Origin of the sequence: Streptomyces sp. NPDC127068 (genome assembly GCF_042724695.1) — a bacterium.
In the GTDB taxonomy this organism is placed as follows: Bacteria; Actinomycetota; Actinomycetes; order Streptomycetales; family Streptomycetaceae; genus Streptomyces.
Genome location: NZ_JBHXEN010000013.1, coordinates 1 through 57,671 on the forward strand (window position 1 = coordinate 1; position 57,671 = coordinate 57,671).

The following is a 57,671-nucleotide window of genomic DNA, read 5'->3' on the forward strand; positions in this document are numbered from 1 at the left end:
CCGCGCCCCTGATCAGGGGCGCTACCCCACTGAACAACGCACCCCGGCAGGGACGCACCTCAGGGGCGCGGGGAACTGCGCGAGCAACCACCACGCACCCGCACCGGGCAGCGCACCCCAGCCGAAGCAGCCCCGATCAGGGGCGCGGGGAACTGCGCAAATCCCACCACGCACCCGCACGGGGCAGCGCGCGCCCGCCAGGACGCACCGCCAGGGGCGCGGGGAACTGCGCGGATGACCACGGCGCACCGCGCAGGACCGCACCGGCCCAGTGGTGCGTACCCAAGGGGGCGCGGGGAACTGCGCGAGTAACCACCACGCACCCGCACGGGGCAGCGCACCCCAGCCGGAGCCGGGCCCCGGGCCAACCGCTCGGGTCCTAGGACCCGGGTCCTCGGTCACCCGGTCTGACACCATGGACGGTGTGAACGAGATTCGGCGCGGCACCCTTCAGGAGCAGACCTTCTACGAGCAGGTCGGCGGCGAGGAAACCTTCCGTCGACTGGTCCACCGGTTCTACCAGGGCGTCGCCGAGGACCCCCTGCTGCGTCCCATGTACCCGGAAGAGGACCTCGGCCCCGCCGAAGAGCGGTTCGTGCTGTTCCTGATCCAGTACTGGGGCGGCCCCAAGACCTACAGCGAGCAGCGCGGACACCCGCGGCTGCGCATGCGGCACGCCCCGTTCACGGTGGACCGGGCCGCGCACGACGCGTGGCTGCGGCACATGCGGGACGCGGTGGACGAGCTGGAGCTGTCCGAGGAGCACGAGGAGCAGCTGTGGCGGTACATGACGTACGCCGCCGCCTCGATGATCAACAGCCCGGGCTGACCGTCCCGATAGTCGGATTCCGCACCCCGTTCTCCGTTTCGTGCCCCCGCTGCCCCTTCCGCTCCCCCTTCCACTCTGAAAGCATCCAGGGACCTCCCGTAGAACGCGCGTGCCCCGGTGGTGGCGCGCCGGCACCCACGGGACGGGGCACCCACGGGGGCGGGACCACGTGGCGGCGGGCAACGGCGGATCGCGGGGGCGGGACAAGCAGTGACAGGGTTCCTACTGGCGCGCGTCCGGGCGCACCGCCTCCTGCTCGCCGCCGCACTGGTCGCCGTGGTCCTGACCACCACGGTCCTCGCGACCCTCGCCGCCTTCTCCGGCGGCATCGGCGACGCCGCGCTGCGGCACACGCTGCGCACCCGGGACACCGCCGCGACCGCGCTGACCGCCAAGGCGCCGGTCGCGCCCTCCGACCGGCGCGCCACCGAAGCCGCCGGGAAGGCGGTGCAGGACGCGGCCCGTACCGCCTTCGACGGGCTGCCGTTCACCACCCGCGCGCTGGCCCGCTCCGGCCCCTACGCACTCCCCCGGTCCCTCCAGCCTCCGGCCGCCCGCGACGGCAATCCGTACCTCACGCACTTCAGCTCGCTGGACACCACCCAGGTCCGGATCGTGCGGGGCCGGGCACCCGACGCCTCCCGTCGCGGTGAGGTGGAGGTGGCGCTCCCGGAGACGGCCGCCGCCGAACTGGGCGTGCACCCGGGCGACCGGGAAGCGGCGCTGACCCTGACCGACCGGCTCGACGGGCCCGCGGTGCGCGTCCGGGTCGTCGGCGTGTACCGTCCGGTCGCCGCCGACGCGCCCTACTGGCAGTTGGACGGGCTGCGCGGACGCGGCGTCCAGAAGGTGTCGTTCACGACGTACGGGCCGCTGCTCACCGACCCGGCGGTGCTGGCCGCCGCGGGGCGGGTCAGCGCCGGCGAGACGTCCTGGCTGGCCGTCGCCGACTTCTCCGCGATGAGCACCGGGCGCATCGACGCGCTGCGCGACGCGGCCCGCGAAGGCGTCGCGTCGCTGCGCGGATCGGCGGCGCTCGGCGGGAGCACCGACGTCACCACCGGGCTGCCCGGCGTGCTGGACCGGGCGGAACGCGCCACCCTGGTGTCCCGTTCCACGCTCCTCATCGTGGCGCTCCAGCTCTCCCTGCTCGCCGGGTACACCCTGCTGCTGGTGGCGCGGCTGCTGAGCGCCGAACGCGACGGGGAGACCGGGCTGCTCCGGGCCCGCGGCGGCTCGCGCGGCCGGATCGGCACGCTCGCGGCCCTGGAGGCGCTGCTGCTGGCGCTGCCCGCCGCCCTGCTGGCGCCGCTACTCGCGGGCCCGCTGACGGAGCTGCTCGCCGGACAGGGCGCGCTGGCCCGGATCGGGCTGCGGGTGGACGGGGTGGCGTCCGGCGGGGTGTGGCTGGTCGCGGGCGCCGTGGCCCTGGGCTGTGCGCTCGCGGTGACCCTGCCGGCCCTCACCTCGGACGGTGCGACCCGGGGCCGCGGCCGTACGCTGCCCGGGCCGCTGCGGGCGGGCGCGGACGTGGCGCTGGTGGCGGTCGCGGGCATCGCGTACTGGCAGCTCGACCGGCAGACCGCCCAGTCGGGCGTGTTCGGCAAGGACGGCTCGGGACAGCCCGGCATCGATCCGCTGCTGGTGGCGGCGCCCGCGCTGGCGCTGCTCGCCGGTACGGCGCTGACCCTGCGGCTGCTGCCGCCGGCCGCCCGGCTCGCCGAGCGTCGCGCGGCGAGCGGCCGGGGCCTGACCTCGGCGCTCGCCGGCTGGCAGCTCAGCCGTCGTCCGCTGCGGGGCGCGGGGCCCGTGCTGCTGCTCGTCCTCGCGGTGGCGATGGGGATGCTGGCGATCGGCCAGGGCTCGTCGTGGGACCGCTCGCAGGACGACCAGGCGGACTTCCGCGCGGGCGCCTCGGTCCGGGTGCAGACCGCCGGGGTCGCCGGGCTGGGGCACGCCGGTCGGTACGCGGAACTGCCCGGGGTACGGGAGGCGGTGCCCGCGCTACGGGCGACGGCACAGCTCTCGGGGGACCGCGAGGCGACGGTCCTCGCCCTGGACACCGCACGGGGCGCGGAGCACGTGCTGACCCGCCCCGACCTGGGCGAACTGACCGACGGTGCTGCCCCCCGGTCCGCGGGGATCACCGCGGCACGGGACGGGACCCGGCTGCCGAAGGACACCACCCGCCTGGAACTCGACGTCCGCCTGCGGGCGAAGCCCGACCCGGGCGGGGTCGCCCCGGACGACGACTCCCGGCCGCCGAAGGACGCGTCGCACGAACCGCCCCGGGTGGCCGTGCTGGTGGAGGACCGCTACGGACTGTCGTACCGGCTGCCGGCCGGGACGCTGACCGCCGACGGTCGCACCCGCACCCTCTCCCTCGACCTGCTGCGGGCCGCGGAGTCCGCCGCCGGCGAACCCGCCCGGCCGCTGACGTTCATCGGCCTGGAGCTGGACGTCCCGCAGCCCGTGGGCGTGCCCGAACGACACGTGCTCACCGTGGCCGCGCTGCGGGCCGCGGACGGGGCGACCGAGGCCGCCCCGGTGCAGCTCAGCTCCCCGTGGCGGGCGAAGTCCGCGGTCGCCCGCGCGGACGACGCGCTGAGCGAGCAGGCCCGCCCGACCCGCCCCGAACTGACCGGACCCGATGCGGAGGACCCCCAGATCACCGCCCGGTACGGCACGGGTTACACCCCCGGCGGCCCGTTCTGGTCCGGCGAGGACAACACCGTGACCGTCCGGATCATGGCGGACCGGAGCGTGCCCGAGGAGGTCCCGGCCATCGCCACCGACCAGTACCTGAAGGTCCTGGGCGCCCGCCCCGGGGACCGGGTCGACGTGGCGCTCGCCGGCACCCACGTCCCCGTACGGATCGAACGCAGCGTACGGGCGCTGCCCACCACCGGCCCGGACGGTCGGGCCCCCGTCGCGACGCACGACGAGGGCGCCGACGCCACCGGGGCGACCACCTCCGCGGCCGACCGCGACGGCGGCGCCCTGCTGTTGGACTTGAACGCCGTCAACCGCATCCTGACGCAACGCGACGGCACCGGTGTATCGCCCACCGAGTGGTGGCTGACGACCGCGCCCGGGCAGTCCGCCGAAGCCGCGGCGGCGCTGCGCGCGCGGTCCGACACCGACCCGGCCACCGTGCTCGTCCGCGACGAGATCGCCCAGGGGCTGCGCGACGACCCGCTGGGCGCCGGCCCCGGTGCCGCGCTGACGGCGGTGGCGGTCGCCGCGGCGGCGCTGGCCGCCGTCGGCTTCGGCGTGAGCACCGCCGGTGCGCTGCGGGAACGCTCCACCGAGTTCGCCGTGCTGCGCGCCCTCGGGGCGCCCCGCCGCCGGCTGGCCAGACTGGTGGCGGCGGAACAGGGGGTGCTGGTGTGCCTGGCGCTCCTGGTGGGCGCCGCCCTGGGAACGGTGCTCACCCGCGCGGTGGTGCCGCTGATCCTGCTGACGCCCGATGCGACCCGGCCGGTACCGCCGGTCCTGGTGGAACTGCCCGTCGGTCAGGTGCTCCTGCTGCTCGCGCTGGTGGCGGTGGGCCCCCTGCTGATCACGGCGGCGCTGCCGCTGCGGCGCCCGGCCCACCTGGCCACCGCGCTCGGAGCGGCGGTGGAGCGGTGACCCGGCACGATCAGCAGGGAAACGACGGGCACGGCGGCAGCGGAACGGGCAGCCGGCCGGTGCGGCGCGAGCCGACGGACCGGCAGGTGGCGAACGGGCGGACAGTGAACGAGCGAACGGCGAACGGCCCGACCCCCGGCCGCCCGACGACACCCGGACCGACGGCGACACCCGGACCGACCGGGCCGCACGAGCCGGCGGATTCGGGCGGCCGGAAGCAGGGTGGCACCCCGCTCAGCGCCCCCTGGGTCCGCACCCGGCTGCGCACCGCCCGGAGCGCCGCGCTGGCCCTCGCCCTGCTCGTGGCGTTCACCGCGGCACTCGCCGCCGGCCTCCCGCTCGCCGTGGACGGCCTGCGCGACGAGGGACTGCGGCACTCCGTCGCCGACGCCTCCCCCGCCCGGGCCGCGATCCGGTTCAGCGCCCCGCAGCCCAGTCCCAGCCTGTCGATGGCGCAGCGTGAGAAGGCCCTGCGCGGCGCCGCGCTGCGCCAGGGCTATGCGGACGTGGTCGACGCGCTACGGGCCCCGCTCGCCGCCGACGACGCGCACTCCTCGTACGGGGTACGGACCGCCGAACCCCCGGAGACCCTGGAGGACTGGCTCCCCCAACCGCGCGGCCTGCGCCCGCGGTTCTCGCTCACCGCGCAACAGGGCCTCGACGCGCACGCCGAGGTCCGTGCGGGACGGCTCCCCCGGGCCGGGGGCACCGTCACCGCCGAGAGCCCCGGCGTGGAGGCCGTGGTGAGCAGCGAGACCGCCCGCCGGCTGAAGATCAAGACGGGCGCCGTGCTGCGGATGCCCGGCACGGTGCGGGACCCCGTCGCCGTACGGATCACCGGCATCGTCGACCCGAAGGACCCGGACGGCCCCTACTGGGCGACCCAGCCCCTGCTGCGCACCCCCGCACTGGTGCGGGTCCCGTCCACCGTGCCGGACCCGCCGGTGTACTGGCTCGGTGCCCTCCTGCTGCACCCGGACGCGGCACCGGTCCTGCTCGGCGCCGAGGGAAGCCCCGAGCGGTACTGGAACCTCGCGCCCGACGCCGCCGGCCTCTCCGGTGGCGAACTCGACCGGGTCCAGGCCGCCCTGGCCTCCACCGTCAACGGGACGGCGCTGCTGGACGCGCGTCGCGCCATCGACGTCAACACCGTCGCGGACACCGAACTCGACGAGGTCCTCACCGAGTACGGGAAGCTGCGCGACGGCGTGCTGCCGTTGGTCGCGGTCGCCGCGTTCGGCACCGGCACCGTCGCCCTGGTGGTGCTCCTGATGGCCGGCGGACTCGCGGCGGGGCGCCGCCGGGCCGAACTGACCGTGCTGCGGGCCCGCGGCGCCTCCCTGCGCGGACTCGGCGGGCGGCTGCTCGCCGAGACGGCCGTCGTCGCCGTGCCCGCCGGAGCCCTGGGCCTCGCCCTGGCCCTGCTCGCCCTGCCCGGGGGGCGGTGGCCGCTCGCGGTACTGGCCGCCGCCGCGGTGACGCTCGTGGCCTGCCTGGCGCTCCCGGTGCGCGCACTCGCCGCACACCGGGCGGTACGGATCGGGGCGGACCGCGAGGACCTGACGACGGCCCGGCCCTCGCGACGGCGCACGGTCGCCGAACTGACCCTGCTGGTCCTGGCGGTGGGCGCCGTGGTGGTGCTGCGCCAGCGCGGCTCCGGCGGCGGTGGACTCGTCGCGCTCGCCCCGGCGCTGATCGGCATGATCGCCGCTCTCGTGCTGGTCCGGCTGTATCCGCTGCCGTTGCGGCTGCTCGCCGGCCCCACCCGGCGGCTGCGCGGACTGACGGGCCACCTCGCACTGGCCCGCACGGCCCGCGGCCCGGCCTCCGCGGTGCTGCCGCTGCTCGCCCTGCTGACCGCGCTGACCACCGCCGCGTTCGGTGGCTCGGTGCTCGCCGGGATCACCGAGACCCGGGACCGGGCGGCACTGCTCAGCACCGGCGCGGACGCCCGGATCAACGCCGGCGAGCCCTTCTCCGACGGGGAGTCCCGGCGGATCAAGGAGGTCGCCGGGGTGGAGTCGGTGACCGGTGCGACCGTCGACTACGACGCCGTGGCCCTCGGCGTGCCGTCCGGCGACGCGTCCGAGCCCCCGACCGGAGCGGCGGCCGGCGGCAGCGAGGACTCGGAAGCCCGGGTACCGCTCGCGGTGGTGGACGCCCGGGCGTACGCCGAACTGTCCGAGCGGCTCGGAGTGGGAGCGTTCCCAGCCCGCACCCTGACCGACGGGGCGCAGCAGACACGTGCCGTACCGGCGCTCGCCTCCCCCGCGACCGCCGAACGCCTCGGCCGCGAACCGGTCACCCTGCGCGTCGACGGGGAGCGGATCACCGTCCGGATCGCCGCCGTGCGCCCGGTGACCCCGGCGGTGCGCACCGCGGACTTCCTGGTCGTCGACGCCCGCGCCCTCGGCGCACCGCTGCGGCCCACGTCACTGCTGCTCACCGGTCGGGAGCTCGACGGCGCCGCGCTGCGGAAGGCCGCGGGCCCCGACACGATCGTCCACCTGCGGGACGCGGAACGCGCCCGGTACGCCGACTCGCCCCTCCAGACCGGCGCCGAACGCGTCTACGCGGCGGCCGTCGCGGCGGGCGCCGGGTTCGCCGCCCTCGCCCTGCTGCTCGCCCTGGCCCGGAGCGCGCCGGAGCGGACCGCGCTGCTCGCCCGGCTGCGCACCATGGGGCTCACCCGCCGGGACGGACGGCGACTGCTGGTCCTGGAATCGCTGCCGCAGGCCCTGCTCGCGGCGGGCGGCGGGATGCTCGCGGGGTGGGCGGCCGTCCGGCTGCTCGCGCCCGGCACCGATCTGACGGCCGTGGCCCTCGCCTCCGTGTCCGGTGCCGGTGAACTGCCCTCCGGGGTGGCGGGGCTGCGGCCGGACCCGGTGTCCCTGCTGCTGCCGGCCCTCGCCGTGGTCGCCCTGACGGTCGGCGTCGCGGCCGTGCAGGCGTGGTGGACCGGCCGCCGTGACGCCGTCCGGGAACTACGGCTGGGGGACGAACGATGACCACCCACCCCGTGGCCCTGCTGACCCCGCCCGGGTCCCGTACCCCATCGGCCCCGACTCGGGAGCGCACCTCATGAACACGACCCCGACCACCGAGCCCGCCAGCGGCACGGGCACGTCACTCGCGGAGCTGGAACGGCGGGCCGCCGATCGACGCGACCGACCCGCGTACGGGCACGACGCACTCATCGGCTGCGACCGGTTGGTGCGGATCTTCTCCACCGACGGCGTGGAGGTGCAGGCGCTCCAGGGGCTCGACCTCCTGGTGCGCGAGGGCGAACTGATGGCCCTCGTCGGGGCGTCGGGCAGCGGCAAGTCCACCCTGATGAACATCCTCGCCGGACTCGACGAACCGACGGCGGGCGCCGCCAGCGTCGCCGGCCGGGACCTGCTGGCCATGGGGTCCGCGGAACGCCTGGCCTACCGCCGGGAGGTCGTCGGCTTCGTCTGGCAGCAGACCTCCCGCAATCTGCTGCCGTACCTGACGGCCGCGCAGAACGTGACGCTGCCCATGCAACTGAGCGGCGGCCCCCGCGGGTTGCGGGGCCGCCGGGCCAGGGCGCAGCGGGCGCTGGAACTCCTCGACCTGTTGCAGGTCGCCGACTGCCGCGACCGACGCCCGCACCAGATGTCCGGTGGTCAGCAGCAGCGCGCCGCCATCGCCGTGGCCCTCGCCAACGACCCGGCGGTGCTGCTCGCCGACGAACCCACGGGGGAACTCGACTCCCACACCGCCGAGCAGATCTTCGCCGCGTTCCGCACGGCGAACGAACAGTTGGGCACGACGGTGGTGATCGTCACCCATGACCAGGCGGTGGCCAGCGAGGTCCGCCGGACGGTCGCCATCCGGGACGGCCGCACCTCCACCGAGGTGCTGCGCCGCACCGAGGTCGACGCGGCCACCGGCGAGGAGTCCCTGGTCGCCCGTGAGTACGCGATGCTCGACCGTGCGGGGCGGCTCCAGTTGCCCGCCGAGTACACCGAGAGCCTGGGCATGCGGGACCGGGTCCTCCTCAAGCACGAGGAGGACCACATCGGGGTCTGGCCGGACGCGTAGCCCGGCGGGTGCGCTACGCCGGGGTGACCGTGAGGCTCGCGGTGCCGGCCCTGCGGACGGCCACCGAGCCGAACGGTGTCCGCAACCGCAGCCACGATCCGCTGGTCAGCAGGGCGAGCGCGGCGTCACCGGACGGCCCGGTCACCGACGGGCCGGTGGTCGCTCCCGGGAGGAAGCCGAGGGCCTGCGCGGCGTGCGCCGCACGGACCGGGAGGTCACTGTCCCCGAGCGGCCGGGACCAGACCTCGCGGCCGATCCGGTCCAGCGCCGCCCGGCTGCGCTCGGTGGACTCCAGCGACCGGGTGCGGGACCGGAACTCGGCCACCGCCTGCGCCACCATCGTCCGCACCGCGTGCGCGGACGGCAGTCCCGGCTCGGGCTGCCAGCCGCCGCGCGGGGGCAGCACCCCGGCCCAGGGCGGCCCGGTCACCGCGTCCGGCACCCGGGCCGTGCCCGCCCGTTCGTCGATCGACTCCAGCAGCTCCCCCGCCGACACCGTGGTGTCGAGCGAGTCCTCGATGCCGTACTCGTACGGCTTCGCGAGCCTGGCCGTGCGGATCGCCAGCACCTCGAACGACGGGGGCCGTCCGAAGACCGCGAGCGTGGCCCCGGCCGCCTGGAGGCGGACCGCGGCGCCGCGGTCGTAGTGGAGCAGCCGGACGAGGAAGGCGGCGAGGTCCGCCGCCTCCCCGCCGTCGGCGAAGTCCACCGTTCGACTCATACCGCCAGTGCCTCCGCGTCGACGTCGGGCACCAGGTACCGCTGGAGGAACTCCCGCTCCTCGGCGGAGATCCGCCGGGGCCGCTGGGTGTCCAGGTTGAACGGGACCATGACCGTGGAGGCCCGCACGTAGGCCTGCTCGGCGCCCTCGTGGTCCTTGACCTCGTAGGCGACCGTCAGCGACGAGTTGCGGATGCTGGTCACCCACGACTCGATGACGACCGGCTCGTGCCGGTGCACCAGCGGGCGGAGGTAGTCGATCTCGTGGCGGGCCACGACGGACCCGCCGGCGAACAACGGGGACCCGTCACCGGGTGCCAACCGGAACATGAAGTCGATCCGGGCCTCCTCCAGATAGCGCAGGAAGACCACGTTGTTGACGTGCCCGAAGGCGTCCATGTCCGACCAGCGCAGCGGGCAACTGTAGATGTGACGGGTCATCGCGGATCAGCCCCGGGTGAGCTTCTTGTAGGTGGCCCGGTGCGGACGGGCCGCGTCGGCGCCCAGCCGCTCGACCTTGTTCTTCTCGTACGAATCGAAGTTGCCCTCGAACCAGAACCACTTGGACTCGCCCTCGTACGCCAGGATGTGCGTGGCGACCCGGTCGAGGAACCAACGGTCGTGGGAGACGACCACGGCGCAGCCCGGGAAGTCGAGGAGCGCGTTCTCCAGCGAGGACAACGTCTCGACGTCGAGGTCGTTGGTCGGCTCGTCGAGGAGCAGCAGGTTGCCGCCCTGCTTGAGGGTGAGGGCGAGGTTCAGCCGGTTGCGCTCACCGCCGGAGAGGATGCCGGCGGGCTTCTGCTGGTCCGGGCCCTTGAAGCCGAACGCGCTGACGTACGCCCGCGACGGCATCTCGACCTGGCCGACGTTGATGTAGTCGAGCTCGTCCGAGACCACGGCCCACAGCGTCTTCTTCGGGTCGATGTTCTCGCGGCTCTGGTCGACGTACGAGATCTTCACGGTCTCGCCGACCTTGATCGAGCCGCCGTCCGGCTCCTCCAGGCCCTGGATCATCTTGAAGAGCGTGGTCTTGCCGGCGCCGTTCGGGCCGATCACGCCGACGATGCCGTTGCGCGGGAGGGTGAAGGACAGGTCGTCGATCAGCACCTTCTCGCCGAACGCCTTGGAGAGGTTGTTGACCTCCACGACGATGCTGCCCAGTCGCGGGCCCGGCGGGATCTGGATCTCCTCGAAGTCCAGCTTCCGCATCTTGTCGGCCTCGGCGGCCATCTCCTCGTACCGGGCCAGTCGCGCCTTCGACTTGGCCTGGCGGCCCTTGGCGTTGGAGCGGACCCACTCCAGTTCTTCCTTGAGCCGCTTGGCGCGCTTGGCGTCCTTCTGGCCCTCGACCTTGAGGCGGCTCTGCTTGGCCTCCAGGTAGGTGGAGTAGTTGCCCTCGTACGGGAAGGCGCGACCGCGGTCGAGTTCGAGGATCCACTCGGCGACGTTGTCGAGGAAGTACCGGTCGTGGGTGATCGCCACGACGGTGCCCGTGTACTTGGCCAGGTGCTGCTCCAGCCAGTTCACGGACTCGGCGTCGAGGTGGTTGGTGGGCTCGTCGAGGAGCAGCAGGTCGGGCTGTTCGAGGAGGAGCTTGCACAGCGCGACGCGGCGCCGCTCACCACCGGACAGCTTGGTGACGGCCCAGTCCCCGGGCGGGCAGCCGAGGGCGTCCATGGCCTGTTCGAGCTGGGCGTCGAGGTCCCAGGCGTTGGCGTGGTCGAGCTCCTCCTGGAGCTTGCCCATCTCGTCGAGCAGCGCGTCGGAGTAGTCCGTCGCCATCTGCTCGGCGATCTCGTTGAAGCGGTCCAGCTTGCCCTTGATGCCCGAGACGCCGTCCTGCACGTTCTCCAGGACCGTCTTGGACTCGTCGAGCGGCGGCTCCTGGAGCAGGATGCCGACGGTGTAGCCGGGGGACAGGAACGCGTCGCCGTTGGACGGCTGCTCCAGGCCCGCCATGATCTTCAGTACGGTCGACTTACCGGCGCCGTTCGGGCCGACGACACCGATCTTCGCGCCGGGGAGGAAGTTCAGGGTGACGTCGTCGAGAATCACCTTGTCGCCGTGCGCCTTGCGCGCCTTGCGCATGGTGTAAATGTACTCAGCCAAGAGAAACCGTCCGGCAGCTTGATACCTGAAGTGTCAACATGTGACTCGATGCGACTCGGCATGTGACTCCGCCGTATGAGGGCAGACACACCCCATCTTGCCGTACCCGCCCTCGGCAACCGAAATCCCGGCCGGGGCCCGACCCGCGCGCAGGACGGCCCCCGCCCGCCGGGGAGCGCCACGGCCCGGCCCGCCGGGTGACGTACGCCCCCGGCGCACCGGGGGCGCGTGCTCAGCGCCGGACGAGCAGCCCTTCCACGAGACGGTCCAGGGCCGCGGCCATCTCCGCCCGGGTCGCCACCGGGTCGTCGGCGTGGGCGACCTTGAGCGCCGCCTCGTCGAGCGCGCCCAGGAGCAGGTGGGCCAGCGGGGAGACGGGCTGTTCCACCAGGTCTCCGGTCGCGATGGCCGCCGACAGGGCTTCGGTGATCACCCCGAGGCCCTGGTCCTGACCGATCTCGCGCCAGCGCCGCCAGCCCAGCACCCCGGGGGCGTCCAGGAGGAGGATGCGCTCCGCGTCCGGCTCGGCGAAGGCGTCGAGGAAGGCGCGCGCACCCGCTCTGAGGGCTTCGACGGGATCGGCGGCGGTCGCCATGGCCTGGGTGGCGATCCGCTGGGTGACCTCGGCCTCGACCGTCTGGACCACGGTGTCGAACAGGTCGGTCTTGTCGCGGAACTGGTGGTAGAGCGCGCCTCGGGTCACCCCCGCGGCCCGGACGATCTCTTCCGTGCCGACGTCCGCGTAGCCGCGCTCGGCGAACAGCCGCCGGGCGGCGGCCACCAGCGCGGACCGGGTGGCCCGGGAGCGCTGTTCGTGCTTGCTACTGGTCGGTTGCATCTCACCCCTTGAGTTTCATACAGACTGCATGCATTCTATATTCGCAGTCCGTACAGTCTGTATGTAAATTGCCCCCGAGGAGTGCAGACATGCCGCAGATCACGCTTCCGCAGGGAACCGTCCACTACCGGTCCACCGGCGACGGACCCCCGGTGGTCCTGCTCCACGGCTACCTCATGGGCAGCAGGCTCTGGGAGCCGGTCGCCGACCGTCTGGCCTCCGACTTCCGCTGCATCAGCCCGGACCTCCCGCTCGGCGCCCACCGGATACCCCTCTCCCCCGACACGGAACTCGACCTGGTCGGCATCGCCCGCCTGGTCGCCGATCTGCTCGACGCGCTCGACCTGCGCGAGGTGACGCTGGTCGGGAACGACTACGGCACCGCCATCGCCCAGACCGTCGCGGCCCGTCACCCGGAACGGATCGGCCGCCTGGTGCTCACCAGCGGCGAGTGCTTCGACAACTCCCCGGCCACCTGGTTCAAACCGCTCGTCCCGGCGGCCCGGGTGCCCGGACTGCTCACCTTCGCCTTCCAGTCGCTGCGATCGCGCACCCTGCGCAGGCTGCCCTTCGCTTACGGACTGCTGACCGCGAACGACCTGCCCCACGACCTGATCGACGACTGGGTCGACGCGTTCTTCAGCGACCGCGGCGTGCGGCGCGACTGCGAGAAGGTCACCCGGGGGTTCCGGCCGGCCGCCACGCTCGACACGGCGAACCGGATCGCCTCCTTCGACCGACCGGCCCTGATCGCGTTCGGGCGCGAGGACCGGCACTTCCCGTTCGAGCACGGCGCCCGGCTGGCGGCGCTGCTGCCCGACGCCCGGTTGGCTGCGGTTCCCGACACCCGCACCTGGGTCATGCTCGACCAGACCGAGATGATCTCCGACCTGATCGGCGAGTTCATCCGGAGCACGCCCATCGGGGCCGCCCGGTCGGACGACGCACCGGTCTGAGCGCGGGCGGGGACCTCTCTCCCCGGCTCCTCTCCGCCCCGGCGCCGCTCTCCCCCGGCCACGCGGTCACCGCCCTCACGGTCACCGCCCTTCGGTCAGGGCGCCGCGGCCACGGCCCTTCGCCCGGGTCAACCCTGCTGGCGCGAGGTCCGCGTGCGGAGCACGAGCACGGCTGCACCGCCGGCCAGGACCAGGGCCACCGCCGTCCCGGCTATCACCAGGGTGACCGGGGAACCGCCGGTGGCCGCCAGATCGGAGGCGCTACGGGCGCCCTTGTCCGGCGCACCGGGAGCCGAAGCGGGGCTCGGTGCCGCCATGGCACGGGTGCCGCGGACCTCGCTGCTGCGGGTGCGGCAGTCGAAGATCCCGCTGATCCTCTTCTCGTAGCCGTCGGGGCCGGCCACGGTGAAGTCGTAGCTCTGGTCCTCCGTGAGCGGAACGGGCACCGTCTCGACACGGCCCGCGGCGACCACCCTCCGCGCCCCGGACAGTTCGAACTCGAAGTCCTGGTCCCCCGCATTGCGCACCGTGACCTCCAGGCCGCCGTGCGCACAGACCTTCTCCGCCGAGACGGCCGGCACGGGGCCGCTCTCGCCCCAGCTCACCAACGCGGTCGCGGACACCGTCGACTCGCTGGAGCCCGCGAGGACCTGGGTCTGGCTGCGGCTCCCCGAGGTGAACGCCCGGCCGACGGGCACCGTGGTCGACGTCTGGATGGTCAGCGCGGCCAACCCGGCCGACGCGCCCTTCGGTATGTCCAGGAAGAGGGAGTCACCGTGCCGGGCGGCGGTGACCGGCTTGCCCTCGGCGTTGACGACCCGCATCCCGTCCACCAGGGCGAGCGTGTTCGGCGCCACCGTCACCCGCTCGGCACCGGAGCGGACCTTGACCGGGCCGATCCGTGCGCCGTCCTCCCCGACGGAGGCCAACAGGGCCGAATGCGCCGCCGGGGTGAGGCCCAACGACGCCCCGGGCTCGGGCAGGCTGCGCGCCTCGCGTTCCAGGTAGTCGGCGAGCCGCTCGGCCTGCGGGTCCGCGGCCGTCACCTTCGGGACCTCCCGCGCGTCCCGCTTCGCACCGTTCTTCTCGCTGCGGGCGCCGGGGCGGGCGCCGGCGCCGTCGGAGTAGCGCCAGATCGCCACCTGGGTGCCGATGGCGGCGTCCTGCTCGGTCAGGCCCTTGGCGCCGGCCCGCCGAGCGAGCGCGGCGAGGTCGTTGACCTGCGGGTAGGAGTTCTGGAGGATCCAACGGATCTTGCCCGCGGCGGCATTGACGCCCAGCGAGGTGCCCGACCAGGGGGTCTCCTGGTAGCGGGCGTCCCACTGGGTCGCCATGTCGAGGTCCACCCCGTACGTCCGCAGGGTGCCGCCACCGTCCACGGCCAACTCGAACAGGCCCGCCCGGAGCCGTCGTTCCTCGCTGCCCACCCGGACGACCGCATCACCGGACAACTTCAATCCGCTGAGCGTCGCCGCGGCGCCCCCGTGGTCCTGCGGCTCCTCGACCGCCGCAGCCGCCCCGGCACTCGCCACCACCATGCCCGTGGCGAACAGGCCGGAGACGGCGGCCCCGACGGCGAGACGAACGGCGCCCCTCTTCAGAGGGGAGCTGGCTGCGAACACGGAATTCCCTTTCGGGTGAGGCCCATTGGTGTGGGGGTGGTCCTCACCTGCAGAACCAGACGCTCCTTGAGCTGTTCCGGCATCCTAAGAAACGTCACGTACCGACCGCCCCACCCATACGGTCGGATAACCGTTCCGAATCGGAATCGTTATCGCCCCACACACTTCCCACCTGGGCTTATCGACAAATCAACGCATTGGTCCGGCTCCTCGGCCACGGTGGACGTCGAGATCCGGCCTTCCGCGCCCGCCCCGACGCCCGAACCGGGCGACAGCATCCGGAGTCAGACCGCGAGCGAATCCAACTCCCCCTCCGCGGGGCCCTCGACCACTGCCGGACCGCGCGCCCGTGCCCCCAGGTCCCAGAGGTCCCGCTCCGGCCGAGCCGGCACGCCCTTCGCACCCCCTCCCCGGACCTTCACGTCCCCGAGCGTCACGTCGTCCCCGCGCGCCACGTCACTGGTCGGCGCGTCCCCGACGGCTCGCGGCTGCGGGAACCCGTCCGTTTCGCCCCGTTGTCGCGCAACCGATGGCATCCGTTGGAAGGCCGCCGTGCCCCGCGCGAGGTCGTGCCCGATGCTGCTCGCCTCGATGTCCGCCGCGAACCACTGCTTCCCGTCGCCCCCGTCCTCCTGCCGGACCTTCAGACGTCCCTGCACGATCACGGGTTCGCCCACCGACAAGGAGGCCATCGCGTTCTCCGCGAGTGCGCGCCACGCGCACACGGTGAAGAAGTTGGTGTGCCCGTCCGCCCAGGTCTCGCTGCGCCGGTCCCAGTACCGGGCCGTCACGGCGAGCCTGAACCGGACGACCCGGCCCGTCGCGAACTCCCTGACCACCGGTGCGGTCGCCACGTTCCCCACCACGGTCACCAGCGTCTCGTTCATCACGTACCCCCTACTGGACCGCGCGCGGGTCGCCCCGCGCGTCCGGCGTCCGCGGTCCCCCGTGGATCCGCGGCCGGCGGCGGGGCACGACGACTCCGGCCGCCCGTGCCCCACCGACGCCCCGGGCCGTGCGGTTCGCTCCCGCACGACCCGGGCCGTGACCTCAGAATCCCCCAACCCGCCCGATCCCGCTGGACCCTGTGGGCAGCGCGGAGCCTGTGGACAACTCGCTCACCCGTACGAGTGAGACCGGGCCACGAGGCAGCGGACGACCGCCGCATCCACGGGCGTCAGCGGGTGCGCTGAGACCCCGCTGCGGACCCGCCGACCGCCGCCGCGGAACCCGGAACGCCCGCCCCGCCACCTGGCCCGCCGGACCCGCCGACCGGCCCGCCGGTCAACCCCGTGGCCCGCAGGTACTGCTCGCGCACCTCCCGGTACCGCAGCAGTTCCGCGGCCACCGGATCGAGCACCCGGGCCCGCCCGCAGCCGGCCGCCGCCTCCCGCAACCGCCGTTCCGCCTCCGTCGCGTACCGTCGGGCGGGCCCCCGTGCGGCCATCCGGCACAACCACTCCACGCACGGACCGCCGACGATCCCGATGACCATCAACAGGACCGGCACTCCGAGGTTCGGTGCCGTGACCCTGGCGATCTGGCCCACCAGCCAGAGCGCGCCGAAGACCTGGAGCACCGTCATGCACGCCTGGGCGAACACGGCGGCCGGCCACCAGCCAGGCCGCGGGGGCCGCCGCGGTGCCCCCGCATCGGCCGTGAGCCGGTCGAGCGCCTCCGGCAGCCCCTCGGCACCCCGTACCGCCGCCTCCCGCACGGCCAGCGCCCAGGGGCCGGGCAGTCCCGCAGCGGCCTGGTCGGCGACCGTGCGCACCGCCTGCTCGACCCGCTGGCGGGCGGTGGCCTCCTCGTCCGCGGGGGTCGGGGGCGCCGGGAACCTCGACACGGGGTCGCGCCGGGCCTCGTGCCAGCGCCACAGCCGCAGCCACGGCGTCCCGCAGGCGGTGTGCGCGTTGCGCCGCCAGGCCCGTTCGGCGGCCTCGCCCGCGGCGCTCGCCCCGACCGCCTCGGCGAGCCGGTCGGAGAACTCGTCGCGGGCGCGCTCGGTGAGCCCCGGCCGGCGGGCAGCGGCGTAGACGGGACGCAATCGGGAGGCAGCCGCGTCGACGTCGGCGGCGATCCGTCGGGCCGGGGCCGCCCGCTCCCGTAGGAACTGGTCCAGGGACTCGCGCAGTTGGTCCATCCCCTCGCCGGTGAGCGCGGACAGGGCGAGCACCGTAGCGCCCGGTTCGTCGTGCTCGCCGAGGGCGATGCCGTCCTCGTCCAGGAGGCGCCGCAGATCGTCGAGCACCTGGTCGGCGGCGTCCGTGGGGAGCCGGTCGACCTGGTTGAGGACGACGAACATCACCTCCGCATGGCCGGCCATCGGTCGTAGGTAGCGCTCGTGGAGGATCGCGTCCGCGTACTTCTCGGGGTCCACGACCCAGATCACGGCGTCGACCAGCGCGAGGACCCGGTCGACCTGCTCGCGGTGGACCGTGGACGCCGAGTCGTGGTCCGGGAGGTCGATCAGCACCAGCCCGTCGAGCGGCGTCTCCGTCCCCGAACTCAGCACCGGCCGGCGACGCAGCCGCCCCTGGATGCCGAGTCGGTCGAGGAGCCCCGCCGCGCCGTCCGTCCAGGTGCAGGCGATCGGGGACGAGGTGGTGGGGCGGCGCACCCCGGTGTCGGAGATCGTCACTCCGGCGAGCGTGTTGAAGAGCGTCGACTTGCCGCTGCCCGTGGCCCCCGCGAGGGCGACGACGGTGTGCCGGTCGGAGAGTCTGCGGCGGGCCGCCGCCTCGTCCAGGACCCGCCCCGCCTCGGCCAGGGTGGACCGTTCGAGCCGGGCCCTGGACAGCCCGATCAGCTCCCGCAGGGCGTCGAGCCGGCCGCGGAGTTCGGCGTCGTAGACGGGGTTCGTGGACGGCAGCGGGGCGGCGCGGACCGGTCCGGCGTCCTTGCCGACCGCCGCGGCGAGTTCATCGGCCCCGGTGGTACGGCGGGCGATCAGCCCGTCGTCCCAGACGGAACCGCGTTCGGCGCGCGGCGGGGCGGAGGTGCGCGCCCGCGCGGTGGTCGGACCCGGGGCCTGTCCCGTACGCGGGGCCTTGTCCGTGCTCGGGGCTTTGGGCGTACCCGAAGTGGTGGGCGTACCCGGGGCGGTGGGCGTACCCGGGGCGGAGTGGGAGCCGGCCGGGCGGGACGTCCCGGGCCACGGAGGGTCGCCGGCCGGGTGTTCGCGTCGTTCCCGGGTGCCCGCGCCCGGGTCGGTCTCGCCCGTGCGGGTGGCGCTCCCCGCCCGGACGGCGTCCGGAGTGTCGCCCGGGACACGGCCGTCCACCGCGGTGCCGTCGGTCGGGGCGTCATGGGTCCGGGCGCCATCGGATCGGGCACCGTCACCGTCGATCGGCTCACCACCGGCGAAGCCCCCGGAGACGCCCGCGCGCCGGTCGCCCCCCTGGTCGCCCTCCCGGTCGTCCGCCCGGTCGTCCGCCCGGTCCCCGTCAGCGGGCCGGTCCGGGTGCCCCGCGCCCTCCGTACCCTCCGCGCGATCGGTGTGGTCGGTCACGGCGGTCACCGTGGTCACCTCTCCCTCTGTTCGCTCTGCTGGCCCTGGCTTCTCGGTGCGCGCCGTTCGACGGTTCCGCCCCGTTCCCGCAGCAGCACGGAGAGCGCGGCGATCAACTCGGACTGGGGTTCGGCCTGGACGTCGAGCGCGTCCAGGGGGGCGAGACGGCGTTCGCGCTCGCCGTAGAGCACCTTCTCGACGTAGTCCGTGACCAGCCGACCGCCCCGGTCCCTCAGCCGCAGCGCGCCCTGCGCCCCGATGCGTTCGGCGAGGGTCTCCCCTGCGGCCCGCCCGCGGCGGCCACCGAGCAGGGCCACGGCGAGCATGGCGGCCACCGCTTCCGGGTCGGGAGCCACGCTCTTGTCGAGGGCGCGCACCTCCTCCTCGCAGTGCTCCTCCAGCTCCCGACGCCAGCGCCGTACCGCCATGCCCACCCGGTGCTCGGCACTCTCCATCCCGGGGTCACGCAACGTCAGGACCGGTGCGCCGGAGCCGGGTTCGTTCCGCCAGCGCTCGTCGATCCGTTCGTCGGCGGCGGTGACGCAGCACAGCAGGAGGGCGCTCAGGCTCTCGACGAGGGCGTCGAGGAGTTCGTCGGGACCGCAGTCCAGGGGGTAGCTGCGCCACCGTTTGAGGGCGTCCCCGGAGAGCACCGCCCCGTTCTGGAGCCGGCCCCGCACCCGGGCGTGTTCGCTCTCGTACGTCTCCTCGACCGCGGAGGTGAGCCGGACGGCGGCGGCGTGTTGGGCGGCGACGGCACCGGCCAGGGCGGGCATCCGGGCGCGCAGCGAGGCGAGGGCGCCGCCGGCGGTACGGATCAGGGTGTGCGCGCGGACGGCCGGCTCCTGGGCGCGCTGGGTGAGCCAGGCGCGCAGCGGGGCCACCGCGGTGGACGGCAGGAGTCCGCCGCCGCCGGCGGATTCGGGCAGTTCGGGGACGGTGAACCGGGGCACGTCCCCGAGTCCGGCCTTGGTGAGCAGTGCGGCGTACTGGCGGGACACCTCGGAGACGACCTGGTGGGGCACCCGGTCCAGGACGCTGACCAGGGTCGCGTCGTACTCCTTGGCGGTGCGCAGCAGGTGCCAGGGAACGGCGTCGGCGTACCGGGCGGGGGTCGTGACCATGATCCAGACGTCGGCCGCGCAGATCAGCTGGGCGGCGAGGAGTCGGTTCTCGGCGACGAGGGAGTCGATGTCGGGCGCGTCGAGGAGGGCGAGGCCCCGGGGCAGGGCGCTGGCCGTCTCGATGCGGAGCTGGCGTTCGACACCCCCGCGTCCGCCCCGCGCGGCGCCGGCCGCGTACGCGGGGGTGCTGAGGTGGTCCTGCGGGGGGACCCATACCCGGGTGAGCCCGGGGAGCACCCGCAGCCCGCTGAACCAGTGGTGGTCCTCCGGGTGGCAGACCAGGACGGGCACCCGGGTGGTGGGCCGCAGTACGCCGGCCTCGCTGACCTGGCGGCCGACGAGGGAGTTCACCAGGGTGGACTTGCCCGCTCCGGTGGAACCGCCGATCACGGCCAGGAGCGGCGCCTCGGGCGCCTTGAGACGGGGAACCAGGTAGTCGTCGAGCTGTGCGAGCAGCTCATCGCGGTTGGCTCGCGCGCGTGGCGCCCCCGGAAGGGGGAGCGGAAAGCGTGCGGCGGCGACGCGCTCGCGCAGGGCGGAGAGAGCGTCGAGCAGTTGGGGCCGTACGTCCAAGGTCACCACATGCGAAGAATGCCCAACTTTGACAAGTTTCTGAAGCATATGGGCATCCTGCGCGCCGACCGCCGTCCGGGAAACGGCCGATCGGACAGGGCGAACGGAAGACGCGAGTGGGGCGCAGGCATAACGAGTGCACAACACCCGGGGCGCAAGGCGTCAAAAGCGATGCACGATTCGCACCTGCCTGCGATTATCAGGACCGCTTCACCGAACCTCCACATCAAGGCACGGAGGCGAAGCGCCGGGTACGAGGAACCGGGAGCCCTATCCTTGTCCCCGGCAGGGTCCCCCGGACCGCCCCAACCGGGCACCAGGCCACCCGGCCACCACCCGGCCCCCGTAGCTCAGTGGATAGAGCAGGCGCCTTCTAAGCGCTTGGCCGCAGGTTCGAGTCCTGCCGGGGGCGCTCTTTCCCTCTCCCTGCCAGACCCTCCGACTGGGGGGTCTTTTTCGCTGGTCGGGGGCATTTCACCTGCCCCGGCGATGCGCACCCGCACCACGGTCCCCGCCCATCACCCCCGTACAGCGGGCACCTCCGGGCCGAGGAGTTCGAGGGCCTCCTCCCAGCGGAAGCGCCCCGCCTCGCCGCTCTTCGGCGGATGGGGATCGTACGAGCCGACCAGGACCCCCATCTCGCGCAGTTGCCGCACGCTCCGGCCGTACGCGGGGTGGGCGGCCTGGGCGGAGTTCAGGTAGGGCAGGGCGGCGATGGGGACGCCCAGGCCGTGCGCCTCGCACAGGATGCCCAGCGCCAGGGTGTCGGAGATCCCGGCGGCCCACTTGTTGACGGTGTTGAAGGTCGCCGGCGCGACCGCGATGGCGTCGGCGGGCGGCAGCGGGCGCGGCTCGCCCGGCAGGCGCCAGGCGGAACGGATCGGGTAGCGGGTCTGGGCCTCGATGGCAGCCGGGTCGAGAAAACCCAGGCACTGTGGCGTGGCGATGACGCCCACCTCCCAGTTCGCCCGTTGCGCCGCGGCGATCAGCCGGCCCACGTCACCGGCGATCCCGGCCGCGCAGACGACGACGTACAGGAAGGGCTTCCCGGTTTCCCGGTCGGACCGATCACTCACGCGGGACCCCCGGTCAACGGATGAGGTGGTGGAGTCCGGCAGTGTACGGCCACGGTCGCGGGCGGATGCCGTCGTGGCCAACTCCCGTGCGGCACCCGGTCGGTCGCGTCCGGCGCAGACGGACCGCACCGGAGGGGCGCGCTCCCCGGCATCGGGGAGGGACGGCGTTCCGTGCGGGCGTCCCCGTCGCGCGGCGCACCCGGGGGACCGGGCCCGCGGTTCGAGGGCGTCGAGCGCGTCGCCACCGGGACCGGCCGGGGCGCACTCGACACGCGCCCACACAAAAGCACAGCTCCCCCTGTTAACGGTAGAAATACCGCATGGCAGGGATGAGGCGTTCGTCCGGACACTCCACGGCAGACGGGCCGGGGCCACCGGGCCGGCGGCCGGGGGTCCGCTCCCTGTGGGAGCCGCGCAGCGTGGTCGGGCAGATGTTCGCCTTCCAGCTGGTGGTGGTCGTGCTGCTCACCGTGGGCGCGATCTTCCTCCTGCTGCTGATGGCCCGCCGGGAGAGCGTCCAGGAAGCGGGCAGCCGCTCCCTCGCGCTCGCCGAGGGTTTCGCCGACGCCCCCGGAACGGCCGCGGCCATCGAGTCGTCGAACCCGACGGCGGTGCTCCAGCCGCGGGCGGCGAAGGCCCGCCGGGGCGCCGACGTGGACTTCGTCGTGGTGCTCGACCGCCAGGGCATCCGGCTCACCCATCCGCTGCCCGACCGGATCGGCAAGCCGAGTTCCACCCGACTCGCCCCGCTGCTCGCGGGCAAGACCGTGATGGAGGAGCGGCGGGGTTCGTTGGGCCCCCAGGTCCGCGCCTACGTGCCCGTGCGACGGGCGGACGGCACGGTGGTCGGTGCGGTCGGCGCCGGGGTCACGATCGCCCGGGTCAACTCGGCCGCCGCCGACCGGCTGCCCGTGGTCCTGACCGCCGCCGGCGCCGCCGTCCTCCTCACCACCGGGGCCGCCGCCCTGCTGAGCCGACGGCTGATGCGGCAGACCCACGGCCTGGGCCCCGCCGAGATCACCCGCATGTACGAGCACCACGACGCGGTGCTCCACTCGGTGCGGGAGGGCGTCGTCATCGTCGAGCAGGACGGGCGGCTGCTGCTCGCCAACGACGAGGCGCGGCGGCTGTTGGCGCTCCCCGTCGACGCCGAGGGCCGTGCGGTGGGCGAACTGGACCTCCCCGGAGCCGTGGCGGACCTCCTCGCCTCCGGTCGGGAGGCCACCGACGAGGTGCACCGGGTGCAGGGGCGCACCCTCGCGGTCAGCCAACGCCCCACCCAGGTCGCCGCGGGCCCCGCGGGCCGGGTCGCCACCGTACGGGACACGACCGAGCTGCTCGCCGTGTCCGACCGGGCGGACGCCGCCCAGCGCCGCCTTGAGGTCCTGCACGACGCGGGGGTGCGGATCGGCACCACCCTGGAAGTCCCGCGCACCGCGCGGGAACTGGCGGAGACGACCGTCGGACGGTTCGCCGACTTCGTCACCGTGGACCTGGTGGAGGCCGTGCTGCGGGGCGAGGAGATCCACGGGACGGAGCAGGAGGTGCGCCGGGTCTGCGTCGCCGGGGTGCGCGACGATCCGCCGCTCTACCCGGAGGGCAAACTGATCCGGCTGGCCCCCTCGACCCCGCAGGCCCTGGGCTTGGCCACCGGCAGGGCCGTCCTGGAACCCCGGCTCGCCGATGCGCCGGGCTGGCAGGCACAGGACCCGGAACGGGCCCGGCGGATCGTGGAGGAGGGCATCCACTCGCTGGTGACAGCGCCGCTGACGGCGCGTGGGGTGCTCCTGGGCATCGCCGGTTTCTGGCGTTCCGAGCGCCCCGAGCCGTTCGACGCGGACGACCGGGCCCTGGCGGAGGAGGTCGCGGCACGGGCGGCGGTCTCCCTCGACAACGCCCGCCGCTACACCCGTGAGCACACCATGGCCGTCACCCTGCAACGCAGTCTGATGCCGCGGTACCTGCCGGTCCAGGAGGCCGTGGAGGTCGCCTACCGCTATCTGCCGGCCGAGGCGGGCGTGGGCGGCGACTGGTTCGACGTCATCCCGCTGCCCGGGGGGCGGGTCGCCCTGGTCGTCGGTGACGTGGTCGGCCACGGGCTGCACGCCGCGGCGACCATGGGGCGGCTCCGGACGGCGGTGCACAACTTCTCCGCGCTGGACCTGCCGCCCGATGACATCCTCGGCCACCTGGACGAGTTGGTCGGCCGGATGGACCAGGAGCGCGGCGCCGGTGACGACGGGCTCGACGTCACGGGAGCCACCTGCCTGTACGCCATCTACGACCCGGTCTCCGGTGACTGCGCGGTGGCCCGGGCGGGGCACCCCCCGTTGGGGTTGGTGCTGCCCGACGGGCGGATGGAGTTCCCCGACGTTCCGGTGTCGCCGCCGCTCGGCGTCGGCGGTGGGCTGCCCATCGAGACCGCGGTGCTGCGGCTGCCGGCGGGCTCCCGGTTGATCCTCTACACCGACGGGCTGGTCGAGAGCCGTGACCAGGACATCGACGTCGGGCTCGCCCAACTGCACGACGCCGTCGCCGGACGGCCCGCCCTCGGCCCCGAGGAGACCTGCCGCGCGGTGCTGGCCGCGCTGCCGGGGGCGCGGCCCCGGGACGACATCGCCCTGCTGGTGGCGCGCACCCGACGGCTGGACTCCGAGCGCATCGCACAGTGGCGGGTGCCGTCCGACACCGCGGCCGTCGGCCCGGTGCGCAACGAGTGCGCCCGGCAGTTGCGGCAGTGGGGACTGGACGAGATCGCCTTCACCACCGAGCTGATCCTCAGCGAACTCATCACCAACGCCGTCCGCTACGCCACCCAGCCCATCACCGTGCGGCTGATCCACAGCGCCTCGCTGATCTGCGAGGTCTTCGACGGTTCCAACACCTCTCCGCATCTGCGCCGGGCCTCCCTCACCGACGAGGGGGGACGGGGACTCTTCCTGGTGGCCCAGCTCGCCGACCGCTGGGGGACCCGCTACACCGCCGACGGCAAGGTGATCTGGACCGAACAGTCACCGCACGGTCCGACCGCCCCGCCCGGCGGCCCCGACCCCGCCGACGTGCTGCTCGACCAGTGGGACCTGTGACGGGGCGCCCCTGGCCTCGCCGCCTGCCGGGCGCCGGTGGAACACTGGAACGTCCCAACGGGCCGGGAGGGAAGGGGAATCCGTGCGCATCGGGGAACTCGCCGCACTGGTCGGCACCAGCACGCGCGCGCTGCGCTACTACGAACAGCAGGGGTTGTTGACGTCCACCCGTGACGGCAACGGGTACCGGGAGTACGACGAGGGTGCGCTGGTGCGGGTCCGCAACATCAGGGAACTGCTCGGCGTGGGGCTGACCACCGAGGACGTCCTGGGCTATCTGGAACAGGGCTGTCTCGAACGGCCGCTGAGCCGGACCCCGCGCTGCACCGGCGAGTGGGAGACCATCCGTAGGCGGCTGGAGTCGCTGGACGGTCGGATCTCCCGGCTCCAGGAGACCCGGGACCGCCTCGCCCGGCACGGCGCCGAGGTGGAGGCCACCGCAGAGTAGTCGTAGGGGTCGTGTGGGGTGGTCGGTCCGTCGGTCGGCCCCTCGGTCGGTCAGCCGGTCGGCCCGTCGGTCGGGGAGGGCCTCGGTTGACCTTGACGCTAGCGTCAACGACCTAGCTTCGGCCCATGGCTTCTGAGGTGAAGGACCCGGCCGCCGGACGCGGTACGGGATGGCTGGTGTGTCTGCTGCTGACGACGTTCGTCATCGGAACGGACGACTTCGTGATCGCGGGCGTGCTGCCCGAGATCGCCGCGGACCTGGGGGTGAGCGAGGCGACCGCGGGCCAGTTGGTGACGGTCTTCTCGGTGACCTACGCCTTGGCCGCTCCCCCGCTCGCGGTGGCCACGGCCCGGCTGCCCCGCAAACCCCTGATCGTCGGCGGGCTGGCCGTCTTCGCGGTGGGCAACCTCGTCACCGCGCTCGCCCCCGGGTACGCCTCCTTGATGCTGCTACGGGTGCTCACCGCGCTGATCGCCGCGGCGGTCACGCCGGCGGTGTTCGCCATGGCCGGCAGCGCCGCCGCCCCCGAACGGGTCGGTCGCGCCATCGGGACGGTGGCCTCCGGGCTGACCGTCTCCCTGTTCGTCGGGGTCCCCCTCGGCACCCTGTTGTCCGCCGCCTTCGGTTGGCGCTCCACGTTCGTCGCCGTCGCCCTGCTGACCACCGCCGTCGCGCTGGCCTCCTGGTGGTTGCTGCCCGCGCTGCCCGGGGCGCCGGCGCTCGGGATGCGTCGACAACTGCGCGTGCTGTCCCGACCTGCCGTGCTGCTCGGGGTGGCCGGTACGGTCACCGGGGCGTCCAGCGGGATGCTGACGTACACCTACATCGCGCCACTCACCCATGATCTGACGGGCGATCGGGGCGCGGTCCTCGCCCTGCACATCGCGACCATCGGGGTGGCCGGGGCGCTCGGGACCTTCCTGTGCGGCCGACTGACCGACCGCTGGGGCGCCGATCGGGCCCTCCTGGTCACCTTCGGCGGTCTGGTGGGCACCACGGCCGTGCTCGCCCTGATCGGTGTCCTCACCGACGAGGTCCCCGGCTGGTCGCTCACCGTCGTCCTGGCCGTCTGGGGCTTCGCGAGCTGGGGGTTCAACCCGCCGATGAACACCCGCGCCCTGTTGTTGGCCCGGGGCGCCGAGGCCGAGGCCCTGGCGCTCAACACCAGCGGTCTGTACGTCGGCATCGCGGTGGCCGGGGCGGTCGGGGGTTGGGCGGTCTCCGCCCACGGCGGCACGGGGGTCGCGGTGACCGCCACCGGGATCGGACTGCTCGCCGCGCTCGTCATCGGCGCTTCCGTGCGCCGCCACCCCGCCGCCCCGGCCAGCGGCGCCACCGCGTCCACCGCCCCGCGGACGGTGGACGCGTCGCCCCAGTGACGTACGACTGCGGGGGGGCGCGGTGCCGTGGCAGGGGAGCGTCGTCCGCGGCACCGCGCGGCTCGGTGGGCCTACGTGGCCGCCGCCCCCAACTCGGCGAGCGCCTGGGCCCGGCGGACGTACTTCAGTTCCGCGAGTTGGGCGACCGTGGTGACGCCGAACGCCTCCGCCAGCAGCTCACCGTCCCGGTCGGACACGCCCTTGAGCGCCGAGACCGGTGCGTCCAGGATCTCCGGCAACGCCTTGTCGGCCCATGCCTTGTCCAACACCTCGTCCAGATCGACCGAAGCCATGTGTGTGTCCTCCCGGGCAGATCGGTGACGGGGTCCCCGTGACCCCAACTTCTACATGACTGTAGAAGCTTAGGGTGCGCCGGCGCGACGCATCGGCGCCATCGGTCCGACATCGATCCGAGTTGTCCGAAAACCGTCCCCCGGGGACCCGCTCCCCCTATCCTCTACACGTTTGTAGAAGACAGGGAAGGGAGTCACCATGGTGTTCAAGAGGTTGCTCGGCTCGATCGGCATCGGCGGTCCCACCGTGGACACCGTGCTCAGCCCCGGACCGGTACTGCCCGGCGCCACCCTCACCGGCGAGGTCCGGCTCCACGGCGGGAACGGCGACGTCACGGTCGACATCACCCTGGAACTGCTCGCACGCGTGGAAGTGGAGGCGGACGGGGGCGAGGGCCACGGTGACGTCGTCTTCGACCGGTACGCGGTCGGCGAGGACCTGCGGCTGCCCGGGGGCGAACCGCTCACCGTCCCGTTCTCGCTCACCCTGCCCTGGGAGACCCCGGTCACCGAACTGTACGGACAGCCCCTCGGGATCGTCCTCGGGGTGCGCACCGAGGTGGCGGTGGCCGGCTCCCGGGACAAGGGGGACCTCGATCCACTGACGGTCCGTCCGCTGCCCGCACAGGAAGCGGTCCTGGAGGCGTTCGGGCAACTCGGCTTCGGATTCGTCTCGGCCGACCTGGAGTACGGGCGGATCGGCGGCACCTCACAACAGCTCCCCTTCTACCAGGAGATCGAGATCAGCCCGGCCCCCCGGTACGCCCACGCGCTCAAGGAGGTCGAGGTGACCTTCCTCGCCGCCCCGCACGGGATGGACGTGGTGCTGGAGGCCGACCGGCGCGGTCACCACCACGGCGGCGACGCGCTGAACCGGTTCCCGGTGGCGTACGAGGACGTGGACCGTACCGACTGGAACACCGTGGTCGGGGGGTGGGTCGAACGACTGGTCCACGCGCACGCCCCGTACGCCGGCCCCGGCCCGTCCCAGCACCCGGGCGGCCACCACGAGGACCACGGCCACCGGTCGGGACCCGGGACGGGCGCCGTGGTCGCGGCGGGCGCGGCCGGTGTGGCGGTCGGTGTGGCGGGTGGACTCGTCGCGGCGGAGGTCGTGGACGAGGTCGGCGACCTGTTCGAGGACGAGGACTCCGAGGACTCCGAGGGCGACGGGGACTCCGGGGGCGACGGGGACTCCGGGGGCGACGACAGCTGAACCCGTCGCCCCGCGCCCCCGGGGATCACAGCGGAGTGGCCGCCTTGAGGATCAGGAAGAGCGTGACCGCGGAGTTCGCCGAGGACAGCGCGGAGGCCGTCGTCCCGGCGGCGGCGCACCACACGGCCAGCCCCACCGTGGTGGAGGGCGGTGGCCAGTTCCGTGCGGTCGGGGTGGGGCCGAGCAGCGCCGCCACCCGGCGCGGCACCGGACCCACCGCGGCGAACCCCGGAAGTGCCGTCGACGCCGGGGCGCCGCGGGAGACCAGGGCGGCCTTCCCGATCGCCCGGGCCACCACCCGACGGCTACCGACCGCCGTCGCCGCCTCCTCGTCCGCCCATCGTTCCGAGGTGTAGCCCACGGCCGAACGCAACGGGCGCAGCGCCGGGTTGGCGAGCGCGGCGAGGCGGACCGTACGGAGGTGGCGGTGGTGGCGCGCGGTGAGGTGGGCCCGTTCGTGGGCGAACAGGGCCCGGCGTTCCCGGGACGTCAGGGCGTTCAGCAGGCCGGTGGTCACCACGATCCGGTCGCGACCCGGGCCGCCGGGCAGCGCATGGGCGTACGGGCTGGCGTCCGGCAGCACCACGACGGGGGTGGGGCGCAGCCCGGCGAGCGCCCGGGCGGCAGTGCGACGGGTCCGGCGCTCCCGCCACAGCTCGCGCAGACAGTAGGTCAGGACCACGACCAGGGCGGGGATCGCGCTCTTCCCAGCGATCTCGTCGTAGGGCACCGCCGCCCGCACCTCGGGGTCCGACCAGCCGTCGGGCAGCGGATTGCCGGGGAGTTGGGCGGTGCCGACCACCACCAGCAGGGCCAGGCAGAGGGTGCTGCACAGGGCGCACACCGCGGCGACGGCGGTCAGCAGCCGGGTGGCCGTACGCGGGTGCAGGTGCTGCTCGGCGAGCCGTGCGATCGGCCAGGCGCTGAACGGCAGGACGAGCGGCAGGAACACGAAGACGCCCACGTGTTCAGTCTTCCTCCTGGGCCAGCAACGCGCGCAGGGTTCGCTCGTCGTCCTCCTCCAGGGAGGTGACGAAGCTGGCGAGTACGGCTTCCCGGTCCTTCTCCGCGTCGAGCACCCGCCGCATCCGCAGGGCGGCGAGGTCCGCCTCGCTGGCGCCCGAGGTCCAGACGAAGGACCGGCCCGCGCGTTCCCGGGCGACGGCGCCCTTGGCGTGCAGCCGGGTCAGGATGGTGATCACCGTGGTGTAGGCCAGGTCCTGGCCCAGTCGTTCCTGCACCCAGGCGGTGTTCACCGGGCCGGGTGCGCCGCGCAGCGCGGCCAGGACTAGCGCTTCGAGTTCGCCCTGGGCCCGGCGGCGGGAGCGCCGCCCGGGGTCACGGCCCGGCTCGTCCGGCATGTGCGGCTCCCTTCGGGCTCGGTGTGCGCGTACGACGCGGGGGCGGCGGGGCGCGGAACGTTTCATCCTAGCCAGCGGCGCCGCGGTTGAGGGGGGAGGCGGGGACGCGGGAATGTGGGGATGCGGGGGTCCGCGTGGATAAACACCGCTATGGGATACCTCCGTGGGGAGGCTCCGCGCCTTGCTACACAGAGGACATGATCGAGAACAACACCCCACGCGCCCGCCGCACCCGCCGTCAGCTGGCCGCCTCGCTCGCCGCCGTCGCGGGTTCCCTGACCCTGCTCGTCGTCTCCCCCGCATCCGCCGTGGCACAGGACGCCTCGGTGACCGCCGTCGCTGCGGCGCCCGACCGGCAGGCGGGGCACCGGCCGCTCGACCGGGTCACCTCGCTGCTCGCCGAACGGCTGCTCGTCGCCGACAAGGTGGCCGCCGCCAAGTACGGGACGTCGCTGCCCATCGAGGACCTGGTGCGCGAGCGGCAGATCCTGGACGACGTGGCCCGGCGGTCGGCCGCGCTGGGCCTCGACCCGGTGCGTACGAGTGCGGTGTTCCGGGACCAGATCGAGGCCGGCAAGAACGTGCAGCGGGCCCTGTTCGCCCGCTGGGACGCGCACCCGCAGGAGCGGCCCGCCGAGCGACCGGACCTGGCGCGGGAGGTGCGGCCGGTGCTCGACCGGATCACCACGGAGTTGCTGGCGGCGCTCACGTCCTCCGGGCCGGCGCGCGCGGCGGCCTCCTGCCGGTTCGCGGTCACGGTGTCGGCGGCGGGGCAGGTGCACGTCCGGGACCTCGACCGGGTGCACGCGGTGAACCTGTTCCGCGGGTTGCGCAACGTCTGCACCGGCTGAGACGCCGGGGGCTCCGTCGTTCCGGAGGATCAGCCGCGGCCGGTGCGCGCACGGGCTCCGGGAGCGAACCGGGGACCTCCGGCGTGGTGGCGTCGGAGGTCCCCGTTCGTGGGGCGGACGGCGGCGGACCGGTCTAGGACACGATGTCCTTGCGCCCGAAGCCCCGGAAGGCCAGCGCGAACAGGACGACGGCGTAGGTGATCGACACGGCCGCGCCCTGGATCATGCCGCCCCACTCCAGCCGGGGCTGCACCGCGTCCGCCCAGGCGAACTGCCAGTGCGCCGGCAGGAAGTCGCGCCAGTCGCCGAGCGCGGTGACCGCGTCGAGGACGTTGCCGACGATGGTCAGCCCGACCGCCCCGCCGACCGCGCCGAGCGGGGCGTCCGTCCGGGTGGACAGCCAGAACGCCAGCCCCGCGGTGACGAGTTGCGAGACGAAGACGTACGCGATGACGATGACGAGCCGCTGGGCGGCGGTGCCCGCGTCCAGGGTGCCGCCGGTCGGGATCTCCAACGGGCCCCACCCGTAGACGACGGTGCCCACCAGGAGGCCGACGACCGGGAGCAGCACGATGGCCGCGAGGCTCATCCCGAGGGCGACGACGAGCTTCGACCACAGCAGCCGGGCCCGGGGCACGGGCGCGGCGAGCAGGTACCGCAGGGAGGACCAGCCCGCTTCGGAGGCGACGGTGTCCCCGCAGAACAGCGCGACGGGGATCACCAGCAGGAAGCCCGCCGAGACGAACAGGCAGGTGGCGGCGAAGTTGGCGCCCGAGGCGGTGGCGGTGTCCATGAGGGAGATCCGGTCGCCGGCGTCCCCCCGCTCGTCGGGGCTGCCGCCGATGGCGAACGCCACGGCGAGCACGAACGGCAGCAGCCCGAGGACGGCGCCCATGACGAGCGTCCGCCGGCGCTTGAGTTGGCGGACCAGTTCCACCCGGACCGGGAGGGTGCCGCGGGCCCGGTAGCCGGGCGCGGTCGCTCGTGCCGGGACGGCGTCGTCGACGTGCACGGCCGTGTTCCCTTCGTCGGTCGGGCGGTGCCCGGGGCCGGTGGTCAGGTCGGCGCTCACCGCTGGCCTCCGATCAGGTTCAGGAAGGCGTCCTCCAGCCTGCGGTGCGGTCCCATCGAGGTGACGGGCACCTCCAGCCGCACCAGGTCCGCGAGCAGGGTGCGGGACTCCTCGGGGCCGACCTGCGCGAGGCGGACCAGCAGCCCGCCGTCCGCGCGGTCCGCCGAGGTCACCCCGGGCAGTGCGGCGATCTTGTCGACCAGCGGGTCGGACACCTCGTCCGCGAGCCCCACGTGCAGGGCGTCCCCGGAGCCGGCGATCTCGGCGACGGGGCCGGCCTGGACGAGCCGTCCGCGGTCCATCACGACGAGGTGGGTGCAGGACTGCTCGACCTCGGACAGCAGGTGGCTGGAGACGATCACGGTCCGGCCGCCGGCCGCGTACCGGATCATCACCTCGCGCATCTCGCGGATCTGTGGCGGGTCGAGTCCGTTGGTGGGTTCGTCGAGGATCAGCAGATCGGGCAGGCCGAGCATCGCCTGGGCGAGCGCCAGGCGTTGCCGCATGCCCTGGGAGTACGTGCGGACCGCGCGCCCGAGCGCGTCGCCGAGGTCGGCGATCTCCAGGGCTTCGGCGAGGTGGGCGTCGGTCGCGGGGCGGCCGGTGGCGCGCCAGTACAGCTCCAGGTTCTCCCGGCCGGTGAGGTGCGGCAGGAAACCGGCGCCCTCCACGAAGGCCCCGACGCGGGACAGTACGGGGGCGCCCGGGCGGATGGCGTGTCCGAAGACGCGCACCTCGCCCCGGTCGGGTCGGATCAGGCCCATGAGCATGCGCAGGGTGGTGGTCTTGCCCGCCCCGTTGGGTCCGAGGAGCCCGAGCACCTGCCCCTTCTCGACCCGGAAGGACAGGTCGCGCACCGCGTACCGGTCGGTGGACCGGGCGTAGCGCTTGCTCAGGTCGGTGATCTGGAGCGGCACCTCGGCGAGGTCCGGGTCCGGGGCGGCGGCCGAGGTGCGGCGGCGGCCGGTGAGCAGCAGCGCGGCGGCGAGGGCGATGCCGGTCAGCGGGAGCGCCCAGACCCAGGTGGCGAGGGGTGCGGCGGCGGTGCTGACGTCGGGGGCGGTGGGTACCGCGAGGTCGCCGCGGAGGGCGACGGTGTACCGGGCGGGGGCGGTGGGTGAGGCGTACCCGAGGTCGGTGGAGGAGACGGCGAGGCGCAGGCGGTGGCCGCGCTGCACCTCGTGGTCGATGGCGGGCAGGGTCAGGGTGACGTCCTTGCTCTTGCCCTTGCCCAGGCCGTCGACGCGGACGGGGGCGACGAGCCCGGCGGGCAGCACCTGCTGTGCGCCGCCGGGGCCGACGTCGTACAGCTTGCCGAACAGCACGGCGTGGTCGCTGGTGGAGCTGACCCGTATCCGTACCCGGGAGGTGCCCGTGATGCGGACGTCGTCGGTGAGGGGCTTCGAGTCGAAGCGGGCGTACTGGCCGGGGAAGTCGAGGGAGAGGCCGACGCCGAGTGCGGAGAGCTGGGACAGTCCGCCGCCGGCCGCGCCGAGGCCGGGCAGTCCGGAGATCGCGGGCGGGCTGGCGCCCGCGGGGTTGTCGAAGGTCTGCGGGCGGCCGGTCAGGGCGAAGGAGCGGGGGTCGCCGGTGAGGCCGGGGTAGGTGTCGCCGGTGACGCCGCGCAGCCGGGCGGCGCCGTCGGTGGAGTCGAGGCCGCCGGTGCGGGTGACGCGGAACGCGGGCCCGGTGTCGGCGTTCTCGTCGCCCTTGAGGTGACGGTCGAACCAGGCGTTGACGCGGGCCTCGACGCGGTCGGTCTCCTGGTCGCCGCCGTCGTGCCCGCCGGGGGTCCAGTCGACGGCGACGGGTGCGCCGTTCGCCCGGATCGCGGTGGCCATGGCGTCGGCCTGGTCGAGGGTGAAGAGGGAGTCGGTCTGGCCCTGGACGAGCAGGGCGGGCGCCTCGATCCGCTCGCTCACCGCGGACGGGGAGCGCTCCTCCAGTACGGCGCGGGCCTCGGCGTCCGGTTCCCCGCGCTCGGCGACCCGCTCGTACATGCGGCACAGTTCGGGGGCGAAGCGGTCGCAGCCGCCGCCGGTGTTGACGAAGAGTCCGGCCCAGGTCTTCTTGAAGACGCCGCCGGGGAAGAGTGCGTCGGCGAGGTTCCCGTAGGTGATCCGCGGGGCGATCGCGTCGACCCGCTCGTCGTGTCCGGCGGCGAGCAGCGAGACGGCTCCGCCGTAGGAGACGCCGGACATGCCGACGCGCGGGTCGCCCTTGCCGTCGAGTCGGACCTCGGGGCGCTCGGCGAGCCAGTCGATGAGCCGGGAGACGTCGGCGACCTCGCCGTCGGGGTCGTTGAGGCCGATGCGACCGCTGGACTCGCCGAAGCCGCGGGCGGACCAGGTGAGCACCGCGTAGCCGTCGCGGGCCAGGTCCTCGGCCTGGGCGCGGACGTCGCCCTTGTCGCCGCCGAAGCCGTGGCCGAGCAGGACGGCGGGGCGTCGGCCGGCCTCGCCGGAGGTGAAGTACGAGGTGTCGATGCGGGCGTCGCCGGTGTCCACGACGCGGTCGGCGCGGTGCACCTCGGGCGGTTCGTCGGAGGCGGTGGCCGTCCAGGTTCCCGCTGCGGCGATGAGCGCGACACCGGCCACGGCGGCGAGCGTCCGCCGGGGGCGGCGGAGCCGGGGTGGCCAGGGCGTTCGGAAGTCCATGCGGTCCACCGTAAGCTGCGGCGCCGACCGGCCGTGCGGCCCGGGGGGTGAACCGTGCCGCCTCCCCGGGGAGTACCCGGGCGCCGCGGCTACCGCGGGTGCGGTACGCGGCGGCCCGGGCCGCGTGCGGCTCAGTGGTTGCGGGGGAACCCGAGGTCGACGCCGGCGGGGGCGTCGGCGGGGTCGGGCCAGCGGGTGGTGACGACCTTGCCGCGGGTGTAGAAGTGCGTCCCGTCGTTGCCGTAGACGTGGTGGTCGCCGAAGAGGGAGTCCTTCCAGCCGCCGAAGGAGTGGTAGCCGACGGGGACCGGGATCGGGACGTTCACCCCGACCATGCCGGCCTCGACCTCCAGTTGGAAGCGTCGGGCGGCTCCCCCGTCCCGGGTGAAGACGGCGGTGCCGTTGCCGTACGGCGAGGCGTTGATGAGGGCGAGCCCCTCGTCGTACGAGTCGACCCGCAGCACGCACAGCACCGGGCCGAAGATCTCGTCGCGGTAGGCGTCGGAGTCGACGGACACCCGGTCGAGCAGGGAGATGCCGATCCAGTGCCCGTCCTCGTACCCCTCGACGGTGAAGCCGGTGCCGTCGAGGACGACCTCGGCGCCCTGGGCCGCCGCGCCGGCCACGTAGGAGGCGACCTTGTCCCGGTGGGCGGCGGTGATCAGCGGGCCCATCTCGGAGGCGGGGTCGTCACCGGGGCCGATGGTGATCTTCTCGGCCCGCTCCTTGATCTTCGCCACGAGTGCGTCGCCGACGGCGCCGACGGCGACCACCGCGGAGATCGCCATGCAGCGTTCCCCGGCGGAGCCGTAGGCGGCGGAGACGGCCGCGTCGGCGGCGGCGTCCAGATCGGCGTCGGGCAGCACCAGCATGTGGTTCTTGGCGCCGCCGAGCGCCTGGACCCGCTTGCCGTGCGCGGTCGCGGTGCGGTGGATGTAGCGGGCGATGGGGGTGGAGCCGACGAAGGAGACGGCGGCGACGTCCGGGTGCTCCAGGAGGCGGTCCACGGCGACCTTGTCCCCGTGGACGACGTTGAACACCCCGTCCGGCAGTCCCGCTTCGGCGAACAGTTCGCCGAGCCGCACCGCCGCCGAGGGGTCCTTCTCGGAGGGCTTGAGGACGAAGGTGTTCCCGCAGGCGACGGCGAGCGGGAACATCCACAGCGGGACCATCGCCGGGAAGTTGAACGGGGTGATGCCGACGACGACCCCGAGCGGCTGGCGGATCGCCGCCACGTCCACGCGGCTGGCGACCTGCGTGGACAGTTCGCCCTTGAGCTGCACGGCGATCCCGCAGGCGAGGTCCACGATCTCCAGGCCGCGCGCGACCTCGCCGAGCGCGTCCTCGTGGACCTTGCCGTGCTCGGCGGTGATCAGCCGGGCGATCTCGTCGCGGTGGGCGTCGAGCAGCGCCCGGAACCGGAACAGGATCGCGGTGCGCTGGGCGAGCGAGGAGGTGCCCCAGGTGGCGAACGCCTCCCGGGCGGCGGCGACCGCCGCGTCCACCTCGTCGACGTCGGCGAACGCGACCCGGGTGGTGGCCCGTCCGGTGGCGGGGTCGGTGACCGGGCCGTGGGTGCCCGACGCGCCTTCGACGGCCTTCCCGCCGATCCAGTGGTGGACGGTCTTCGTCATGACGGATCCCTAACTCTCGCGGGGCCGGTGGTGGCGTTCCCCACCTGGCGCGGCGGGTCCTGGCCCCGGTCACAGCGGTCGGTGGCGGGCGGCCACCGACCGTTCGTACTCCTCGCGGGCCCGGACGGCGGACGCGCGGGTCGCCGTCGCGGCCACGGGCACATCCCACCACGCCTGCGCCGGGGGCGCGCCCGACACTGTGTCGGGCGTTCGGGTCTCCGTGTAGACACATGTGGGGACGTCCGAGGCGCGGGCGGTCGCGAGCGCTTCGCGCAGCTCACCGACGGTCCTCGCGCGCAGCACCCGCATGCCGAGGCTGGCGGCGTTGGCGGCGAGGTCCACCGGCAGCGGGTCGCCGGTGAGGGAGCCGTCGGCGGCGCGCTGCCGGTAGGCGGTGCCGAAGCCCTCCCCGCCGACGGCCTCGGAGAGTCCGCCGATCGAGGCGTACCCGTGGTTCTGGAGGATCACCAGCTTGAGGGGGACGCCCTCCTGCACGGCGGTGACGATCTCGGTGGGCATCATCAGATAGGTGCCGTCGCCGACGAGCGCCCACACGGGCCGTCCCGGGGCGGCGAGGCAGACCCCGATGGCCGCCGGGATCTCGTAGCCCATGCAGGAGTACCCGTACTCCAGGTGGTACTGGTCGCGGGACCGGGTCCGCCAGAGCTTGTGCAGGTCGCCGGGGAGCGAGCCGGCCGCGTTGACGAGCACGTCCTCGCCGGTGACCAGGGCGTCGAGGGCGCCGAGCACCTGGGTCTGGGTGGGGCGTGCATCGGGATCGGGCGCGGCGTACGCGCTGTCGACGCGCGCCTCCCAGCGGGCCTTCGCGCTGGCGTACTCGGCCGCGTACGCCGGATCGGGTGCGGGTCCGCCGTCCTCGCGGAGGGCCCGGGTGAGTGCCGTCAGACCCGCCCGGGCGTCCGCGACCAACGGCAGTCCGGCCATCTTGTGGCCGTCGTACGGCGTGATGTTGAGGTTGAGGAAGCGCACCCCGGGCGGGAAGAGGGTGCCGGACGCGGTGGTGAAGTCGGTCCAGCGGGTGCCCACCCCGATGACCAGGTCGGCGGTGCGGGCGAGCGCGTCGGCGGTGGCCGTCCCGGTGTGCCCGATGCCGCCGACGTCGGCGGGGTGGTCCCAGTCGAGCGCCCCCTTGCCGGCCTGGGTGGCGGCGACCGGCGCCCCGGTCGCCTCGGCGAAGGCGCGCAGCGCGTCCTGGGCGGCGCTGTGCCGCACCCCGCCGCCGGCGATGACGAGGGGCCGCCGGGCGGCGCGCACCGCGGCCACCGCCGCCGCGAGTTCGACGGGGTCGGGCTCCGGTCGGCGGACCGTCCAGACCCGCTCGCGGAAGAACTCCACGGGCCAGTCGTACGCCTCGGCCTGCACGTCCTGCGGCAGGGCGAGGGTGACCGCCCCGGTGGCCGCCGGATCGACCAGGACCCGCACGGCTTGGAGGGCGGCCGGGACGAGTGCCTCCGGCCGGGTGATCCGGTCGAAGTACCGCGACACCGGGCGCAGGCAGTCGTTGACGGACGCGTCGCCCGCCCACGGCACTTCGAGCTGTTGCAGGACGGGGTCGGCGGGGCGGGTCGCGAAGGTGTCGCCGGGCAGCAGCAGGACCGGGAGGTGGTTGACGGTGGCGAGGGCCGCGCCGGTGACGAGGTTGGTGGCGCCGGGCCCGATGGAGGTGGTGACGGCGTGCGTGGACAGTCGCCCGCTCTGCCGGGCGTGGCCGACCGCCGCGTGCACCATCGCCTGTTCGTTGCGGCCCTGGTGGAACGGCATGGCCCCGCCGTGTTCCAGCAGTGCCTGGCCGATCCCGGCGACGTTGCCGTGGCCGAAGATTCCCCAGGTGGCGCCGATCAGCCGGTGGCGCTGCCCGTCGCGTTCGGTGTGCTGGACGGTCAGGAAGCGGACGAGCGCCTGGGCGACGGTGAGCCTGACGGTGCCGGTCATCGGTGCCTCGTCGTGGGTGGGGTGGGTGCGGGGGTGCGGGGTGTCCGGTCGGGCGGTCACCGGTAGCCCTCCGCGTGGTCGGGGTGGAAGGTGATCCGCCACTCCCGTTCGGGACCGGGGCCCGCCATCACGTTCAGGTAGTACAGGTCGTGGCCGGGCGCGGCGATCGACGGGCCGTGCCACCCGTCGGGCACCAGCACCGCGTCACCGGTGCGCACCTCGGCGAGCACCCGGGCGCCGCCCTCGCGGGACGGGGACACCTGTTGGTACCCGAAGCCGGGGCGGCCGTCCGGGGAGGGTCGGCAGGCGAAGTAGTAGATCTCCTCCAACTCCGACTCCCGACCGGGCAGGTGCTCGTCGTGCTTGTGCGGCGGGTAGGAGGACCAGTTGCCGCCGGGGGTGACGACCTCGACGGCGATGAGGCGGTCGCAGACGAAGGCGTCGGCGGCGGCGAAGCCCCGCACCTGTCGTGCGGTGGTCCCGCTGCCGCGGTGTTCGAGGGGAACCTCCGGCGCGGGGCCGTAGCGGGCGGGGAGTCGGCGCTCGCACTTCGCTCCTGCCAGGGCGAAGTGGCCTCCCGCACCGGAGGCGATCTGGGCGTGGGCGTCACGGGGGAGGTACGCGAAGTCGGTGACGCCTTCGAACACATCCTGTCTGCCCGTCAGTTCGATGATGCCGCCCTCGACCATGATCGTGCAGCCACCGGAGAGCGGGAGCACGATCCATTCGCTGTCGCCGGTGGCGAATCCGTGCCGTTCCCCCGGCCCGAGGGTGAGCACCCGCAGGCTCGTACGGGCCCATCCGGGGCGCCGGGGGCCGATGTCGAGCTCGTACGGATCGTTGCCGGCGGTGCCGCTGGGGAGGTGGAGGCCACTGTCGTTCATGGGGTGCCCCTACCCGTCGGACGGGCGTCGCTCCCGCGCCCCGGCCCGCCGTTCACAGCAGTGCGACGGCCCGGTCGACCGCCGCCGTGACGTCGTCGTCCACCGGGTACAGCAGTGCCCGGCCGACCACCAGCCCCCGCACGGTCGGCAGGCGCAACGCGGCACGCCACCGGTCGTAGGCGGCGTCCGGGTCGTCGCCCACGTCACCCCCGAGCAGGACGGCCGGAAGGGTGGTGGTCTCCATGACCCGGGCCATGGCGTCGGGGTCCTCGGTCACCGGCACCTTCAGCCAGGTGTACGCGGAGGTGCCGCCGAGACCGGAGGCGACGGCGAGGGACTTGGCGACCGCCGCGGGGCTCAGGTCGGTGCGCAGCGTCCCGTTCTCCCGCCGGCACAGGAACGGTTCCACGAACACCGGGAGCTGACGGCGCGCCATCGCGTCGACGGCGCGCGCGGCGGCGTGCAGGGTCCGCAGTGAGCCGGGGTCCTCGTAGTCGAGGCGCAGCAGGAGCTTGCCGGCGTCGAAGCCCAGCCGGGTCAGGTCGCGGGGTCGGTGTCCGGTGAACCGGTCGTCCAGTTCGAAGGCGGAGCCGGCGAGCCCGCCCCGGTTCATGGAGCCCATGACGACCTTGCCGTCGAGGGCGCCGAGCAGCAGCAGGTCGTCGAGGACGTCGGCGGTGGCGAGGACCCCGTCGACGCCGGGGCGGGACAGCGCCTCGCAGATCCGGGCGAGCAGGTCGGCGCGGTCGGCCATGGCGAGGGCGCGGTCGCCGACGGCGAGGGCACCGCGTGCGGGGTGGTCGGCCGCGACGAGCAGCAGGCGTCCGGAGTCACCGAGCAGGGGCCGGCGTCGGCGGCGGGCGGCGGCTTCGGCGATGGCCCCGGGGTGTCGGGCGCGGGTGTGGGCGAGGGCTCCCGGGTCGATGTGGGGGCGCTCGCCCCGGGGTGCGCGCGGGGCGCCCGCCGTCGCCCTCATCGGACCTCACCCGCCGTCAGCGCGGCCTCGATCTCCGCGGGTACGGGCATCGCCGAGGAGCACTCCAGCCGGGAGGCGACGATCGCGCCGGCGGCGTTCGCGTACCGCATGGTGCGTTCCAGGTCCCAGCCGGACAGCAGCCCGTGGCAGAGCGCCCCGCCGAACGCGTCACCGGCGCCGAGGCCGTTGAGCACGGTGACGGGCAGCGGCGGCACCTCGGCGCACTCCCCGTCCGCGGCGAGCGCCAGCACCCCCTCGGGTCCCTGTTTGACGACGGCGAGCGCGGCGCCCGCCGCGAGCAGTGCCTCGGCCGCCGTCCGCGGGTCGCGCTCCCCGGTGGCGACCTCCACCTCGTCGAGGTTGCCGACGGCGACGGTGGCGTGCCGCAGGGCCCGTTCGTAGAGGGGGCGGGCGGTCGCCGGGTCGGTCCAGAACATCGGCCGCCAGTCGAGGTCGAAGACGGTGACGGCGTCCGGCCCGGCGGTCCGGGTGCGGTGGGCGAGGGCGGCGAGGGTCGCGGCCCGGCTCGGTTCCTCGCTGAGTCCGGTGCCCGTCATCCAGAAGACGCGGGCGTCGGCGACGGCCGCGAGGTCCAGGTCGTGCGGGTGGATCTCCAGGTCGGGGGCCTTGGGCCGCCGGTAGAAGTAGAGCGGGAAGTCGTCCGGTGGGAACACCTCGCAGAAGGTGACGGGCGTCTGGCCGCCGTCGACCGGGGTGACCCAGCGGTCGTCCACCCCGAACTCCCGTAGCGCCCGGTGCAGGTAGGCGCCGAAGGCGTCCGGGCCGGTGCGGGTGATGACCGCCGTCCGGCGGCCGAGTCGGGACGCCGCCACGGCGACGTTGGTCGCGGAGCCCCCGAGGAACTTGCCGAAGGTCGTCACCTCGGCGAGGGGCACGCCGGTCTGGAGCGGGTACAGGTCCACGCCGATCCGGCCCATCGTGAGGACGTCGAACCGGGGGTCGGGGGCGTTCGGGGACCCGACCCCGTGCAGCGGGGCGTCGCGGGGCTCCTCGCCCTGCCCGCCGTCGTCCCGAGGGTCGGCCAGCCGCACGCCGTCGTCCTGCGGGTCGGTCACCTGCACGTCGCCCCTTCCCGGTGTACGGGCCGGTGTCGCCGCGCACCGCGCTCGCGCACCCGGTCACACCGATGTGGTGCCCCCAGGTCTAATGCCGGTCGACGAACGCTGTCAACATGTTGTCCGGACATTCGGACCAGTCCTTGACACCCTTCTCGGGCGGACTGGAGGCTGAACCGCATGACCACACCGGCCGGCAACCCGCCCGCCCCGCTCTCCCGCATCCGCATCGGGTCGGCGCCCGACTCCTGGGGCGTCTGGTTCGCCGACGACCCGCGTCAGGTGCCGTGGCGGCGCTTCCTCGACGAGGTCGCCGCGGCCGGCTACGAGTGGATCGAACTCGGCCCGTACGGGTACCTCCCCACCGACCCGGTCACGCTCGCCGAGGAGACCGCCCGGCGGGGTCTCCGGGTCTCCGCGGGCACCGTCTTCACCGGGCTGCACCACGGGAGCGCGGTCTGGGACCGCACCTGGGGGCACGTCGCCGAGGTCGCCGCCCTGGCCCGGGCGAGCGGCGCCGGGCACCTCGTCGTCATTCCGTCGTTCTGGCGCGACGACAAGACCGGCGAGGTCCTGGAGGACAGCACCCTGACCGCCGCCCAGTGGCGGGCGCTCACCTCACAGACCGAACGACTGGCGCGGGAGGTGCGCGAACGCTTCGGGCTGCGCGTGGTCGTCCATCCGCACGCCGACACCCACGTCGACAGCGAGGAGAACGTGGCCCGGTTCCTCGACGGCACCGATCCGGACCTGGTGTCGCTCTGCCTGGACACCGGCCACTACGCCTACTGCGGCGGCGACAGCGTGCGGCTCATCGAGACCTACGGCGAGCGCATCGGGTACCTGCACCTGAAGCAGGTGGACCCGGACGTCCTCGCGGAGGTGCGCGCCGAGGACCTGCCGTTCGGTCCGGCCGTGGCCCGGGGCGTGATGTGCGAGCCGCCCTCGGGGGTGCCCGCGCTCGGGCCGGTCCTGACGGCCGCCCAGCGCCTCGACGTGGAGCTGTTCGCCATCGTCGAGCAGGACATGTACCCGTGCGACCCGGACGCCCCGCTGCCGATCGCCCGACGCACCCGCGCCTTCCTGCGCTCCTGCGGGGCCTGACGCCCGCCCCTATCCCCCACCCATGTCACGGATTAACGGGAATTGCGTCACATCTCCTCCACAGCCCTCCCGCGCACCACGGCTCCGCCGCGCGCCGGGCGGAGGGTGAGTGATCACCAGCGCGCCCGGCCCCCCGGCGACCCCCCGGTCACCCCCGCGGTGCGCACGGGGAGGACCATCGTGATCGACAGGACCCTCTGGTCGTACCAGAACATCGCCGCCCACCTGCGCGTACAGCGGGACACCGTCCGCTCGTACCGCAAGCACGGGCTGATGCCGCCGCCGGACGTGGTCGAGGACGGCAGGTCCTACTGGTACGCCGACACCGTCCGGTCCTGGGCGGCGACCCGGCCCCGCAGTCACGGGTGAGGCGCCGACACCTCTTGGCTTCATACCCCCTAGGGGTATAGTGTGGTGAGTGTCGGGGAGGCCGGGGCGTCGACCCCCCTCCGACCGCCACGACCCGGGCGCACCCGCCCCGCGTCCCACCAGCGACATCCGAGGAGAACGACATGAGCGCCCAGACCCAGGACTCCGTGACCACCGTCTACCAGGTGACCGGGATGACCTGCGGCCACTGCGAGGGCTCCGTCTCCACCGAGATCTCCGCGCTCCCCGGAGTCAGCTCGGTGAAGGCGGTGGCCGCCACCGGCCTGGTCACCGTGGTGTCGGCGACCGCACTCGACGAGGAGGCCGTCCGTGCCGCCGTCGACGAGGCCGGCTACGAGCTGACCGGCCGCGCCTGACCGGACCCGCCGACCGACACCGGCCCCGACCCCACCGGCGTGGGGGCGGGGCCGGGGTCGGTCGCGTCGCGACGGGTCCGTCCGCACCGGTGCGCCGACCGACACCGACGCCGGGACGCGGACCCGTGACGGTGACGGTGACGGTGACGACCCGAACGAACGAGCCATGCGGTCGCCAGAAAGCCATTCGCGTCCGGGAGAACGCCTTTCCCTCGCCAAGAAGAACCGTTTCCACGCGCGGGGCGATAACGTAGCCCGCGGCACCTCCCGCGGGGCCGGTCCCTGTGACCGGACGACCGCGGGGGCGACCACGGCGGTGTTCTTCGGCGTCACCGGGAAGGTCGGGTTCCACGGTCACGCACCACTTGTGGCCGAAGACATTCCGGTAACTATCCCCGGGGGCCTTCACAGACCCCGCGCAACATCCTTACGCTTGAGCCCCGATCGCCATATCGGGGCTCTTGCGCAGGTAGATGGACATATGCAGGAGACATAGATCACAGCGTTCACGACGTAACCATCGTGGATGCTGGTGAGTCTAAGAAGGCGATGTCAGAAACGTCTTGGGGGGCGTTTCGGACATTGGGGATGTCTTGGGGGACGTCTCCGAAGTGCGTTGCCGGGGCACGTGCACCGGGGAGCTTTGAGCGGCCCTCCCGTGCGTACGGGTCCCGGCAGACCGCAGGCACCCACCCCCAGCAGCAGGCGCTGCCCAATGAGCGCCCGGCCGGATCCCGTGGGGGGAATCCGCACCGGGACAAAGGAAGGCGTCCCATTCGTCGGCCCGTGGGGGGACCGGCGGTGGGGCGCCTTCCGCCTTTTCCCGCGCCTTCGCGCGCCTCCGGCGCCGCCTTCCGATCCGGCGCCTCCGCCGTCCCCGTCGGGCCCGCTCGCTCCCCCCGACCGGTGGGGCCCCGCCCGGCCCCTCAGACGCCCCCACAGGGCCTCGGACACCCTACGGACGCCGGGTGGACGCCGGGTGGCGCGGAAGCCACCTCCACGGCGCTCGTACGGCTCCGGACACACGAAATCGGGCACCGCATAGGCGATGCCCGATGTGATGTGGCGCCCACGTCCTCAATCCCGCGCGGGCGCACGGCCGGCGCACGGCGCCGGCCCCGGGCGCCTGGGAACGCCGCCCCCCGGACCGGGCGGCATCCCGTGCACCCCGTGGCGCGCACCGGCCGGACGCGGCCGGTGCCCTCAGTGCGGTGCGTCCCGGCCGAACCCTTCCCGCTCCGGCCGGACGATCACGACGTCAACCGGTCAGCGGGACTCGACCGGCACGAAGTCGCGTTCGACGACACCGGTGTAGATCTGCCGCGGACGGCCGATGCGGGAACCCGGCTCCTTGATCATCTCGTGCCACTGGGCGATCCAGCCGGGAAGCCGGCCGAGCGCGAACAGCACGGTGAACATCTCGCTCGGGAAGCCCATGGCCCGGTAGATCAGGCCGGTGTAGAAGTCGACGTTCGGGTAGAGCTTGCGCTCGACGAAGTACTCGTCGGCCAGTGCGTGCTCTTCCAGCTTCAGCGCGATGTCGAGCAGCTCGTCGGACTTGCCGAGCGCCGAGAGGACGTCGTGCGCCGCCGCCTTGATGATCTTCGCCCGGGGGTCGAAGTTCTTGTAGACGCGGTGCCCGAAGCCCATGAGCTTCACGCCGTCTTCCTTGTTCTTCACCTTGCGGATGAAGGTGTCGACGTCGCCGCCGCTCGCCTGGATGCCCTCCAGCATCTCCAGCACGCTCTGGTTGGCGCCGCCGTGCAGCGGGCCCCAGAGGGCGGAGATGCCGGCGGAGATCGAGGCGAACATGTTCGCCTGCGAGGAGCCGACCAGGCGCACGGTGGACGTCGAACAGTTCTGCTCGTGGTCCGCGTGCAGGATGAGCAGCTTGTCCAGCGCCGAGACGACGACCGGGTCCGGCTCGTACTCCTGCGCGGGGACCGAGAAGGTCATGCGCAGGAAGTTCTCGACGTACCCGAGGTCGTTGCGCGGGTAGACGAAGGGGTGGCCGATCGACTTCTTGTAGGCGTAGGCCGCGATCGTCGGCAGCTTGGCGAGCAGCCGGATCGTGGACAGGTGCCGCTGCTTCTCGTCGAACGGGTTGTGGCTGTCCTGGTAGAACGTGGACAGCGCGCTGACGACGGACGAGAGCATCGCCATCGGGTGCGCGTCCCGCGGGAAGCCGTCGAAGAACCGCTTGACGTCCTCGTGCAGCAGGGTGTGCTGGGTGATCTCGTTGCGGAAGACGGCGAGCTCGTCGACCGTCGGCAGCTCACCGTTGATCAGGAGGTACCCCACCTCCAGGAAGCTGGAGTGCTCGGCGAGCTGCTCGATGGGATAACCGCGGTACCGCAGGATGCCCTGCTCACCGTCGAGATAGGTGATCGCCGACTTGTAGGCGGCCGTGTTCCCGTAGCCGCTGTCCAGCGTGACCAGGCCCGTCTGGGCGCGGAGCTTCCCGATGTCGAAGCCCTCATCGCCGACGGTGCTGTCGATCACCGGATAGGTGTACTCGCCGTCGCCGTACCGAAGTACTACCGCGTTGTCGCGTTTCTCGCTCACGTCTTCCCTCACCGACGTAGTGCCTCATCTTCGAGGTGCCCTGACTGTCTCTACCATCCCCCATTTGGCGCAGGAGAGTGCACTGGGGGTCGAGCTTTGGGCTAGTTGGCGGCACTCAGTGCCGCCAGCCTGCCTATCCTGCCCCCTTCGCCCCGGTTCCGAAAGCCTCGTGTGACCTTTCCGACTCGTTTGATCGATCAAACCGCCCGATGGGTCTCGGAACGGTCGGTGGAGCCGGACCTGCCGGAGAGCCGGAAGTCCAGTGCGGTGCAACGGCGCCCCGCCGACACCGTGCGCACCGCCTGACCTAGGGCCTTGCGGGAACCCACGAGGACGACGAGCTTCTTGGCGCGCGTCACAGCCGTGTAGAGCAGATTGCGTTGCAGCATCATCCACGCCCCCGTGGTGACGGGGATCACTACGGCTGGATATTCGCTGCCCTGCGAGCGGTGGATGGTCACGGCGTAGGCGTGGGCCAGTTCGTCCAGTTCGTCGAAGTCGTACGGCACCTCTTCGTCCTCGTCCGTCAGTACCGTCAGACGCTGTTCGTCCAGGTCCAGGGCGGTGACCACGCCGACGGTGCCGTTGAAGACGCCGCTGGCGCCCTTCTCGTAGTTGTTACGGATCTGCGTGACCTTGTCACCGACTCTGAAGACCCGGCCGCCGAACCGCTTTTCCGGCAGGTCGGGGCGGCCCGGCGTGATCGACTGCTGGAGCAACGCGTTCAGGTTGCCCGCCCCGGCGGGGCCCCGGTGCATCGGTGCGAGCACCTGCACATCGCGCCGCGGGTCCAAACCGAATTTGGCGGGAATCCGTCGCGCGGCGACGTCGACGGTGAGCCGTCCGGCCTCTTCGGTGTCCTCCTCGACGAAGAGGAAGAAGTCCTTCAGGTCCTGGGTGAGGGGCGGCAGACCGGAGTTGATCCGGTGCGCATTGGTGACCACCCCGGACTCCTGGGCCTGACGGAAGATCCTGGTCAGCCGCACCGCGGGCACCGGGCCGCCGTCCGCCAACAGGTCCCGCAGCACCTCGCCGGCGCCGACGCTGGGCAGCTGGTCGACGTCCCCGACGAACAGCAGGTGCGCGCCCGGGGCCACCGCCTTGACGAGTTTGTTCGCCAACAGCAGATCCAGCATGGACGCCTCGTCCACCACCACCAGGTCGGCGTCCAGGGGCCGATCACGATCGTAGGAGGCGTCACCGCCGGGCCTGAGCTCCAGCAACCGGTGCACCGTCGACGCCTCGGCACCCGTCAGCTCCGCGAGGCGCTTGGCGGCGCGGCCCGTGGGCGCGGCCAGCACGACCTTGGCCCGCTTGGCACGGGCCAACTCCACGATGGAACGCACCGTGAAGGACTTGCCGCAGCCGGGCCCCCCGGTGAGGACGGCCACCTTGCGGGTCAGCGCCAGCCGGACGGCTTCCTCCTGCTCCGGGGCGAGTTCGACTCCCGTGCGGTCCGCGAGCCAGGCCAGCGCCTTGTCCCAGACGACGTCGCGGAACACGGGCATCCGGTCCTCTTCGGTGTTCAACAGCCTCAGGAGCTGTCCGGACAGGGACAGTTCGGCTCGGTGGAACGGCACCAGGTAGACGGCGGTCACCTCGTCGCCCTCGGGTCCCGGCACCCGCTCGCGGACCACGCCCTCCTCGTCGGCGGCGAGCTGCCCCAGACAGTCGATGACGAGCCCGGTGTCGACCCCGAGCAGCTTCACCGCATCGGAGATGAGGCGTTCCTCGGGGAGGAAGCAGTGGCCCTGGTCGGTCGACTGGGACAGCGCGTACTGGAGTCCCGCCTTGACCCGTTCGGGGCTGTCGTGCGGGATGCCGACCGACTGGGCGATGCGGTCCGCGGTGAGGAACCCGATCCCCCACACGTCGGCGGCCAACCGGTAGGGCTCCTCCTTGACGACGGCGATCGACCCGTCGCCGTACTTCTTGTAGATGCGCACCGCGATGGACGTGGACACCTCGACGCTCTGGAGGAACAGCATCACCTCCTTGATCGCCTTCTGTTCCTCCCAGGCCGCTGCGATCTTCTTGGTGCGCTTGGGGCCGAGACCGGGGACCTCGATCAGCCGCTTCGGCTCCTCCTCGATGATCGTCAGGGTGTCGACGCCGAAGTGCTGGGTGATGCGGTCGGCGAACACCGGGCCGATGCCCTTGACCAGACCGGAGCCCAGATAACGCCGGATGCCCTGGACGGTGGCGGGCAGGACGGTGCTGTAGTCGTCGACGTGGAACTGCTTGCCGTACTGCGGATGGGAGCCCCACCGCCCGCGCATCAGCAGGGACTCCCCCACCTGCGCCCCGAGCAGCGCGCCCACCACCGTGAGCAGGTCGCCGGCGCCGCGGCCGGTGTCCACCCGCGCGACGGTGTAGCCGGTCTCCTCGTTGGCATACGTGATCCGTTCGAGGACCCCCTCGACCTCTCCAGGATGCGCCATGCCCCGACGCTACACGTGCGCTCTGACAGGCTGGTCAGGGCCGGTGGGCGGAGGCTTTCCCCCTCCCCCGGCGGCGCGGTACCCGCGGAGCCGTGCTCGGCTCCGACCTCGCCGCCCGGCTCGGTGCGCGCACCGCCCTCCTCGCACGGGTGGGCGACGATCCGCACGGGCGACTGCTGTTGGACGGGCAGCGTGCGGCGGGCGTGGACACCTCGGGCGTGCTGGTCGGCGGGGCGCCCACCGGGGTGGCCCTGATCACCGTCGACCCGTCCGGGGACAACAGCATCGTGGTGTCGGCGGGCGCCAACGCCCGGCTGACTCCCGCCGACGTCCGCTCCGCGCGCACCCTGTTGACGTCCGCGCCGGTGGTGTCGGCGCAGCTGGAGATCCCCCTCGACACGGTCGCCGAGGTGGTCCAGCTGCTCGGCCCGGGAAACCGGTGCGTTGGTGGCTGACGGTCGCACGACGGTACGGGTGCCCGCGGTACCGGTGACACCCGTGGACACCACGGGCGCGGGGGACGCGTTCACGGCCGCGTTGGGGTGGCGGCTGGGCGTCGGCGAGACCCTGGCGGAGGCCGCTGCGTACGGGGCCCGGGTGGGGGCCGTGGCGGTGACCCGGCCCGGCGCGCAGGCCGCCTTCCCGACCGCTGCCGAACTCGAACGGGCCGGGCTGCGGTGCTGAACGGAGGGGGAGCTGAACGGCGGGGGAGCCAGCGAGGGGGCCCTTACGGACCCCCTCGGGCCATCCCCGCTTCCCCCGTTATCCCCGTTGGAGCCCCCGGCCCGGCGGGGCCGTCCCCCTGCGGGGCTCGTGCTCAAGTAGACCCGGGGAGTACGGGAACGGTTGCGGCACCCGTCCATGATTCTTTCGGCCGCCGGGGGCGCGAAGGAGGCCGCCGGGGGCGCGCGTCGTTCGGTACGCACGGCCAGCCGGCCAGCGAGCGCCGCACGGCCGTGGCGGCGGCGGTGGCGGCGGCGGCGGCGGCGGTCAGGGGGCGGCGTGCGTGCGGTAGCGGTCCACCGTCTCGGCCAGGAGCTCCCGACCGTCCCGCGCCCACAGGACGTCGCTGAACAACTCGACCTCCACGGGGCCCGTGTACCCGGCCTCGTCCAGACGCGCGTGCCATCTCCGCAGGTCGATCACCCCGTCCCCGAGTTGGCCGCGCCCGTTGAGCACTCCCTCGGGCAACGGGGTGACCCAGTCAGCGAGTTGGAAGGCGTGCAGCCGCCCCGCCTCAGCGGCGCGCACAACCTGGGCGGGGGCGTGGTCATCCCACCACACGTGATACGTGTCGACGCACACGCCGACCTGGTCGGCGGGGAACGGCTCGGCCAGGTCGAGGGCCTGCTCCAGGGTGGAGACGACGCACCGGTCCGAAGCGAACATGGGATGCAACGGTTCGATCGCGAGCCGCACCCCGTGGTCGGCGGCGTAGGGGGCCAGGCTCCCCAGGGCGTCGGCGATCCGGCCCCGGGCGGTGCCCAGGTCGTGCTCGCCCGGCGGCAGTCCACCGCAGACCAGCACCAGTGTGTCGGTGCCCAGCCCGGCGGCCTCACGGACGGCGGCCCGGTTGTCGTCCAGGGCGGCTGCCTGTTCGGCGGGGTCGGTTGCGGTGAGGAAGCCGCCCCGGCACAGGGTGCTGACGGTCAGGCCCGCGTCGTGCACCAGTCGGGCGGCGGCCCCGACTCCGAACGCGCGCACCGGGTCCCGCCACAGGCCGACCGAGCTGACCCCGAACTCCACACATGCATCGACGAGTTCGGGCAGCGACAGCCCCTTGACGGTCATCTGGTTGATGCTCAATCGACCCGGGGTGCCCTCGGTGGCGGCGGAACCCGTGTGCGGCCGGGGCGAGCGGCTCTCGGGCCCGGTCACTGGTCCACCCCGTGGAGCGTCAGCAGGGTCCGCATCCGCTGCTCGGCGAGGTGCGGATCGGGGAAGAGGCCCAGCTCGTCCGCGAGTTCGTAGGTACGGGCCAGGTGCGGCAGGGAGCGCGCCGTCTGGAAGCCTCCGACCATGGTGAAGTGCGTCTGGTGCCCCGCCAGCCAGGCGAGGAACACCACACCGGTCTTGTAGTAGCGGGTCGGCGCCCCGAACAGGTGCCGGGCCAGGGGTACGGTCGGATCGAGGAACTGACGGAATCCGTCGGTGTCGCCCGCGTCCAGCCGGCGCAGCGCCCGGGCGGCGAGGGGCGCGAGGGGATCGAGGACCCCCAGAAGGGCGTCGCTGACGTGGAGTTCGTCGCCCGCGATCAGTTCCGGGTAGTGGAAGTCGTCGCCCGTGTAACAGCGCACCCCCGCCGGCAGTCGGCGACGCAGCTCGACCTCCCGGCCCGCGTCCAGCAGGGAGATCTTGATGCCGTCGACCTTCTCCGGGTGCGCCGCGATCACGTCGAGGAAGGTGTCCGTCGCCTGGTCGAGGTCGGAGGAGCCCCAGTAGCCTTCCAGTGCGGGGTCGAACATGGGGCCGAGCCAGTGCAGGACGACCGGACGGGCCGCCTGGCGCAGCAGGTCCCCGTAGACGGCACGGTAGTCATCGGGGCCGGTCGCGGTGGCGGCGAGCGCTCGGGAGGCCATGAGTACGGCGCCCGCGCCGGACTCCTCCACCACGGCGAGCTGCTCCTCGTAGGCCGCACGGACCTCGGCGAGCGAGGCCGGGCCGGAGAGTTGGTCGGTGCCCGCGCCGCACACCACCCGGCCGCCCTCCGCCCTGGCCTCGGCCGCGGAGCGCCGGATCAGTTCGGCCGCGCCCGGCCAGTCGAGGCCCATGCCCCGCTGGGCGGTGTCCATGGCCTCGGCGACCCCGAGGCCGTGCGCCCACAGATGGCGGCGGAAGGCGAGGGTGGCGTCCCAGTCGACGGCCGCCGAGCCGCCCCCGGACCCGTTCGCGAGCGGGGTGGTGAGGGGGTCGGCGAGCGGGTCGGCGACCACATGGGCCGCCGCGAACACCACCCGCGACGCGAACGGCTGGGCCGACGCGGGCTCCTCGGACGACGGGTGCGCGCCCGGGGCGCTCGGTGTGTGCGTACGCAGGGTCCCGTCGGTGTCGGGTAGGCGCAGGGTCACAGCGACAGCTCCGGGACCTCGATGCGGCGGCCCTCGGCGGTCGACCGCAAGCCCAGTTCGGCGAGTTGCACCCCGCGCGCACCGGCAAGGAGGTCCCACGCGTAGGGGGTGTCGAGGTAGACGTGGCGCAGGAACAGTTCCCACTGTGCCTTGAAGCCGTTGTCGAACTCCTCGTTGTCGGGCACTTCCTGCCAGTCGTCCCGGAACGCGTGGGTGACGGGCAGGTCCGGGTTCCACACGGGTTTCGGGGTCACCGCCCGGTGCTGCACCCGACAGCCGCGCAGACCGGCCACCGCCGAGCCCTCGGTGCCGTCCACCTGGAACTCCACGAGTTCGTCACGGTGGACACGGACCGTCCAGGAGGAGTTGATCTGTGCGACCACGCCCCCGTCGAGCTCGAAGATGCCGTACGCGGCGTCGTCGGCGGTCGCGGGGTACGGCTCGCCCTGCTCGTCCCAGCGCTGCGGGACATGGGTGGCGGTCAGCGCCTGGACGGAGCGCACCCGCCCGAACAGTTCATGCAGCACGTACTCCCAGTGCGGGAACATGTCGAGGATGATCCCCCCGCCGTCCTCGGCCCGGTAGTTCCACGAGGGGCGCTGAGCGGGCTGCTGGTCCCCCTCGAAGACCCAGTAGCCGAATTCGCCGCGCACCGACAGGATCCGGCCGAAGAAGCCGCCCTCCACGAGGCGGGCGAGCTTGCGCAGTCCGGGTAGAAAGAGCTTGTCCTGCACCACTCCGTGCTTGATGCCCGCCGCGCGGGCGAGCCGGGCGAGTTCGCGTGCCTCGTCGAGGCTGGGCGCGGTCGGCTTCTCGGTGTAGACGTGCTTGCCGGCGGCGATGGCGCGCTTCAGGGCGGGCACCCGCGCGGACGTCACCTGTGCGTCGAAGTAGATGTCGATGGAGTCGTCCGCGAGCACCGCGTCGAGGTCGGTCGAGGTGTGGTCCGGGTCGAGTCCGTGCTCCTCGGCCAGTGCTCTCAGCGCCGCGGCACGGCGGCCGACGAGCACCGGTTCGGGCCACAGGGTGCTGCCGTCGCCGAGGTCGAGCCCGCCCTGTTCGCGGATCGCCAGGATCGAGCGGACCAGGTGTTGCCGGTGCCCCATCCGGCCGGTCACGCCGTTCATCGCGATGCGTACGGTCCTGACTGCCATCGACTTCCTCCCTCGCCCGTCCGTCACGGGCTGCGTGCGATCGCTCACTGAAATGAACAGTAAGCGCTTTCTGTCCCCGTGTCACTAGTCACCGTGAGATTCCTGCCATCGAGTCCCGTTCGGGCCCGGCTCCGGTGGGGGGTTCCACCCGCCCGCGCCCACGGGTTCTCCGGCGGACCGACGGGCGGGCCCCGACCCGGCTAAGGTCCGGATTCGGATGTGCACCGATGGGGAGCGGCCCCCACCAGACCGGGGCCGACCGCGGACGGACCGGAGGACGACTGGATGACGGCGACACTGGCTGACGTGGCAGCCCGGGCGAAGGTCTCCCCCGCCACCGTCTCGCGGGTGCTGAACGGCAACTATCCCGTTGCGGCAACCACCCGGGAGCGGGTCCTGCGGGCCGTGGAGGAGCTCGACTACGTGCTCAACGGACCGGCCAGCGCGCTGGCCGCCGCCACCTCCGACCTCGTGGGCATCCTGGTCAACGACATCGCCGACCCGTTCTTCGGGATCATGGCCGGGGCGGTGCAGTCCGAAATCACCGGTCCGGGCGGCCGTGCGGGGGGCGAACGGCTCGCCGTGGTGTGCAACACCGGGGGGTCTCCCGAACGTGAACTCACCTATCTGACGCTGCTCCAACGACAGCGCGCCGCCGCCGTGGTGCTCACCGGCGGCACCGTCGACAGCCCGGAGCACACCGAGGCGATGAGCGCCAAGCTGCGGCGGCTCGCGGAGGCGGGCACCCGCGTGGTGCTGTGCGGGCGCCCCCCGGTCCCGGGGACCGACGCGGTGGCCCTGACCTTCGACAACGTGCGGGGCGGACGGATGCTGACGGAGCACCTGCTGGCGCTCGGGCACCGCCGGATCGGGTACGTCGCCGGGCCCGCCGGTCGGACGACCACGCGGGAGCGGCTGGCGGGACACCGGGCGGGGCTCGCCGGAATCGCTCCGGGGGGCGTGCACCACGGGGAAGCCGGTGCGCCCGAGGGCGCTGTTGCCCAGGGGGGCGCTGTTGCCCAGGGGGGTGCAGTTACTCACGGGGGTGTCGTTGCGCACGGGAGCGGAGGCGCGTACGCGGGCACCGCCGAGTACGAGGGCGCGGCGAACGGGAGCGGGCTGGCTTCGGGCGCGGTGCACGTGCTGGGCATCGCGCACTCGGCGCACCCGGTGGGCGCCGTGGACGTTCCGGGCGTGACGGGTGTGACGGGTGGCGCCCCGGGCGGGGCGGGGGACGGGGTCGCGGAACGCTCGACAGGCGTGCCGGAGGCGGATGCGCTGGTGGTGCACGGGGCGTACGACCGGCAGAGCGGATACGACGGGGCGGTGGAACTGCTGCGTCGGGACCCCGGGCTGACCGCGCTCGTGGCGGCCAACGACACCGTGGCGCTGGGCGCCTGTGCCGCACTGCGCGACCACGGCCTGCGGATTCCCCAGGACGTGTCGGTGGCGGGCTTCGACGACCTGCCGTTCAGTGTGGACGCCGTGCCCGCCCTGACCACCGTACGGCTTCCGCTGTCCGAGGCCGGGGCCCGGGCGGGGCGGATCGCCATGGGGCGGGAGGCTCCGCCGCCGGGCGGGATCGCCAAGGTGCGGGGAGAGCTGATGGTGCGCGGTTCGACCGCGGCACCTCGTCAGGGACCTATGAATCGGGCGTGACGGGTGAAGTGGGTGTGACGGGTGGAGTGGGTGTGACGGGTGGGGCAGGTGTGACGCTCAACGGGGGTGGACCTCACCCTTGTGAGTGAGCCTGCACTCGGTCCTCCGCCAGTTATCCACAGGGCGTTGTCCACAGGGGTTGCCCACCCGGCTGACCTCCGCCAACTTGGAGGCAGTCGCAAGGATTCGGAGTCGAACATGCCGAGCACTTCACCCCAGCCGTCCCTCCCGTCGCACACCCAGTCGCACGCCCAGTCGCCCCGCCCGTCGCACATCCCGCCCCGGACTCCACACGGCCCCGCCCGAGCGGTTCGGACGACGGCCCCCACCCGGTTCGCCCCCGCGCACACGAAGCCGGATCTCCCGGGTCCCGCGCCGGGATGCAGTGCACGGGCAACGGCGGGCCCGGAGCCGCCCGTACGGTGAACATGCTCGCCCCGCACGGGTGCCCCGCGAGGGCGGACCCTTCCCGAGGGAGCGGCCGATCACCCCGCGAGTAGGGTCGTGGCCATGAAGCTGGCCTTCTCCACGCTCGGCGTGTCAGGACTCGCGATCCCCGAGGTCATCGGGCTCGCCACCACGCACGGCTACCACGGTGTCGAACTGCGCGCCCACACCGAGGAGTCCGTGCACCCGGGCCTGACCGCCGCCGAACGGTCCGGGGTCGCCTCCGCGTTCGCGGACTCCGGCGTGGAGGTCCTGGGCGTCGCCGGATACGCACAGGTGGCGGCTCCCGGAGGCGACGGGCCGGTGCTGGACGAGGTGCGGGAGTTGTTGGCGCTGGCGAGCGACCTCGGTGCGCCCTACGTGCGGGTGTTCCCCGGGGCGGGGTCCGGTCTGGGGCCCGCCGAGGCGGCGGAGTCCGAGAGCACGGCGGCCCGACGGCTCGCCGTGGCCGCCGAGTGGGCCGCGGACCTCGGGGTGCGCGTCCTCCTGGAGACCCACGACTCACACCGGTCGGGTACGGCGAGCGCACGCATCGTCGCGCGGGTCGATCACCCCGGGGTGGGCGTGCTGTGGGACGTGCTGCACACCTGGCTCGCCGGGGAGGAGCCTGCGGTGACCCACGCGGCGCTGCGGCCACACCTCGGTTACGTCCAGGTCAAGGACGTGGCGTCCGCCGAGGACACCACCCCGTTGGGGCTGGGTGCGGGGGTCCTGCCCCTGGGCGCGTGTCTGGAGGCCCTCAGCCGGGACGGCTGGGACGGGTGGCTGTGCTGGGAGTACGAGAAGAGGTGGTACGAGGGGGCTGCTCCGCTCCCGGGTCTGCTGGGGCCGGGCCGGGAGCACTTGGCACGACTGCTCGACGGAACGGAGCACGGCGACTCCGCGGGTCTCCGCCCGACGAGGTTGCGTCCGGCGTAGCTCCGGCCGGTGCGGTACCGGGGGGGACTACCGGCATGGGGGTGCGATGGGCACGGGGGCAGCGGTGAGGGCAGTGGTGTCGTCGGGGTCCGGCGGCAGGTGACCGGCAGCCACCCGGCCGGGGCCCGCGGGCGGACGGCTCGGCGCGAGTGAGGTCAGGGCGACCCCGGCGACCAGGAGGCCGGCGGCGCACCAGCGCAGCGGGCTGATGGATTCGTCCAGGAAGAGGGCGGCGGAGGACATCCCGAAAACGGGGACGAGGAGGGTGAAGGGCGCGACGGTGGACGCGGGGTACCGACGCAACAGCCAACCCCAGGCGCCGAAGCCCAGGTTGGTGCTGATCCAGGCGACGAAGACGATGGTCCCCACCCCGGCCCAGTCCAGCGAACGCATGGCTTCGAAGCCCACCGACGGGCCTTCGAAGAGGAGGGAGAGCAGGTACAGGGGAAGCACCGGGACGAGGCTGACCCACACGATGAAGTTGAACGCGTCCGGGGGCGCGGCCTTCCGGGTGAGGACGTTGGAGACGCCCCAGCCCGCGGCGGCGGCCACCACCAGGGTGAAGCCCAGCAGCGGCCCCGAGGTGCCTTCGTCCACGGCCGCGACGGCGACACCCACCAGGGCCACGGCCATGCCTAGGGTCCGGATCGGTCCGGGGCGCTCGCGCAGCACGACGGCGGCGAAGACAGCCGTGAAGACCGCTTGCACCTGGAGGACCAAGGAGGTCAGCCCGGCGGGCATGCCCTGGTGCATGCCGACGAACACCAGCCCGAACTTCATGACGCCCAGGGCCATGCCGACCGCGATGATCCACTTCCAGGCGACCTTGGGCCTTCCCACCAGGAAGATCGCGGGCACCGCGGCGACGAAGAAGCGGAGCGCGGCGAAGAGGAGCGGAGGGAACTGGGAGAGCCCGAAGTCGATGACGACGAAGTTGACGCCCCAGAGCGCGGTGACGGAGACGGCGAGGCCGATGTGCGCGAGTCGCATGCATCGAGCATCAACGGCAGCGACTGTTTAGCACCAGCGATGATTGCTGCATGCTTGGATTAAGCATCGCTAAATCCAAGACGGCGGCGGAGCCCCGTGGACAGTGCGGATACCCCCGACTCAGCGGTCGAGAACCCGTGGTCAAAGCGCCGGCGTCACGGAGTCGGCGTCAGGGAGTCAGGAGTCCAGGTGCTGGATCTACAGAGGCTGAAGGCCCTGCACGCGGTGTCCGTGCACGGAACGGTCGGAGCAGCGGCGATGTCGCTCGGTTACACGGCGTCGGCGGTGTCGCAGCAGATAGCCAAGCTGGAACGGGAGACCCGCACGGTTCTCCTGGAACGGTACGGCAGGGGGGTGCGGCTGACCGAGGACGCACACCGCCTGGTGGAGGCCGCGCACGAACTGATGACGATCGTGGAGCGCGCCGAAACGGACCTGGAGGAGCGCAAGGGCACGCCGACGGGACAGCTCGCTATCGCAGCGTTCGCCTCGGCCGCCCGCGGACTGATGCCGGGGGTGCTGGCAGAGCTCGCGGCGCGTCATCCGACCTTGGACGTGCGCATGTCCGAGGTGGACCCCCACGAGTCGGTGGACCTGGTGGCGAAGGGTGTGCTGGACATGGCGGTGGCCCACGACTGGGACATCGCACCGCTGCCCGCACCACCGGGGGTGGAACAGGCCCGGATCGGGGACGACCTGTGCGATCTGCTGGTGCCGCGGGGGCACCGGTTCGCACGGCGGAAGAAGGTGCGACGGGAGGAGTTCGACGGGGAGCGTTGGGTGTGCCAGCCACCGGGGCGGGTGTGCCACAACTGGCTGATGGGCACGTTGCGGACCGCGGGGATCGAACCTGACGTGGCCCACTACGCGGATGAGAACCCCACGCTGGTGGCCTTGGTGGAAGCGGGACTGGGCATCGCGCTGATCCCCAGGCTCGGACGGGGCCCGCTGCCGGACGGCGTGGTGGCCGTGCGGCTGGACCCCGTGCCCGTGCGCCACCTCTACGCGATCTGGCGTACCGGAGCAGCACGGCGGCCGGCCATTGCCGAAATGGTCCGGACCCTGCACGAGCACTGGCCCCGGGCCGCGGAGGGCACCCCGCCGATCGTGCGGTGAGACGCGCGTGGCGAGGCGGGCGTGCGGGTGCTTGGTGAGCCCGCCCGGGCGGCAGGGCGCGGACGCGGTGCCGGGGGGGCGGGGAGGGGAGGGAGGGGGGAGGGGGGAGGGGGGAGGGGGGAGGCCCCCCCGAGTGGCTGGGCAAGGTGAATGGGGCTGGTGCAGGTGTCTGGAACGATGGGTCCGTGCATGTGGATGATCAGGTCGGCCCAGGTGTGTCCGCGGACCTCGCGGCGTTTCTGCGGAACGCTGATGACGACCGTCCGGTGAAGATCGTGCCTTCCGTCTGCGGCGAGTGCGGCGGGCGCGTGTTCGTCGTGCTCGTTGACGATGTCGAAGGCGGAGCCGAGCGGGTGTGCACCGGGTGCGGCGAGCGCGCGTTCATCGCGGACAGTGCGGAGTTCTGGGGGGAAGCGGACCCCGGCGAGGCCGGCTGCCCGTGTGGGGGTGGGGAGTTCGAGACGGCAGTCGCGTTCTCGCTCGCCGCCGACGGGTCGGTCCGCTGGGTGACGGTCGGGCTGCGGTGCCAGCAGGACGGCCGCTGCGGGATCTATGTCGACTGGAAGATCGACTACGGCCCCACGGATCACCTCCTGACCCTGGTCTAGCAGCGTCGAAGGTCTCATCGGCCAGCTGCTCCGACCAGCCTCACCGTTCTGGGCCGGCACCGCCCCGAACCAGCTGACGGAGGGGACGCCCCACGCGTCCGTGGGGGACACTCCCGGGGCCGACACGTCACGCCTCCCCCGGGGAAGCCCGATCGCGGGCTACCGTCTGACCATCCGATATCCGCAGTTTCGGACGATTCCTTCAACAGTCAGAGGTGGTGGAGGGGTTGACCGGTCGTTCCTCTCGACGGCCCGGGCCCGCACCCCGAGCCCCCTCGGAAGGAGCCCGCGTGCCCAACCCGCCCTGCGCCCCCGATTCCCCTCCAACCCCTCCAACCAGTCAAGCCGCTCAAGCCGCTCAAGCCGCTCAAGCCGCTGCGATCCAAGCACCCGGCACCGCCCCCGCGTCCTCCTCCCCCACCCGACGGACGGTTCTCGCGGTCACCGCCGCCGCCCCCGTAGCGCTCACCGCGCTCACCGCGGGCACCGCCGCCGCCCCGACACCCGCGCACGCGACGGCCCGCGCCACCGGCAACACCGTAAACACCGGCTCACCCACCGATTCCAGTGACTCCGTCGACTCCGCCGACTCCACTGATTCCGCCGCAGGCCCACGGGAACGGCGGCTTCGGCGGTTGCTCTCCCGGATGACCCTGGAAGCGAAGGTCGGGCAGCTCTTCGTCATGCGGGTGTACGGGCACTCGGCGACCGCGCCCGATCCCTCGGACATCGAAGCGAACCTGCGCGAGATCGGGGTGCGAACGGCCGCCGAGTTGGTGGCGGAGTACCACGTCGGAGGGATCATCTACTTCTCCTGGGCCGGGAACACCCGCGGCCCCGCGCAGATCGCCGCACTGTCGAACGGCATCCAGCGCGCCGCCCTCGCGCAGGACGTCCCGGTGCCGGTGCT

Annotated in this window: 43 protein-coding genes, 1 tRNA gene and 1 pseudogene (1 of these 45 running past the window's edge); 20 read left to right on the plus strand and 25 right to left on the minus strand. The window is 73.4% G+C overall.

Going from position 1 to position 57,671, the window contains the following annotated elements:
* Positions 1–415: 415 nt before the first annotated feature.
* From ACFWIA_RS10425 to ACFWIA_RS10440, 4 genes are all read left to right on the plus strand, one after another.
* Positions 416–829, plus strand: a complete 414-nt coding sequence (locus tag ACFWIA_RS10425; protein ID WP_385487272.1) for a globin — start codon at positions 416–418, stop codon at positions 827–829.
* Between the two features lie 210 nt (positions 830–1,039).
* A complete protein-coding gene (locus ACFWIA_RS10430; protein WP_387002402.1) occupies positions 1,040–4,462 on the plus strand; it encodes an FtsX-like permease family protein in 3,423 nt (1,140 codons plus the stop codon).
* Between the two features lie 104 nt (positions 4,463–4,566).
* On the plus strand, positions 4,567–7,470 hold the full coding sequence (locus ACFWIA_RS10435; RefSeq protein WP_387002404.1) for an FtsX-like permease family protein: 2,904 nt from the start codon (positions 4,567–4,569) through the stop codon (positions 7,468–7,470).
* Between the two features lie 73 nt (positions 7,471–7,543).
* The gene (locus ACFWIA_RS10440; RefSeq protein ID WP_387002406.1) at positions 7,544–8,527 is read left to right on the plus strand and encodes an ABC transporter ATP-binding protein; all 984 of its coding nucleotides are present in this window, start codon (positions 7,544–7,546) and stop codon (positions 8,525–8,527) included.
* Positions 8,528–8,540: 13 nt separating this feature from the next.
* Here the strand turns inward: ACFWIA_RS10440 and ACFWIA_RS10445 are convergent, their stop codons facing one another.
* The 4 genes from ACFWIA_RS10445 to ACFWIA_RS10460 form a co-directional block, all read right to left on the minus strand.
* Positions 8,541–9,248, minus strand: coding sequence for a hypothetical protein (locus ACFWIA_RS10445; protein ID WP_387002408.1), 708 nt, complete (start codon positions 9,246–9,248; stop codon positions 8,541–8,543).
* On the minus strand, positions 9,245–9,688 hold the full coding sequence (locus ACFWIA_RS10450; RefSeq protein WP_387002410.1) for an acyl-CoA thioesterase: 444 nt from the start codon (positions 9,686–9,688) through the stop codon (positions 9,245–9,247). The genes ACFWIA_RS10445 and ACFWIA_RS10450 overlap by 4 nt, the downstream gene beginning before the upstream one ends.
* 6 nt (positions 9,689–9,694) lie before the next feature.
* Positions 9,695–11,359 carry an energy-dependent translational throttle protein EttA gene (ettA, locus tag ACFWIA_RS10455; RefSeq protein ID WP_387002411.1) on the minus strand — a complete coding sequence of 555 codons (1,665 nt, stop codon included), beginning with the start codon at positions 11,357–11,359 and terminating at the stop codon, positions 9,695–9,697.
* A gap of 232 nt (positions 11,360–11,591) precedes the next feature.
* The gene (locus ACFWIA_RS10460; RefSeq protein WP_387002413.1) at positions 11,592–12,197 is read right to left on the minus strand and encodes a TetR/AcrR family transcriptional regulator; all 606 of its coding nucleotides are present in this window, start codon (positions 12,195–12,197) and stop codon (positions 11,592–11,594) included.
* An 89-nt stretch (positions 12,198–12,286) separates the two neighbouring features.
* Between ACFWIA_RS10460 and ACFWIA_RS10465 the strand changes: the two genes are divergently transcribed.
* Positions 12,287–13,153 carry an alpha/beta fold hydrolase gene (locus ACFWIA_RS10465; RefSeq protein ID WP_387002415.1) on the plus strand — a complete coding sequence of 289 codons (867 nt, stop codon included), beginning with the start codon at positions 12,287–12,289 and terminating at the stop codon, positions 13,151–13,153.
* Between the two features lie 128 nt (positions 13,154–13,281).
* On the opposite strand, the gene ACFWIA_RS10470 is transcribed toward ACFWIA_RS10465, so the two are convergent.
* From ACFWIA_RS10470 to ACFWIA_RS10485, 4 genes are all read right to left on the minus strand, one after another.
* Positions 13,282–14,775: a TQXA domain-containing protein gene (locus ACFWIA_RS10470; RefSeq protein WP_387002417.1), complete on the minus strand. Its 1,494-nt coding sequence runs from the start codon at positions 14,773–14,775 to the stop codon at positions 13,282–13,284.
* Positions 14,776–15,059: 284 nt separating this feature from the next.
* Entirely contained in the window at positions 15,060–15,662 is a 603-nt protein-coding gene (locus tag ACFWIA_RS10475; protein ID WP_387002418.1) for a single-stranded DNA-binding protein, read from the minus strand.
* Between the two features lie 290 nt (positions 15,663–15,952).
* Entirely contained in the window at positions 15,953–18,295 is a 2,343-nt protein-coding gene (locus tag ACFWIA_RS10480; protein WP_387002420.1) for a GTP-binding protein, read from the minus strand.
* 5 nt (positions 18,296–18,300) lie between these two features.
* Complete coding sequence (locus tag ACFWIA_RS10485; protein WP_387002614.1) at positions 18,301–19,992, minus strand: GTPase domain-containing protein; 1,692 nt, start codon at positions 19,990–19,992, stop codon at positions 18,301–18,303.
* 330 nt (positions 19,993–20,322) lie between these two features.
* Between ACFWIA_RS10485 and ACFWIA_RS10490 the strand changes: the two genes are divergently transcribed.
* Positions 20,323–20,395, plus strand: a tRNA-Arg gene (locus tag ACFWIA_RS10490).
* A 106-nt stretch (positions 20,396–20,501) separates the two neighbouring features.
* Here ACFWIA_RS10490 and ACFWIA_RS10495 read toward each other — a convergent pair.
* Positions 20,502–21,059 (minus strand): flavoprotein, encoded by a 558-nt coding sequence (locus ACFWIA_RS10495; protein ID WP_387002422.1) that lies wholly within the window; start codon positions 21,057–21,059, stop codon positions 20,502–20,504.
* A 320-nt stretch (positions 21,060–21,379) separates the two neighbouring features.
* On the opposite strand from ACFWIA_RS10495, the gene ACFWIA_RS10500 reads away from it, so the two are divergent.
* The 3 genes from ACFWIA_RS10500 (at position 21,380) to ACFWIA_RS10510 (ending at position 25,972) form a co-directional block, all read left to right on the plus strand.
* The gene (locus ACFWIA_RS10500; protein ID WP_387002424.1) at positions 21,380–24,145 is read left to right on the plus strand and encodes a SpoIIE family protein phosphatase; all 2,766 of its coding nucleotides are present in this window, start codon (positions 21,380–21,382) and stop codon (positions 24,143–24,145) included.
* 82 nt (positions 24,146–24,227) lie between these two features.
* Positions 24,228–24,593 (plus strand): MerR family transcriptional regulator, encoded by a 366-nt coding sequence (locus tag ACFWIA_RS10505; RefSeq protein WP_387002425.1) that lies wholly within the window; start codon positions 24,228–24,230, stop codon positions 24,591–24,593.
* 125 nt (positions 24,594–24,718) lie between these two features.
* Positions 24,719–25,972 carry an MFS transporter gene (locus ACFWIA_RS10510; RefSeq protein ID WP_387002427.1) on the plus strand — a complete coding sequence of 418 codons (1,254 nt, stop codon included), beginning with the start codon at positions 24,719–24,721 and terminating at the stop codon, positions 25,970–25,972.
* A 71-nt stretch (positions 25,973–26,043) separates the two neighbouring features.
* On the opposite strand, the gene ACFWIA_RS10515 is transcribed toward ACFWIA_RS10510, so the two are convergent.
* Positions 26,044–26,265: a hypothetical protein gene (locus ACFWIA_RS10515; protein ID WP_387002429.1), complete on the minus strand. Its 222-nt coding sequence runs from the start codon at positions 26,263–26,265 to the stop codon at positions 26,044–26,046.
* A 199-nt stretch (positions 26,266–26,464) separates the two neighbouring features.
* Between ACFWIA_RS10515 and ACFWIA_RS10520 the strand changes: the two genes are divergently transcribed.
* Complete coding sequence (locus ACFWIA_RS10520; protein WP_387002431.1) at positions 26,465–27,481, plus strand: sporulation protein; 1,017 nt, start codon at positions 26,465–26,467, stop codon at positions 27,479–27,481.
* Between the two features lie 25 nt (positions 27,482–27,506).
* Here ACFWIA_RS10520 and ACFWIA_RS10525 read toward each other — a convergent pair whose 3' ends face one another.
* Positions 27,507–28,445, minus strand: coding sequence for a M56 family metallopeptidase (locus ACFWIA_RS10525; RefSeq protein ID WP_387002433.1), 939 nt, complete (start codon positions 28,443–28,445; stop codon positions 27,507–27,509).
* 4 nt (positions 28,446–28,449) lie between these two features.
* Positions 28,450–28,842 (minus strand): BlaI/MecI/CopY family transcriptional regulator, encoded by a 393-nt coding sequence (locus ACFWIA_RS10530; RefSeq protein WP_387002435.1) that lies wholly within the window; start codon positions 28,840–28,842, stop codon positions 28,450–28,452.
* A 197-nt stretch (positions 28,843–29,039) separates the two neighbouring features.
* Here ACFWIA_RS10530 and aroQ point away from each other — a divergent pair, with 197 nt between their 5' ends.
* Positions 29,040–29,693, plus strand: a complete 654-nt coding sequence (gene aroQ, locus ACFWIA_RS10535; protein WP_387002437.1) for a gamma subclass chorismate mutase AroQ — start codon at positions 29,040–29,042, stop codon at positions 29,691–29,693.
* A 133-nt stretch (positions 29,694–29,826) separates the two neighbouring features.
* Here the strand turns inward: aroQ and ACFWIA_RS10540 are convergent, their stop codons facing one another.
* From ACFWIA_RS10540 to iolC, 7 genes are all read right to left on the minus strand, one after another.
* Positions 29,827–30,705 carry an ABC transporter permease gene (locus tag ACFWIA_RS10540; protein WP_387002616.1) on the minus strand — a complete coding sequence of 293 codons (879 nt, stop codon included), beginning with the start codon at positions 30,703–30,705 and terminating at the stop codon, positions 29,827–29,829.
* 56 nt (positions 30,706–30,761) lie between these two features.
* Complete coding sequence (locus ACFWIA_RS10545; RefSeq protein ID WP_387002439.1) at positions 30,762–33,422, minus strand: alpha/beta fold hydrolase; 2,661 nt, start codon at positions 33,420–33,422, stop codon at positions 30,762–30,764.
* Positions 33,423–33,553: 131 nt separating this feature from the next.
* Entirely contained in the window at positions 33,554–35,056 is a 1,503-nt protein-coding gene (gene mmsA, locus ACFWIA_RS10550) for a CoA-acylating methylmalonate-semialdehyde dehydrogenase (RefSeq protein WP_387002441.1), read from the minus strand.
* 69 nt (positions 35,057–35,125) lie between these two features.
* Positions 35,126–37,009 carry a 3D-(3,5/4)-trihydroxycyclohexane-1,2-dione acylhydrolase (decyclizing) gene (gene iolD, locus ACFWIA_RS10555; protein WP_387002617.1) on the minus strand — a complete coding sequence of 628 codons (1,884 nt, stop codon included), beginning with the start codon at positions 37,007–37,009 and terminating at the stop codon, positions 35,126–35,128.
* A gap of 56 nt (positions 37,010–37,065) precedes the next feature.
* Positions 37,066–37,893, minus strand: a complete 828-nt coding sequence (iolB, locus tag ACFWIA_RS10560) for a 5-deoxy-glucuronate isomerase (protein WP_387002443.1) — start codon at positions 37,891–37,893, stop codon at positions 37,066–37,068.
* Positions 37,894–37,945: 52 nt separating this feature from the next.
* Positions 37,946–38,869, minus strand: coding sequence for a deoxyribose-phosphate aldolase (locus tag ACFWIA_RS10565; RefSeq protein WP_387002445.1), 924 nt, complete (start codon positions 38,867–38,869; stop codon positions 37,946–37,948).
* Positions 38,866–39,861 carry a 5-dehydro-2-deoxygluconokinase gene (iolC, locus tag ACFWIA_RS10570; RefSeq protein WP_387002619.1) on the minus strand — a complete coding sequence of 332 codons (996 nt, stop codon included), beginning with the start codon at positions 39,859–39,861 and terminating at the stop codon, positions 38,866–38,868. The genes ACFWIA_RS10565 and iolC overlap by 4 nt, the downstream gene beginning before the upstream one ends.
* A gap of 264 nt (positions 39,862–40,125) precedes the next feature.
* On the opposite strand from iolC, the gene ACFWIA_RS10575 reads away from it, so the two are divergent.
* From ACFWIA_RS10575 to ACFWIA_RS10585, 3 genes are all read left to right on the plus strand, one after another.
* Positions 40,126–41,049, plus strand: coding sequence for a sugar phosphate isomerase/epimerase family protein (locus ACFWIA_RS10575; protein WP_387002446.1), 924 nt, complete (start codon positions 40,126–40,128; stop codon positions 41,047–41,049).
* 180 nt (positions 41,050–41,229) lie between these two features.
* Positions 41,230–41,418: a MerR family transcriptional regulator gene (locus ACFWIA_RS10580; protein ID WP_387002448.1), complete on the plus strand. Its 189-nt coding sequence runs from the start codon at positions 41,230–41,232 to the stop codon at positions 41,416–41,418.
* A gap of 143 nt (positions 41,419–41,561) precedes the next feature.
* Positions 41,562–41,795, plus strand: a complete 234-nt coding sequence (locus ACFWIA_RS10585) for a heavy-metal-associated domain-containing protein (protein ID WP_387002450.1) — start codon at positions 41,562–41,564, stop codon at positions 41,793–41,795.
* Between the two features lie 1,266 nt (positions 41,796–43,061).
* Here ACFWIA_RS10585 and ACFWIA_RS10590 read toward each other — a convergent pair.
* Both ACFWIA_RS10590 and ACFWIA_RS10595 read right to left on the minus strand, forming a co-directional pair.
* Positions 43,062–44,360 (minus strand): citrate synthase, encoded by a 1,299-nt coding sequence (locus ACFWIA_RS10590; RefSeq protein WP_387002452.1) that lies wholly within the window; start codon positions 44,358–44,360, stop codon positions 43,062–43,064.
* Positions 44,361–44,557: 197 nt separating this feature from the next.
* Positions 44,558–46,801 (minus strand): ATP-dependent RecD-like DNA helicase, encoded by a 2,244-nt coding sequence (locus ACFWIA_RS10595; protein WP_387002454.1) that lies wholly within the window; start codon positions 46,799–46,801, stop codon positions 44,558–44,560.
* Between the two features lie 68 nt (positions 46,802–46,869).
* Between ACFWIA_RS10595 and ACFWIA_RS10600 the strand changes: the two are divergent.
* A pseudogene (locus ACFWIA_RS10600) lies at positions 46,870–47,485 on the plus strand (PfkB family carbohydrate kinase); the annotation flags it as partial.
* Positions 47,486–47,791: 306 nt separating this feature from the next.
* Here ACFWIA_RS10600 and ACFWIA_RS10605 read toward each other — a convergent pair.
* From ACFWIA_RS10605 to ACFWIA_RS10615, 3 genes are all read right to left on the minus strand, one after another.
* Positions 47,792–48,592 (minus strand): sugar phosphate isomerase/epimerase family protein, encoded by an 801-nt coding sequence (locus tag ACFWIA_RS10605; RefSeq protein ID WP_387002621.1) that lies wholly within the window; start codon positions 48,590–48,592, stop codon positions 47,792–47,794.
* 83 nt (positions 48,593–48,675) lie between these two features.
* Complete coding sequence (locus ACFWIA_RS10610) at positions 48,676–49,869, minus strand: dihydrodipicolinate synthase family protein (RefSeq protein WP_387002456.1); 1,194 nt, start codon at positions 49,867–49,869, stop codon at positions 48,676–48,678.
* On the minus strand, positions 49,866–51,023 hold the full coding sequence (locus ACFWIA_RS10615; RefSeq protein WP_387002458.1) for a Gfo/Idh/MocA family protein: 1,158 nt from the start codon (positions 51,021–51,023) through the stop codon (positions 49,866–49,868). Before ACFWIA_RS10615 ends, ACFWIA_RS10610 begins: the two co-directional genes overlap by 4 nt.
* A gap of 285 nt (positions 51,024–51,308) precedes the next feature.
* On the opposite strand from ACFWIA_RS10615, the gene ACFWIA_RS10620 reads away from it, so the two are divergent.
* Positions 51,309–52,682 carry a LacI family DNA-binding transcriptional regulator gene (locus ACFWIA_RS10620; RefSeq protein ID WP_387002460.1) on the plus strand — a complete coding sequence of 458 codons (1,374 nt, stop codon included), beginning with the start codon at positions 51,309–51,311 and terminating at the stop codon, positions 52,680–52,682.
* Positions 52,683–53,192: 510 nt separating this feature from the next.
* Positions 53,193–54,047, plus strand: a complete 855-nt coding sequence (locus ACFWIA_RS10625) for a sugar phosphate isomerase/epimerase family protein (protein ID WP_387002462.1) — start codon at positions 53,193–53,195, stop codon at positions 54,045–54,047.
* 27 nt (positions 54,048–54,074) lie between these two features.
* Here ACFWIA_RS10625 and ACFWIA_RS10630 read toward each other — a convergent pair whose 3' ends face one another.
* Complete coding sequence (locus tag ACFWIA_RS10630) at positions 54,075–55,037, minus strand: EamA family transporter (RefSeq protein ID WP_387002464.1); 963 nt, start codon at positions 55,035–55,037, stop codon at positions 54,075–54,077.
* Positions 55,038–55,226: 189 nt separating this feature from the next.
* On the opposite strand from ACFWIA_RS10630, the gene ACFWIA_RS10635 reads away from it, so the two are divergent.
* The 3 genes from ACFWIA_RS10635 to ACFWIA_RS10645 form a co-directional block, all read left to right on the plus strand.
* Positions 55,227–56,153: a LysR substrate-binding domain-containing protein gene (locus tag ACFWIA_RS10635; RefSeq protein WP_387002465.1), complete on the plus strand. Its 927-nt coding sequence runs from the start codon at positions 55,227–55,229 to the stop codon at positions 56,151–56,153.
* Positions 56,154–56,338: 185 nt separating this feature from the next.
* A complete protein-coding gene (locus ACFWIA_RS10640) occupies positions 56,339–56,761 on the plus strand; it encodes a hypothetical protein (RefSeq protein WP_387002467.1) in 423 nt (140 codons plus the stop codon).
* Between the two features lie 647 nt (positions 56,762–57,408).
* A protein-coding gene (locus tag ACFWIA_RS10645) for a glycoside hydrolase family 3 protein (RefSeq protein WP_387002469.1) crosses the window boundary here: on the plus strand, positions 57,409–57,671 show its 5' end (the start). Its footprint extends 1,414 nt past the window's final position; the window shows 263 of its 1,677 coding nt (coding positions 1–263); the start codon lies at positions 57,409–57,411; its stop codon lies beyond the right edge, outside the window.

Bases quoted from the DNA above. Each gene is read 5' to 3' on its own strand.
- ACFWIA_RS10425 (WP_385487272.1), top strand. From the start codon at position 416: ATGGACGGTGTGAACGAGATTCGGCGCGGCACCCTTCAGGAGCAGACC.
- ACFWIA_RS10440 (WP_387002406.1), top strand. From the start codon at position 7,544: ATGAACACGACCCCGACCACCGAGCCCGCCAGCGGCACGGGCACGTCA.
- ACFWIA_RS10445 (WP_387002408.1), bottom strand. From the start codon at position 9,248: ATGAGTCGAACGGTGGACTTCGCCGACGGCGGGGAGGCGGCGGACCTC.
- ACFWIA_RS10450 (WP_387002410.1), bottom strand. From the start codon at position 9,688: ATGACCCGTCACATCTACAGTTGCCCGCTGCGCTGGTCGGACATGGAC.
- ACFWIA_RS10460 (WP_387002413.1), bottom strand. From the start codon at position 12,197: ATGCAACCGACCAGTAGCAAGCACGAACAGCGCTCCCGGGCCACCCGG.
- ACFWIA_RS10465 (WP_387002415.1), top strand. From the start codon at position 12,287: ATGCCGCAGATCACGCTTCCGCAGGGAACCGTCCACTACCGGTCCACC.
- ACFWIA_RS10475 (WP_387002418.1), bottom strand. From the start codon at position 15,662: ATGAACGAGACGCTGGTGACCGTGGTGGGGAACGTGGCGACCGCACCG.
- ACFWIA_RS10500 (WP_387002424.1), top strand. From the start codon at position 21,380: ATGGCAGGGATGAGGCGTTCGTCCGGACACTCCACGGCAGACGGGCCG.
- ACFWIA_RS10510 (WP_387002427.1), top strand. From the start codon at position 24,719: ATGGCTTCTGAGGTGAAGGACCCGGCCGCCGGACGCGGTACGGGATGG.
- ACFWIA_RS10515 (WP_387002429.1), bottom strand. From the start codon at position 26,265: ATGGCTTCGGTCGATCTGGACGAGGTGTTGGACAAGGCATGGGCCGAC.
- ACFWIA_RS10520 (WP_387002431.1), top strand. From the start codon at position 26,465: ATGGTGTTCAAGAGGTTGCTCGGCTCGATCGGCATCGGCGGTCCCACC.
- ACFWIA_RS10530 (WP_387002435.1), bottom strand. From the start codon at position 28,842: ATGCCGGACGAGCCGGGCCGTGACCCCGGGCGGCGCTCCCGCCGCCGG.
- aroQ (WP_387002437.1), top strand. From the start codon at position 29,040: ATGATCGAGAACAACACCCCACGCGCCCGCCGCACCCGCCGTCAGCTG.
- ACFWIA_RS10545 (WP_387002439.1), bottom strand. From the start codon at position 33,422: ATGGACTTCCGAACGCCCTGGCCACCCCGGCTCCGCCGCCCCCGGCGG.
- mmsA (WP_387002441.1), bottom strand. From the start codon at position 35,056: ATGACGAAGACCGTCCACCACTGGATCGGCGGGAAGGCCGTCGAAGGC.
- iolD (WP_387002617.1), bottom strand. From the start codon at position 37,009: ATGACCGGCACCGTCAGGCTCACCGTCGCCCAGGCGCTCGTCCGCTTC.
- iolB (WP_387002443.1), bottom strand. From the start codon at position 37,893: ATGAACGACAGTGGCCTCCACCTCCCCAGCGGCACCGCCGGCAACGAT.
- ACFWIA_RS10565 (WP_387002445.1), bottom strand. From the start codon at position 38,869: ATGAGGGCGACGGCGGGCGCCCCGCGCGCACCCCGGGGCGAGCGCCCC.
- ACFWIA_RS10575 (WP_387002446.1), top strand. From the start codon at position 40,126: ATGACCACACCGGCCGGCAACCCGCCCGCCCCGCTCTCCCGCATCCGC.
- ACFWIA_RS10585 (WP_387002450.1), top strand. From the start codon at position 41,562: ATGAGCGCCCAGACCCAGGACTCCGTGACCACCGTCTACCAGGTGACC.
- ACFWIA_RS10595 (WP_387002454.1), bottom strand. From the start codon at position 46,801: ATGGCGCATCCTGGAGAGGTCGAGGGGGTCCTCGAACGGATCACGTAT.
- ACFWIA_RS10605 (WP_387002621.1), bottom strand. From the start codon at position 48,592: ATGACCGTCAAGGGGCTGTCGCTGCCCGAACTCGTCGATGCATGTGTG.
- ACFWIA_RS10615 (WP_387002458.1), bottom strand. From the start codon at position 51,023: ATGGCAGTCAGGACCGTACGCATCGCGATGAACGGCGTGACCGGCCGG.
- ACFWIA_RS10620 (WP_387002460.1), top strand. From the start codon at position 51,309: ATGACGGCGACACTGGCTGACGTGGCAGCCCGGGCGAAGGTCTCCCCC.
- ACFWIA_RS10625 (WP_387002462.1), top strand. From the start codon at position 53,193: ATGAAGCTGGCCTTCTCCACGCTCGGCGTGTCAGGACTCGCGATCCCC.
- ACFWIA_RS10630 (WP_387002464.1), bottom strand. From the start codon at position 55,037: ATGCGACTCGCGCACATCGGCCTCGCCGTCTCCGTCACCGCGCTCTGG.